Origin of the sequence: Nocardioides plantarum, assembly GCF_006346395.1 — a bacterium.
Classification (GTDB): Bacteria; Actinomycetota; Actinomycetes; order Propionibacteriales; family Nocardioidaceae; genus Nocardioides; species Nocardioides plantarum.
In genome coordinates, this window is the sequence record NZ_VDMS01000001.1 from 169567 (window position 1) to 225992 (window position 56426).

General features: G+C 72.2%; 53 protein-coding genes and 2 pseudogenes (1 of these 55 running past the window's edge). 21 read left to right on the forward strand and 34 right to left on the reverse strand.

Annotated features, from left to right (window positions below):
• Nucleotides 1-434, forward strand: partial view of a hypothetical protein gene (locus tag FJQ56_RS00805; RefSeq protein ID WP_140007317.1) — the final stretch only. Its footprint begins 721 nt before the window's first position; only the last 434 of its 1155 coding nucleotides appear in the window; its start codon lies beyond the left edge, outside the window; it ends in the stop codon at nt 432-434.
• Nucleotides 435-588: 154 nt separating this feature from the next.
• On the opposite strand, the gene FJQ56_RS00810 is transcribed toward FJQ56_RS00805, so the two are convergent.
• Complete coding sequence (locus tag FJQ56_RS00810; protein ID WP_140007318.1) at nt 589-1254, reverse strand: VC0807 family protein; 666 nt, start codon at nt 1252-1254, stop codon at nt 589-591.
• A 194-nt stretch (nt 1255-1448) separates the two neighbouring features.
• On the opposite strand from FJQ56_RS00810, the gene FJQ56_RS00815 reads away from it, so the two are divergent.
• Entirely contained in the window at nt 1449-3380 is a 1932-nt protein-coding gene (locus FJQ56_RS00815; RefSeq protein ID WP_140007319.1) for a potassium transporter Kup, read from the forward strand.
• A gap of 611 nt (nt 3381-3991) precedes the next feature.
• Here the strand turns inward: FJQ56_RS00815 and FJQ56_RS00820 are convergent.
• The 4 genes from FJQ56_RS00820 to FJQ56_RS00835 form a co-directional block, all read right to left on the reverse strand.
• Complete coding sequence (locus FJQ56_RS00820; protein WP_140007320.1) at nt 3992-4234, reverse strand: hypothetical protein; 243 nt, start codon at nt 4232-4234, stop codon at nt 3992-3994.
• A 48-nt stretch (nt 4235-4282) separates the two neighbouring features.
• Nucleotides 4283-5386, reverse strand: a complete 1104-nt coding sequence (locus FJQ56_RS00825; protein WP_246083926.1) for a potassium channel family protein — start codon at nt 5384-5386, stop codon at nt 4283-4285.
• Nucleotides 5379-6353: a YihY/virulence factor BrkB family protein gene (locus tag FJQ56_RS00830; protein WP_140007321.1), complete on the reverse strand. Its 975-nt coding sequence runs from the start codon at nt 6351-6353 to the stop codon at nt 5379-5381. Before FJQ56_RS00830 ends, FJQ56_RS00825 begins: the two co-directional genes overlap by 8 nt.
• A gap of 78 nt (nt 6354-6431) precedes the next feature.
• Nucleotides 6432-7796 carry a cation:dicarboxylate symporter family transporter gene (locus FJQ56_RS00835; protein WP_140007322.1) on the reverse strand — a complete coding sequence of 455 codons (1365 nt, stop codon included), beginning with the start codon at nt 7794-7796 and terminating at the stop codon, nt 6432-6434.
• Nucleotides 7797-8119: 323 nt separating this feature from the next.
• On the opposite strand from FJQ56_RS00835, the gene FJQ56_RS00840 reads away from it, so the two are divergent.
• Entirely contained in the window at nt 8120-8665 is a 546-nt protein-coding gene (locus FJQ56_RS00840; RefSeq protein ID WP_211350713.1) for a GIY-YIG nuclease family protein, read from the forward strand.
• Here the strand turns inward: FJQ56_RS00840 and FJQ56_RS00845 are convergent.
• Entirely contained in the window at nt 8658-10115 is a 1458-nt protein-coding gene (locus FJQ56_RS00845) for a glycine hydroxymethyltransferase (RefSeq protein WP_140007323.1), read from the reverse strand. The genes FJQ56_RS00840 and FJQ56_RS00845 overlap by 8 nt on opposite strands.
• Nucleotides 10116-10156: 41 nt before the next feature.
• Nucleotides 10157-10870 (reverse strand): hypothetical protein, encoded by a 714-nt coding sequence (locus FJQ56_RS00850; RefSeq protein WP_140007324.1) that lies wholly within the window; start codon nt 10868-10870, stop codon nt 10157-10159.
• Between the two features lie 379 nt (nt 10871-11249).
• Between FJQ56_RS00850 and FJQ56_RS00855 the strand changes: the two genes are divergently transcribed.
• The 4 genes from FJQ56_RS00855 to FJQ56_RS00865 are packed head-to-tail and all read left to right on the forward strand — an operon-like array spanning nt 11250 to nt 14713.
• Nucleotides 11250-12980 (forward strand): nitrite/sulfite reductase, encoded by a 1731-nt coding sequence (locus tag FJQ56_RS00855; protein WP_140007325.1) that lies wholly within the window; start codon nt 11250-11252, stop codon nt 12978-12980.
• Nucleotides 12977-13147, forward strand: coding sequence for a hypothetical protein (locus FJQ56_RS21915; RefSeq protein WP_170215216.1), 171 nt, complete (start codon nt 12977-12979; stop codon nt 13145-13147). Before FJQ56_RS00855 ends, FJQ56_RS21915 begins: the two co-directional genes overlap by 4 nt.
• Nucleotides 13144-13890 (forward strand): phosphoadenylyl-sulfate reductase, encoded by a 747-nt coding sequence (locus tag FJQ56_RS00860; protein ID WP_140007326.1) that lies wholly within the window; start codon nt 13144-13146, stop codon nt 13888-13890. Before FJQ56_RS21915 ends, FJQ56_RS00860 begins: the two co-directional genes overlap by 4 nt.
• 58 nt (nt 13891-13948) lie before the next feature.
• Nucleotides 13949-14713 (forward strand): sirohydrochlorin chelatase, encoded by a 765-nt coding sequence (locus FJQ56_RS00865; RefSeq protein WP_140007327.1) that lies wholly within the window; start codon nt 13949-13951, stop codon nt 14711-14713.
• Nucleotides 14714-14818: 105 nt separating this feature from the next.
• Here the strand turns inward: FJQ56_RS00865 and FJQ56_RS00870 are convergent, their stop codons facing one another.
• From FJQ56_RS00870 to FJQ56_RS00930, 13 genes are all read right to left on the reverse strand, one after another.
• The gene (locus FJQ56_RS00870; RefSeq protein ID WP_246083927.1) at nt 14819-15208 is read right to left on the reverse strand and encodes a DUF3037 domain-containing protein; all 390 of its coding nucleotides are present in this window, start codon (nt 15206-15208) and stop codon (nt 14819-14821) included.
• Nucleotides 15205-15975, reverse strand: a complete 771-nt coding sequence (locus FJQ56_RS00875) for a HipA family kinase (protein WP_246083928.1) — start codon at nt 15973-15975, stop codon at nt 15205-15207. The genes FJQ56_RS00870 and FJQ56_RS00875 overlap by 4 nt, the downstream gene beginning before the upstream one ends.
• A 7-nt stretch (nt 15976-15982) precedes the next feature.
• Nucleotides 15983-16828, reverse strand: coding sequence for a polyphosphate kinase 2 family protein (locus tag FJQ56_RS00880; RefSeq protein WP_140007329.1), 846 nt, complete (start codon nt 16826-16828; stop codon nt 15983-15985).
• Between the two features lie 85 nt (nt 16829-16913).
• Nucleotides 16914-17513 carry a hypothetical protein gene (locus FJQ56_RS00885; RefSeq protein WP_140007330.1) on the reverse strand — a complete coding sequence of 200 codons (600 nt, stop codon included), beginning with the start codon at nt 17511-17513 and terminating at the stop codon, nt 16914-16916.
• A 61-nt stretch (nt 17514-17574) separates the two neighbouring features.
• The gene (locus FJQ56_RS00890; RefSeq protein WP_140007331.1) at nt 17575-18309 is read right to left on the reverse strand and encodes a GNAT family N-acetyltransferase; all 735 of its coding nucleotides are present in this window, start codon (nt 18307-18309) and stop codon (nt 17575-17577) included.
• A 3-nt stretch (nt 18310-18312) separates the two neighbouring features.
• Nucleotides 18313-18807, reverse strand: coding sequence for a phosphoribosyltransferase (locus FJQ56_RS00895; protein WP_140007332.1), 495 nt, complete (start codon nt 18805-18807; stop codon nt 18313-18315).
• 57 nt (nt 18808-18864) lie between these two features.
• Nucleotides 18865-19575: a regulatory protein RecX gene (locus FJQ56_RS00900; RefSeq protein WP_246083929.1), complete on the reverse strand. Its 711-nt coding sequence runs from the start codon at nt 19573-19575 to the stop codon at nt 18865-18867.
• A complete protein-coding gene (gene recA, locus FJQ56_RS00905) occupies nt 19559-20623 on the reverse strand; it encodes a recombinase RecA (protein WP_281284672.1) in 1065 nt (354 codons plus the stop codon). The genes FJQ56_RS00900 and recA overlap by 17 nt, the downstream gene beginning before the upstream one ends.
• A gap of 193 nt (nt 20624-20816) precedes the next feature.
• Nucleotides 20817-21305 (reverse strand): hypothetical protein, encoded by a 489-nt coding sequence (locus tag FJQ56_RS00910; RefSeq protein WP_140007334.1) that lies wholly within the window; start codon nt 21303-21305, stop codon nt 20817-20819.
• Nucleotides 21302-22486 carry a molybdopterin-dependent oxidoreductase gene (locus FJQ56_RS00915; protein WP_246083930.1) on the reverse strand — a complete coding sequence of 395 codons (1185 nt, stop codon included), beginning with the start codon at nt 22484-22486 and terminating at the stop codon, nt 21302-21304. Before FJQ56_RS00915 ends, FJQ56_RS00910 begins: the two co-directional genes overlap by 4 nt.
• Nucleotides 22483-23154 carry a class I SAM-dependent methyltransferase gene (locus FJQ56_RS00920; RefSeq protein WP_140007335.1) on the reverse strand — a complete coding sequence of 224 codons (672 nt, stop codon included), beginning with the start codon at nt 23152-23154 and terminating at the stop codon, nt 22483-22485. The genes FJQ56_RS00915 and FJQ56_RS00920 overlap by 4 nt, the downstream gene beginning before the upstream one ends.
• Complete coding sequence (locus FJQ56_RS00925; protein WP_140007336.1) at nt 23151-23843, reverse strand: TIGR04282 family arsenosugar biosynthesis glycosyltransferase; 693 nt, start codon at nt 23841-23843, stop codon at nt 23151-23153. Before FJQ56_RS00925 ends, FJQ56_RS00920 begins: the two co-directional genes overlap by 4 nt.
• Entirely contained in the window at nt 23840-24499 is a 660-nt protein-coding gene (locus tag FJQ56_RS00930; RefSeq protein ID WP_140007337.1) for a glycosyltransferase family 2 protein, read from the reverse strand. The genes FJQ56_RS00925 and FJQ56_RS00930 overlap by 4 nt, the downstream gene beginning before the upstream one ends.
• Nucleotides 24500-24600: 101 nt before the next feature.
• On the opposite strand from FJQ56_RS00930, the gene FJQ56_RS00935 reads away from it, so the two are divergent.
• A complete protein-coding gene (locus tag FJQ56_RS00935; RefSeq protein WP_140007338.1) occupies nt 24601-25998 on the forward strand; it encodes a hypothetical protein in 1398 nt (465 codons plus the stop codon).
• 134 nt (nt 25999-26132) lie between these two features.
• Here the strand turns inward: FJQ56_RS00935 and FJQ56_RS00940 are convergent, their stop codons facing one another.
• From FJQ56_RS00940 to FJQ56_RS00960, 5 genes are all read right to left on the reverse strand, one after another.
• On the reverse strand, nt 26133-27194 hold the full coding sequence (locus FJQ56_RS00940; protein ID WP_140007339.1) for an NAD-dependent epimerase/dehydratase family protein: 1062 nt from the start codon (nt 27192-27194) through the stop codon (nt 26133-26135).
• Between the two features lie 24 nt (nt 27195-27218).
• On the reverse strand, nt 27219-27728 hold the full coding sequence (locus tag FJQ56_RS00945) for a hypothetical protein (protein WP_140007340.1): 510 nt from the start codon (nt 27726-27728) through the stop codon (nt 27219-27221).
• A gap of 77 nt (nt 27729-27805) precedes the next feature.
• Nucleotides 27806-28618 carry an S-methyl-5'-thioadenosine phosphorylase gene (locus tag FJQ56_RS00950; protein WP_140007341.1) on the reverse strand — a complete coding sequence of 271 codons (813 nt, stop codon included), beginning with the start codon at nt 28616-28618 and terminating at the stop codon, nt 27806-27808.
• 29 nt (nt 28619-28647) lie between these two features.
• Entirely contained in the window at nt 28648-28842 is a 195-nt protein-coding gene (locus FJQ56_RS00955) for a DUF3046 domain-containing protein (protein ID WP_140007342.1), read from the reverse strand.
• 6 nt (nt 28843-28848) lie between these two features.
• Nucleotides 28849-29973 (reverse strand): class I SAM-dependent methyltransferase, encoded by a 1125-nt coding sequence (locus FJQ56_RS00960; RefSeq protein ID WP_246083931.1) that lies wholly within the window; start codon nt 29971-29973, stop codon nt 28849-28851.
• A gap of 71 nt (nt 29974-30044) precedes the next feature.
• Here FJQ56_RS00960 and FJQ56_RS00965 point away from each other — a divergent pair, with 71 nt between their 5' ends.
• The 3 genes from FJQ56_RS00965 to FJQ56_RS00975 all read left to right on the forward strand — a co-directional run bounded on the left by FJQ56_RS00965 (nt 30045) and on the right by FJQ56_RS00975 (nt 32747).
• Complete coding sequence (locus FJQ56_RS00965; protein ID WP_140007343.1) at nt 30045-30563, forward strand: GNAT family N-acetyltransferase; 519 nt, start codon at nt 30045-30047, stop codon at nt 30561-30563.
• 354 nt (nt 30564-30917) lie between these two features.
• On the forward strand, nt 30918-32048 hold the full coding sequence (locus tag FJQ56_RS00970; RefSeq protein WP_140007344.1) for an HNH endonuclease signature motif containing protein: 1131 nt from the start codon (nt 30918-30920) through the stop codon (nt 32046-32048).
• Nucleotides 32049-32165: 117 nt separating this feature from the next.
• Complete coding sequence (locus FJQ56_RS00975) at nt 32166-32747, forward strand: DUF6461 domain-containing protein (protein ID WP_140007345.1); 582 nt, start codon at nt 32166-32168, stop codon at nt 32745-32747.
• A gap of 107 nt (nt 32748-32854) precedes the next feature.
• On the opposite strand, the gene FJQ56_RS00980 is transcribed toward FJQ56_RS00975, so the two are convergent.
• Complete coding sequence (locus tag FJQ56_RS00980; RefSeq protein WP_140007346.1) at nt 32855-33172, reverse strand: cold-shock protein; 318 nt, start codon at nt 33170-33172, stop codon at nt 32855-32857.
• Nucleotides 33173-33265: 93 nt separating this feature from the next.
• On the opposite strand from FJQ56_RS00980, the gene FJQ56_RS00985 reads away from it, so the two are divergent.
• From FJQ56_RS00985 to FJQ56_RS01000, 4 genes and pseudogenes are all read left to right on the forward strand, one after another.
• Nucleotides 33266-33658 carry a TetR/AcrR family transcriptional regulator gene (locus tag FJQ56_RS00985; RefSeq protein ID WP_140007347.1) on the forward strand — a complete coding sequence of 131 codons (393 nt, stop codon included), beginning with the start codon at nt 33266-33268 and terminating at the stop codon, nt 33656-33658.
• Nucleotides 33655-34017 (forward strand): hypothetical protein, encoded by a 363-nt coding sequence (locus FJQ56_RS00990; protein ID WP_140007348.1) that lies wholly within the window; start codon nt 33655-33657, stop codon nt 34015-34017. Before FJQ56_RS00985 ends, FJQ56_RS00990 begins: the two co-directional genes overlap by 4 nt.
• 173 nt (nt 34018-34190) lie before the next feature.
• A pseudogene (locus FJQ56_RS23020) lies at nt 34191-35000 on the forward strand (MFS transporter); the annotation flags it as partial.
• Between the two features lie 70 nt (nt 35001-35070).
• Nucleotides 35071-35391: an MFS transporter gene (locus FJQ56_RS01000; protein ID WP_140007349.1), complete on the forward strand. Its 321-nt coding sequence runs from the start codon at nt 35071-35073 to the stop codon at nt 35389-35391.
• A gap of 2 nt (nt 35392-35393) precedes the next feature.
• Here the strand turns inward: FJQ56_RS01000 and FJQ56_RS01005 are convergent, their stop codons facing one another.
• The 3 genes from FJQ56_RS01005 to FJQ56_RS01015 are packed head-to-tail and all read right to left on the reverse strand — an operon-like array spanning nt 35394 to nt 37995.
• Nucleotides 35394-36191, reverse strand: a complete 798-nt coding sequence (locus FJQ56_RS01005) for an ABC transporter permease (RefSeq protein WP_211350715.1) — start codon at nt 36189-36191, stop codon at nt 35394-35396.
• Nucleotides 36188-37018: an ABC transporter permease gene (locus FJQ56_RS01010; protein ID WP_140007350.1), complete on the reverse strand. Its 831-nt coding sequence runs from the start codon at nt 37016-37018 to the stop codon at nt 36188-36190. The genes FJQ56_RS01005 and FJQ56_RS01010 overlap by 4 nt, the downstream gene beginning before the upstream one ends.
• Nucleotides 37018-37995, reverse strand: coding sequence for an ABC transporter ATP-binding protein (locus tag FJQ56_RS01015; protein WP_425464891.1), 978 nt, complete (start codon nt 37993-37995; stop codon nt 37018-37020). Before FJQ56_RS01015 ends, FJQ56_RS01010 begins: the two co-directional genes overlap by 1 nt.
• A gap of 54 nt (nt 37996-38049) precedes the next feature.
• On the opposite strand from FJQ56_RS01015, the gene FJQ56_RS01020 reads away from it, so the two are divergent.
• Nucleotides 38050-38562 carry an ATP-dependent endonuclease gene (locus FJQ56_RS01020; RefSeq protein WP_140007351.1) on the forward strand — a complete coding sequence of 171 codons (513 nt, stop codon included), beginning with the start codon at nt 38050-38052 and terminating at the stop codon, nt 38560-38562.
• A 75-nt stretch (nt 38563-38637) separates the two neighbouring features.
• On the opposite strand, the gene FJQ56_RS01025 is transcribed toward FJQ56_RS01020, so the two are convergent.
• Nucleotides 38638-39093 carry an HNH endonuclease gene (locus FJQ56_RS01025; RefSeq protein ID WP_140007352.1) on the reverse strand — a complete coding sequence of 152 codons (456 nt, stop codon included), beginning with the start codon at nt 39091-39093 and terminating at the stop codon, nt 38638-38640.
• A 24-nt stretch (nt 39094-39117) separates the two neighbouring features.
• Complete coding sequence (locus tag FJQ56_RS01030; protein ID WP_140007353.1) at nt 39118-40791, reverse strand: N-6 DNA methylase; 1674 nt, start codon at nt 40789-40791, stop codon at nt 39118-39120.
• 59 nt (nt 40792-40850) lie between these two features.
• On the opposite strand from FJQ56_RS01030, the gene FJQ56_RS01035 reads away from it, so the two are divergent.
• The 5 genes from FJQ56_RS01035 to FJQ56_RS01055 all read left to right on the forward strand — a co-directional run bounded on the left by FJQ56_RS01035 (nt 40851) and on the right by FJQ56_RS01055 (nt 48916).
• Nucleotides 40851-42194 (forward strand): nicotinate phosphoribosyltransferase, encoded by a 1344-nt coding sequence (locus FJQ56_RS01035; protein WP_140007354.1) that lies wholly within the window; start codon nt 40851-40853, stop codon nt 42192-42194.
• Nucleotides 42191-42772, forward strand: a complete 582-nt coding sequence (locus tag FJQ56_RS01040) for an isochorismatase family protein (protein WP_140007355.1) — start codon at nt 42191-42193, stop codon at nt 42770-42772. Before FJQ56_RS01035 ends, FJQ56_RS01040 begins: the two co-directional genes overlap by 4 nt.
• Nucleotides 42769-43467: an NUDIX hydrolase gene (locus tag FJQ56_RS01045; RefSeq protein ID WP_140007356.1), complete on the forward strand. Its 699-nt coding sequence runs from the start codon at nt 42769-42771 to the stop codon at nt 43465-43467. The genes FJQ56_RS01040 and FJQ56_RS01045 overlap by 4 nt, the downstream gene beginning before the upstream one ends.
• Before the next feature lie 78 nt (nt 43468-43545).
• On the forward strand, nt 43546-48111 hold the full coding sequence (locus FJQ56_RS01050) for an ATP-dependent helicase (RefSeq protein WP_140007357.1): 4566 nt from the start codon (nt 43546-43548) through the stop codon (nt 48109-48111).
• Nucleotides 48098-48916 (forward strand): DNA-formamidopyrimidine glycosylase family protein, encoded by an 819-nt coding sequence (locus FJQ56_RS01055; RefSeq protein WP_140007358.1) that lies wholly within the window; start codon nt 48098-48100, stop codon nt 48914-48916. Before FJQ56_RS01050 ends, FJQ56_RS01055 begins: the two co-directional genes overlap by 14 nt.
• A gap of 4 nt (nt 48917-48920) precedes the next feature.
• Here FJQ56_RS01055 and FJQ56_RS01060 read toward each other — a convergent pair whose 3' ends face one another.
• From FJQ56_RS01060 to FJQ56_RS01070, 3 genes and pseudogenes are all read right to left on the reverse strand, one after another.
• The gene (locus tag FJQ56_RS01060) at nt 48921-49223 is read right to left on the reverse strand and encodes a helix-turn-helix domain-containing protein (protein ID WP_140007359.1); all 303 of its coding nucleotides are present in this window, start codon (nt 49221-49223) and stop codon (nt 48921-48923) included.
• A 41-nt stretch (nt 49224-49264) separates the two neighbouring features.
• A pseudogene (locus FJQ56_RS01065) lies at nt 49265-49735 on the reverse strand (CinA family protein); the annotation flags it as partial.
• Nucleotides 49736-49764: 29 nt separating this feature from the next.
• Entirely contained in the window at nt 49765-56253 is a 6489-nt protein-coding gene (locus FJQ56_RS01070; RefSeq protein WP_170215217.1) for a 5'-nucleotidase C-terminal domain-containing protein, read from the reverse strand.
• Between the last annotated feature and the right edge of the window lie 173 nt (nt 56254-56426).

A 56426-nucleotide genomic window follows, 5' to 3' on the forward strand; every position in this document is an offset into this window, starting at 1 on the left:
TCGACTGCGACACCGCGCGCGACCGGCTCCGGGTCGACGGCCGCGAGCCCGAGCTCGACGGGTGCCGCCGGGCGCTCCTGGTGGCCGGGGTCGGTCGCTACGACCGCGACGGCACCCGCACCAGCTCGGGTCGGCTCGTGGCCGTCGTGGTGCAGGTGCGCACCGAGGGTCAGCTCGACGACCTCGACGCCGCGCTCGACGACGTCACGATCCAGGCGGGCGGCGGGCTGCCCGAGCCGCGCGGCGACGTACTCGCGACGAAGGCCGACGCCGCGCTGGCGCTGGTCATCGCTGCCGAGGACCCCGGCGACCTCCCGCTGCCGGAGGCGGGGTCCGGGCGGCGTCCGCTGACCCGGGCGCTGGCCTACGTCATGATCGGGACGGCGACCGGGTTCTACCTGGCGCCGCCGGAGGAGACGCCTGCGGTGCCGTGATCGGTAGTGGGCGTCGCGGGGTGGGTGGGGTAGGTCGGCTGCGGGGTCTCGAGGCTCGGCGCTAGCGCGCCTCGCACCTCGACCGACGTGGGGCCGGGCGCCTCGCACCTCGACCGACGTGGGGCCGGGCGCCTCGCACCTCGACCGACGTGGGTCAGGCGGTGTCGCGGAGGCTCTCGTGGCGTAGGACGACGAGCGAGGCCGCGATCGTGACGGCGACGGCGGCGGCCGTCATCCCGATCATCGCGCTGCTCTTGACCAGCACGAAGGTCGGGACCGACAGCGACTCGAGCAGCCAGAAGCCGACGGCGGCCTTGAGCAGGCAGACCCCGCCCCACATCCCGGTCAGGCGCGCGAAGAGGCGACGGATGCGGGGGTGGGCGGCCAGGTCGGCGCTCATCGGGTAGAAGTCGGCGGCCAGGCGGGCGACCAGGGGGCGCGCCGCGGCCAGCGAGGCCAGGAAGACCAGCGCCACGATGGCGTCGCTGACCACCGGCTGCAGGAAGTAGACGTAGGTGTTGCCGGTCGAGAGCGTGAAGATCGTACGGATGGTCAGCACGGTCGAGGTCAGGACCAGCAGCCCCGACATCGGCAGGTGGGTGAGCCGACGCCAGGCGATGGCGCCGTACGACCAGGCGAGGGCGGTCAGGATCGCCGGGGTCAGGCCGAAGAACTGGAACGTCGCGTAGAACAGCACGGCCGGCACGGCGACGGCGACCAGCAGGCTCAGGGCCAGGCGGCGCATGACGGCACCGAGGGCGGCGGTGTGTCGGCACGGGGTGGTGGCAGGAACCGGCGGGGCGATCTCGAGCGAGGTCATCGGGCCTTTCTGCGTCCGCTGGTCCACGGTCGGCTGGTGGTGCGTCACTGGCGCACGCCCGGGGACGTGGACTCAGCCTGTCGGCTGGTCATGACCGTACGGGGGTTTCCTGAGGATTGGTCATCACCGCGGGGTGAGACCGGGGGTGAGGGCCTCCTCGACCGACGCGGACGGGGTGGGTTTACCTTTCCGCCATGGGAAAGCCGGAGGCGGACGTGGCCGTGGAGCAGCACGGCAAGAAGGCGACCGCGGCGCTGACCCTGGGCGCGCTCGGCATCGTGTTCGGCGACATCGGGACGAGCCCGATCTACACGATGCAGACCGTGTTCAACCCCGAGGACCCACACCCGGTGTCGGTGACGACCGACCACGTCTACGGCATCGCCTCGCTGATCTTCTGGTCGGTGACGCTGCTGGTGACGATCAAGTACGTGCTGATCGTGCTGCGCGCCGACAACCAGGGCGAGGGCGGCATCCTGTCGCTGATGACGCTGCTGACCCGGCGCGACGCGCCCGGGTCGAAGCGCACCAAGGTCGTGCTCGCCGCCCTCGGCATCTTCGGGGCGTCGCTGTTCTTCGGCGACAGCATGATCACCCCGGCGATCTCGGTGCTGTCGGCGGTCGAGGGCGTCGAGCTGGTGCAGCCGTCGTTCGAGCCGTACGTCGTCCCGGTCACCGCGGTGATCATCGTGGCGCTCTTCGCCGGGCAGCGCTTCGGCACCGCCAAGGTCGGACGGCTGTTCGGCCCGGTGATGGTGGTGTGGTTCTCCACGATCGGGTTCTTCGGGCTGCTCGGCATCATCGGCGACCCCGAGGTGCTCAAGGGCCTCTCCCCGACGTACGCGCTGCACTTCCTGGTCACCGACTTCGGCACCGCGTTCTTCGCGCTGGCGGCCTGCGTGCTGGCCATCACCGGCGCCGAGGCGCTGTACGCCGACCTCGGCCACTTCGGGCGCCCCGCGATCGCGCGGGCGTGGCTGTTCGGCGCGTTCCCGGCGTGCATCCTCAGCTACCTCGGCCAGGCCGCGCTGATCCTGGAGGACAACGACAACTCGCGGGCGCCGTTCTTCCTGCTGGTGCCCGACTGGCTGCTCGTGCCGCTGGTGCTGCTGGCCACCGCCGCCACCGTGATCGCCTCTCAGGCCGTCATCACCGGTGCGTTCTCGGTGTCGCGCCAGGCCGTGCAGCTCGGCTACCTGCCGCGACTGCGGATGCTCTACACCTCCGAGGAGACCTCGGGGCAGATCTACGTGCCGTGGATCAACTGGGTGCTGATGATCGCCGTGCTGGTGCTGGTGTTCAGCTTCCGGAGCTCGGCGTCGCTGGCCTACGCGTTCGGCATGGCCGTGACCGGCACGATCGCGCTCAGCTCGGTGCTGCTGGCCTACCTGGCCTGGAAGCACTGGAAGCTGCCGCTGCCGCTGGTCGTGGTCGGTGCGGTGCTCTTCTTGTCGATCGAGCTGCTGTTCTTCGCCGCCAACCTCACCAAGCTCGAGAGCGGTGCCTGGCTGCCGCTGCTCATCGCCACCGCCGTCTTCACCGTGCTGATGACCTGGCAGGCCGGTCGCGCCCAGGTGACCCGGCGCCGCAACACCCACGAGGGACAGCTGCGCGACTTCGTCGACCAGCTCCACGACGGCCACCCCGTGCTCACCCGCACCCCCGGCACCGCGGTGTTCCTCAACCGCGACATGGACACCACGCCCCTGGCGATGCGCGCCAACGTCGAGCACAACCGGGTGCTCCACGAGCACGTGGTGATCCTGTCCGTCGAGACCGTGCTCGTGCCCGTCGTCCACGAGGACCAGCGGATCACCGTCGACGACCTCGGCTGGACCGACGACGGCATCGTCTACGTGCTGGCCCGCTACGGCTACACCGAGGTGCCCGACGTGCCCGCGATCCTCGAGCGGGCCCGCGGGATGACCAAGGAGCTCTCCGTGGGACCCGAGGACACGACGTACTTCGTGTCCACGATCGAGCTGCGCGCCGGCGACGAGCCCGGCATGTCGAAGTGGCGCAAGCGGCTGTTCGTCGCCACCGCCGGCATCTCCGCCGACGCCGTCGGCTACTTCAACCTGCCGCGCGACCGCACCGTGATCATGGGGTCCCAGATCGACGTGTGACCCGGACCGACGTACGACGACGTAGGGCGCAGCGTCACCCCTTCGAGCGGGCACGATCCTTCCCACGGGTGAGGTCGCAGATGGATCTGCAGAGGCATGCTCAGCGCATGAAGACGACTCCTACCACAGGCCGGCCCCGATGATCCGCCGCTACCTGGCCGGTCTGATCTACGGCACCGGGGACCTGCTCGGCCGGCGCCGGGTCCAGCCCGAGTGCTGGTGGGGTCCGTTCGCCAAGTAGGGGCCCGGGACTTTCTCAGGACTTTCTTCGTCGTTTTCCTGCGAACGTCACCACCGGTCGTCTAGATTGATCTCACCAAGCCGCTGGAGACCCGAGACTCCGGCGGCTTGGTTCTTTTTTGCCCGGGCGGCGACGGCGTCGACCGCGGCCCGGGGCCGTTACCGAGTTGTGCACCGCGATTGTGCGACACGTGGATCGGGGCGTCGTAGAGTTCTACTTACCGAGCTGCTGGAGACCCGAGACTCCAGCGGCTCGGTTCCATTTTTGGCCCGGCCGGGTCTCGACAAGCTCGACCACCGACGGCACCGACGGCACCGACGGCACCGACGGCACCGACAGCACCGACGGCGCCGAGAGCGCGCCCGGGCGGTCAGAGCGGCGTGAGCAGGGCGGCGGGCAGCCACTCCTCGACGGTGGCCCATTGCGCGGGCCGCAGCTGGGCGGCGTACAGCACGCGGCCCTCCCAGCCGGCCGCGGCCTGCCGCCACTCCAGGAGCAGGCCGGGCCGCCTGGTGCCGCGACCGTCGGCGGCGTCGGCCACCCAGCAGTGCCGCATCGGGCAGGGCTCGGCGGGCGGGACGTCTCTCCCCCGTTGGGTCGTGCCGCCGGCCATGGGTCGATGGTGCCACACGCTCGAACACGTGTTCGAGGGGACTGCGGGTCAGTCGTCCTCGTCGGAGGCGAAGTCCTCGTTGTGGGTGCCGGGGCGCGGCGCCCACGGCAGCTCCTTGGCCGGGCGTACGACGACCAGGCGGTCGCCGCGGGCCAGCAGGGCGACCACGGGGTCGAAGTAGCGGTAGACCTGCTCGTCGCGCACCACCGCGATCACCTGGTCGGGCACCGACTGCGGCTGCTTGCCGACCTCGGAGACGAGCAGCTCGCGCTCGGCGACCTCGAGGCCCTCGCCGTAGGTGAGCAGGTCCTCCATGACGGTGCCCAGGGTCGGCGAGAGGGTCGACAGGCCGATCAGCCGGCCGACCGCGTCGGAGGAGGTGATCACCGAGTTGGCGCCGGACTGGCGCATCAGCGGCGCGTTCTCCTGCTCGGAGACCGAGGCGACGATCCACGCGTCGGGGTTGAGCTGGCGCACGGTGAGGGCGGCGAGCACGTTGGAGTCGTCGCGGCCGGTGCAGATGATCACCTGGTCGGCCTGCGCGACGCCGGCGCGACGCAGCACGTCGCGGCGGGTCGCATCGCCGGTGACCACGGCGAGGTTGTCGGCGTGGGCGTCGGCCAGGGCGGTCGCCGAGGGGTCGACGACGACGACGCCCTCGCGGTCGACGCCGTTGCCGACGAGCGTCTCAACGGCGCTGCGGCCCTTGGTGCCGTAGCCGATGACGACGACGTGGTGGCCCATGTTCTTCCTCCAGCGAGAGATCCGGATCAGCTCGCGCCCCTGCGAGGCGAGCACCTCCAGGGTGGTGCCGATCAACAGCACCAGGAACGCGATGCGCGCCGGGGTGATGATGAAGGCGTTGACGAGCCGCGCCGCGTCGCTGACCGGGGCGATGTCGCCGTAGCCGGTCGTGCTGAGCGTGACGGTCGTGTAGTAGAGCGAGTCGATGAGGCTGATCTCGCCCGTCGGGTCGTTGTTGTCGGCATACCCCTCGCGGTCGAGGTAGACCAGCAGCACGGTCCCCAGCAAGATCGCCAGCGCCAGCAGCAGCCGCCGGCCCAGCACGAACCACGGTGAGCGGTTGCGCTCGGGGAGGTTGACCTTGCCGCGGGCCGGGTTGGCCGCCGTACCGGTCAGGTGCTCATCCACGCTGGGAGCCTAGGGCCCGCAGCCGCGCCATCAGCTCGAGCCTCGCGCGAGCGGTGTTCTTCTGCGGGAAGACGTGGTCGAAGGCGGCGTTGACGGCGGCGCCGATGAGCACGGCGAGGGCCAGGAGGTAGAGCCACAGCAGGACGGCGATCGGCGCGGCCAGCGGGCCGTAGATCGACTTGGAGTCGGCGGCCGTGACCGTGAGCACCCAGCGCAGCACGTAGGAGCCGAGGATCCAGGCCACCAGGGTGAACGTCGCGCCCGGCAGGTTGAAGGTCCAGTTGGTCCGCACCGGCACGGACACGTGGTAGAGGGTGGCGAGGAAGCAGATGCAGACGACGATGACGATCGGCCAGTAGAACGACATCAGGAAGTCGGCCCGCTCGGGCAGCAGGTCGCGCACCAGGTGGGGTCCGGCGACGACCAGCGGCAGCGAGATCGCGCCGGTGAGCACCGCCAGGATGTAGAGGCCGAAGGCGAGCGCGCGCGTCTTGACGATCCCCCGGTGCCCGCCGAGCCCGTGCATGATCGTGATGGTGTCGACGAAGACGTTGAGCGCCCGCGAGCCGGACCACAGCGACAGCACGAAGCCCAGCGAGATCACGTCGAGGCGACCGCCGGCCAGCACGTCGTCGACCGTGGGGGCGATGACGTTGGTGACGGCGCTCTCGGTGAGGAACCGGCTGCTCAGGTCGAGGACCGCGCGGCGCACGTCGTCGAGCTGCGCGGCGCTGAACTGCTCCGAGACGTAGCCCACCGCGCCGGCCAGCGCGAAGATCAGCGGGGGCACCGACACCACGGCGAAGAAGGCGCCCTCGGCGGCCAGGCCGGTCACGCGGTACCTCAGGCACGAGGAGACCGTGGTGACGATCAGGCGCCAGACGACGTGCGCCGTACGGCGGGCGCGGACGGCGAGCGCGGACCGCGGGGCCGACGGCTCCGTCGCGTCCGTGGCTCCCGAGGTCATGCCTGCACGCTAACGGCGGGTGGGTCCGGGATCGGGGATCCTCGGGCCCACCCGCCGGGTGAGATACGTCGTACGGCGTCAGGCCGGCTGGGGCTGCTTGTCCAGCGACGGGGACGCGGGCGTGGCGGGCTCGTGGTCGTCGAGCATCGTGGTCTCGTCGAACGGGTCGTCGCCGGCCAGGACCCGGTCGAGCTGGGCACGGTCGAGGCCGCCGGTCCAGTGCCCGATGAGCACGGTGGCGATGGCGTTGCCGGCGAAGTTGGTGACCGCGCGGGCCTCGGACATGAAGCGGTCGATGCCGACGATGAGGCCGACGCCGTCGACGAGCTCGGGTCGGTGCGAGCTCAGGCCACCGGCCAGGGTGGCCATGCCGGCGCCGGTGACGCCCGCGGCGCCCTTGGAGGCGATCATCATGAAGACCAGCAGCGAGATCTGCTCACCGATCGACAGCGGGTCGCCGAGCGCCTGTGCGATGAAGAGCGAGGCCATCGTCAGGTAGATCGCGGTGCCGTCGAGGTTGAACGAGTAGCCGGTCGGGACGACGACCCCGACGGTCGGCTTGTCGACGCCGGCGTGCTCCATCTTGGCGATCAGCCGCGGCAGCGCCGACTCGGACGACGACGTGGAGACGATGAGCAGGAACTCGCGGCCGAGGTACTTCAGCAGCGAGAAGACGTTGACGCCCGACGCGACCTTGAGCAGCGTGCCGAGCACGAGGAAGACGAACAGCGCGCAGGTGATGTAGAAGCCGACCATCAGCACGGCCAGGCTCTTGAGCGCGTCGACACCGGTGGCACCGACGACGGCGGCCATCGCACCGAACGCGCCGACCGGCGCGGCCCACATGATCATCGCCAGCACCCGGAAGACGACCTTCTGGATGTGGCCGATGCCGCGCAGGATCGGCTCGGCACCGCGACCCATCTGCTGCAGCGCGAACCCGACCAGCAGCGCGACGAGCAGGGTCTGCAGCACCTCGCCGGAGGTCAGGGCCGAGAGCATGGAGTCGGGGATGATGCCGAGCAGGAAGTCGGTGGTGCTGCCGTGACCCTCCTTCGCCTGCTCCTGACCGGCGCCGGCCAGCTCCTTGGTCAGCTCGAGGTTGGAGCCGGCGTGCAGCAGGTTGCCGACGACCATCCCGATCGCCAGGGCGAACGTCGACATCGTCACGAAGTAGACCAGCGCGAGGCCACCGACCTTGCCGACGCGCGCCGCGCTGGCGACCGAGCCGACCCCGATCACGATCGTGCAGAAGATGACCGGCTGGATCATCATCCGGATCAGCGCGACGAAGCCGGTGCCGAGCGGCTTGAGCTCGACCGCGAAGTCGGGGAACGCGATGCCGACGGCGATGCCGGCCGCCACGGCGACGATCACCGCGAGGTAGAGGTAGTGGGTCCGGTTCTGGACCTTGCCCCCGTTGGTGGATGTCTGGGTGCTCATCGTCGCGCCTCCCGCCGGGCCGTGCGCCGGGTGCTTCCCGGCCGACGCCCACCCTGGTGCGCGATGTGTCGCGCGTCACCCTTGTGTTCGTTGTGGTCGCGGTCACGTCCTCCGCGGCCCCGCGCCCCCACGGTGATCGAGCCTGTTCTCGGTGGTCGAGCCTGTCGAGACCCTCCTCGGTGGTCGAGCCTGTCGAGACCCTCCTCGGCGGTCGAGCCTGTCGAGACCCCGCTATCGCGCCAAGCGACCGTCCGGCTGCGCCTCCATCCACAGCTCACGACGAGGCGGTGGCTGTCGGCTCGCACGAGACGCACGCTGACGTCATGGCTATCAATGCGTACGTCTACATGCTCCAGTGCGCCGACGGCTCGTACTACGTCGGCAGCACGATCGATCTCGAACGGCGACTGGGGCAGCACCAGAACGGCGAGGGTGCGGCATACACGCGGCGTCCCGGCCGTCTGCCGGTCACCCTGGTCTACGTCGAGGACTTCGATCAGATCAGCGACGCGTTTGCCCGGGAGAAGCAGATCCAGAACTGGAGCCGGGCGAAACGCCAGGCGCTGATCGACCGTCGGTACGCCGAGCTGCCCAAGCTCGCCAAGGGCCGCTACGACATGCCGGGCTATGTCTCGCGTAGGTCGGGTGCTGATGAGGACGGGGTCTCGACAAGCTCGACCACCGAGGATGGGGTCTCGACAAGCTCGACCACCGAGGACGGGGTCTCGACAAGCTCGACCACCGAGGACGGGGTCTCGACAAGCTCGACCACCGAGGACGGGGTCTCGACAAGCTCGACCACCGAGGACGGGGTCTCGACAAGCTCGACCACCGAGACCCCCTCGACCACCGAGGACGACGTCAGGTGAGCTCGAGGCCGGGGTAGAGCGGGTGCTTGTCGAGGATCTCGGCGGAGGCGTCCTTGACCTTGTCGGCGACGCCCTCGGCCAGCGTGTAGGAGGCCTTGGAGGGGCCGCCGGCCTTGGTGGTGCCGGGCTGGGTGTTGTCGAGGACGTGGACGATGAGCTCGGCGACGGTGTCGAACTCGTCGTGGCCGAAGCCGCGGGTGGTCAGCGCGGGGGTGCCGAGGCGGATGCCGGAGGTGTACCAGGCGCCGTTGCGGTCGGCCGGGACCGAGTTGCGGTTGGTGACGACGCCGGCGTCGAGGAGGGCCGACTCGGCCTGGCGGCCGGTGAGGCCGTACGACGACACGTCGAGCAGGACCAGGTGGTTGTCGGTGCCGCCGGTGACCAGGGTGGCGCCGCGCTTGGCGAAGCCCTCGGCCAGCGACTGGGCGTTGTCGGCGACCTGCTGGGCGTAGGTCTGGAACGACTCCTGGCGGGCCTCGGCGAAGGCGACGGCCTTGGCGGCCATCACGTGGGAGAGCGGGCCGCCGAGCACCATCGGGCAGCCGCGGTCGACGCTGGGGGCGTACTCCTCGGTGGCCAGCACGATGCCGCCGCGCGGGCCGCGCAGGCTCTTGTGGGTGGTCGAGGTGACGACGTGGGCGTGGGGCACGGGGTCCTCGTCGCCGGTGAAGACCTTGCCGGCCACCAGCCCGGCGAAGTGGGCCATGTCGACCATCAGCGTCGCGCCGACCTCGTCGGCGATCTCGCGCATCTTGGCGAAGTTGACCCGGCGCGGGTACGCCGAGTAGCCGGCGACCAGGATCAGCGGCTTGAACTCGCGCGCCTTGGCGGCCAGGGCGTCGTAGTCGAGCAGGCCGGTCACCGGGTCGGTGCCGTACTGCTGCTGGTGGAACATCTTGCCGCTGATGTTGGGGCGGAAGCCGTGGGTGAGGTGGCCGCCGGCGTCGAGCGCCATGCCGAGCAGGCGCTGGTTGCCGAGCTCCTTGCGCAGCGACTCCCAGTCGGCGTCGGTGAGCTCGTTGACGTTCTTGTGGCCCGACTTCTCCAGCCACGGACCCTCGACGCGGTGGGCCAGAATCGACCAGAAGGCGACGAGGTTGGCGTCGATGCCGGAGTGGGGCTGCACGTAGGCGTACTCGGCGCCGAACAGCTCACGCGCGTGCTCGGCCGCGATCGTCTCGACGGTGTCGACGTTCTGGCAGCCGGCGTAGAAGCGGTGCCCGACGGTGCCCTCGGCGTACTTGTCGCTGAACCAGGTGCCCATCGTCATCAGCACGGCCGGCGAGGCGTAGTTCTCGCTGGCGATCAGCTTGAGCGATCCGCGCTGGTCGGCGAGCTCCTGGCGGGTGGCCTCGGCGATGCGGGGCTCGACCGAGGCGATGACCTCGAGGGCCTGGGAGTAGGCGGAGCTGGCGAGGGCGGCGCTGTCGGACGCGGTGAGGTCGGCCATGGGGCCAGCCTAGTGAGGGGTGGGGAGCACACCGAATCCGTTCACGGGACCGTGCGACGCGACGGCGCCGGGCGGTCCGGGAGGTCGGCCGACGACCCGACGCGCAGCGCCCAGCTGCCGTAGGCCCAGCACCCCGTGTCGCTGCAGGAGGCGTACAGCCCGAACCCGGTGCGCGAGGTGCCGTAGCCGGCGTCGGTGGGGTTGTAGACGTACATCGTGCCGATGCTTCCGCGCTGGGCCGTGTAGATGCAGAGCCATCCTTGCGGGTTGACCCGGCCGGGGCCCGGGCACTCGGCGGTGGGGCTGGCCCCCGGGGCGAGCACCGTCGTCCGGTTCTCCGGGATCCTGACCGGCAGCCTGGCGCCGAGCAGGACCGTGTCGCCGAGGTAGGAGCCCGACCCGCCGCCCCACGCGCCGAAGTCACCGGTGCGCACCTCGCCCCGCCGGGCGGACTTGGTCGCGTACGACGCGCTGTCGAGACCGTCGAGCCGGTCGGCGTCGCGGGACTTCGCGATGATGTTGTCCGGCAGGCGGCCGTGGGAGTCGGTCGCCACGAGCTTGCCCTTGCGGGCGCTGGTCGAGGTCGTGGCCTTGATCGCGCTCAGCCCGTCGACGGAGTCGGCGTCCTGGATCTTGGCGGCGACGCTGGGCGTCGCCATGACGACCGAGGCGACGACCAAGGCGACCGCAGCGGTGCGGACGTCGCGGCGCAGACCGTCGCGGGTCGCGAGCCAGCGGGAGAAGGAGGCGAGCATGGGACGACCTCTCGTCGGGGGCGGGGCGGATTCCCACGCTCTCCGAGCGGAGCGGGCGACACCATGGTCAGATCGGGCCTTGCGTCACCTGCGCAGAATGTGACGTAGGTCCCACTACCTCCCGTGTTACGCCTGGATGACGGCCACGTGTCCCACATGACGGACACGCGTCTCACATCACGAGATTGACGTTTGTGGACCTGGTGTCCACGCCGTGAGACTCCACCTCATGGTCACTGCCGAGACGCGCGTCTTCCTCGTGGTACGCCGCCACGTGGACTTCGGGCGCCTGCACCACGGCATGTGTCGGGCTCGCTGACGATCGAGACGCCCCTCACCTCCGCGCCCCCGGCGCACCAGCGAAGGACCACCACCTCCCATGCCTGACCAGCGCTTCCAGTCCCAGAAGGCCAAGCACACCGAGATCCCGCGCCCCAAGCGCGCCGAGGGTCAGTGGTCGTTCGGCTTCACGGAGCCGCTGAACAAGAACGAGCAGTCCAAGAAGGACGACGACCCGCTCAACGTGCGGGCGCGGATCATCAACATCTACTCCAAGCGCGGGTTCGCCTCGATCGACCCGGCCGACCTGCGCGGCCGCTTCCGGTGGATGGGGCTCTACACCCAGCGCGCGCCGGGCTTCGACGGCGGCAAGACCGCGATGCTCGAGGAGGAGGAGCTCGACGACGAGTTCTTCATGCTGCGGGTCCGCTCCGACGGCCGCCTGCTCACCGGCGAGGCCGTGCGCACCCTCGGCACCATCGGCATCGACTTCGCCCGCGACACCGCCGACGTCACCGACCGCGAGAACATCCAGTACCACTGGATCCGCGTCGAGGACGTCCCCGAGATCTGGGACCGCCTCGACGCCGCCGGGCTGAGCAGCCTCGAGGCCTGCGGCGACTCGCCCCGGCCGTTCCTCGGCTCGCCGGTCGCCGGCGTCGCCGCCGACGAGATCATCGACGGCACCTCGGCCCTGGAGGAGATCTTCGACCGCTTCATCGGCGACCCCGACTTCTCCAACTTCCCCCGCAAGTTCAAGACCGCGCTGACCGGCCACCCCGGGCACGACGTCTCCCCCGAGACCAACGACATCTCCTTCGTCGGCACCGTCCACCCCGAGCACGGCCCCGGCTTCGACCTGTGGGTCGGCGGCGGGCTGTCGACCAACCCGATGCTCGCGGCCAAGATGGGCGTCTGGATCCCGCTCGACGAGGTCGCCGACGCCTGGGCCGCGGTCGCGTCGGTCTTCCGCGACTACGGCTACCGCCGCCTGCGCTCGCGCGCCCGGCTGAAGTTCCTGGTCGCCGACTGGGGCATCGAGAAGTTCCGCGAGGTCGTCGAGAAGGAGTACCTCGGCCGCGAGCTCGTCTCCTGCGAGTCCCCCGCCTCCCCCGTCGGGCACCGCGACCACATCGGCGTGCACGACCAGAAGGACGGCCTGAAGTACGTCGGCATCGCGCCCACCGCGGGCCGCGTCTCCGGCACCCTGCTGGTGCAGCTGGCCGACCTGATCGACGAGTACGGCGTCGCGGGGGCCCGGCTGACGCCGTACCAGAAGATCGTGCTGATCGGCGTACGCCCCGAGATCGTCGAGGAGCTCGTCACCAGGCTCGACGCGATCGGGCTGTCGGCGCGCCCGTCCAACTGGCGCCGCAACACCATGGCCTGCACCGGCATCGAGTACTGCAAGCTCGCCATCGTCGACACCAAGGAGCGCGCCCGCAGCCTGGTCGGCGAGCTCGAGCAGCGCTTCCCCGAGCTCGACGTGCCGATCACCGTCAACGTCAACGGCTGCCCCAACGCGTGCGCCCGCACCCAGGTCGCCGACATCGGACTCAAGGGCCAGCTGGTCATGCACGACGGCCAGCAGGTCGAGGGCTTCCAGGTGCACCTCGGCGGCGCGACCGGCCTGCAGGCCAACTTCGGCCGCAAGTTGCGCGCCCACAAGGTCACCAGCGCCGGGCTCGACGACTACGTCACGGCCGTCGTCACGAACTACCTCGTGGACCGGGTCGACGCCGAGGGTGCCGAGGTCGAGAGCTTCGCGACCTGGGTCGCGCGCGCCGACGAGGAACTACTTCGCGGCGACAAGGTGTTGAGCCCGTCATGAGTGAGCGAGCCGTCCCGTTCCACTGCGCCTACTGCGGCGACACCAACCTGTGGCCCCACGAGGCCCAGCACGGTGCGTGGGAGTGCCACGACTGCCAGCGGGTCTTCTCGGTCAAGATGCTCGGCACCCTGCGTCGCAGTGCCGGTGTCGAGGGCGTGGTCCGATGAGCACCGTCCTGACCCAGACCGCCCGCGACAACCGGGGCATCGCCACCGAGGGACGCTCCTCCGAGGAGCTGCGCGACCTCGTCTCCCACTGGGGCGCCGAGCTCGAGCTCGCCCCCGCCGAGACGATCGTCGAGTGGGCCGCGGCCACCTTCGGTGAGCGCTTCTGCATCACCTCCTCCATGGGCGACGCCGTGCTCGCCCACGTGGCGGCCAAGGTCGTGCCGGGCGTCGACGTCGTCTTCCTCGACACCGGCTACCACTTCGCCGAGACGATCGGCACCCGCGACGCCGTCCAGCACACGATGAACGTCAACCTGCTCTCGATCACCCCGAAGCAGACCGTGGCCGAGCAGGACGCCACCGAGGGCAAGGACCTCTTCCGCACCGACCCCGACCGGTGCTGCGCGCTGCGCAAGGTCCAGCCGCTCGCCGACGCCCTCTCGTCGTACGACGCCTGGGCGACGGGCCTGCGTCGTGCCGAGAACCACAACCGCGTCATCGCGCCCGTCATCGGCTGGGACGCCAAGAAGGGCAAGGTCAAGGTCTCCCCGCTGGCCCGCTGGAGCGACGAGCAGGTCGAGCGCTACATCCTCGACAACGGCGTGCTCGTCAACCCGCTGACCTACGACGGCTACCCCTCCATCGGGTGTGCGCCCTGCACCCGTCGCGTCGCCCCCGGCGAGGACCCGCGCAGCGGGCGCTGGGCCGGCACCAGCAAGACCGAGTGCGGCATCCACCAGTGACCCGCCCCGTCCCGCACGACCCCGCGCACGACCACCAGAAGAAGAGGAGGCAGTTCTGATGGCTGCTCCCGCACTCGTGGCCCTGGCTCCCGCCAGCCGTGACCCCCGGGCCACCCGGACGATCAGCACCCTCGTCGACGAGGTCAAGGCCCAGCGGCCCGACCTGCGCGTCGAGCGCGCCCACCTCGACCCCGCCGGCACCGGCGCTCGCTGGACGCGACCCGAGCTGCACACCGTCGTCGACCGGCTGGTCAAGGCCGGACACGACGAGATCGTGATCGTGCCCCTCGCCCTGTCCGAGGCGTTCGGCGGCCTCGAGGGCCTGTCCGAGGCCGTCACGGCCATCAGCCAGCGCCACCCCGGCCTGCAGGTGCGCGCCAGCGCCCCGCTCGGTCTCGAGGCGTGCTTCCTCGAGGTGCTCGACGAGCGGCTCCGCGACGCCCTGCGCGACGCCCGCTGCCGCGAGCTCGACGCCCTGGTGCTCGCCGCCGCCGGCTCCACCGACCCCTTGGCCAACCAGTCGGTCGCGCGGCTCGCGCGACTGTGGGGCACCCACCACAAGCTGCCCGTGACGGCGGCGTACGCCGCGAGCGCACCGCCCGCGACCGGCGAGGCCGTGCGCGCCTTCCGGGCCGAGGGCCGGCGCCACATCGCCGTCGCCTCGCTGTTCCTGACCCCCGGCGACCTCACCGACCGGGCCGCCGAGCTGGCTCTCGAGGCCGGCGCCGTCGCGGTCTCGCTGCCCCTCGGCGCCCACCCCGAGGTCGCCCGGGTCATCCTGGCCCGCTACGCCGTCGGCGCCGTCGAGCTCGTCCCGGTCTGAGGCCCATCACGCCGGTCCGGTGCTCAGGGCGGGCCGGGTACGTCGGCTGCGTGGGTCTCGAGGCTCGTCGCCAGGGCTCCTCGCACCTCGACCGGCGTGTGGTCGTCAGCCCACCAGGTGCCGGAGCAGCCGCTCGAGCTCGGCCGCCGGGTCGGTGGTCAGGCCGCCGTGGACGGGACCGGGCTGGAGCACGGTGCTGCGCGGCGCCTTGAGGTAGCCGAAGCGCTGGCTCACCGGCGCGCGACCCGCGCTGCCCGCGCGCACCGCACCGGCGCACACGGCATCGACGTAGGCCAGGGCCTCGCGCAGCTGGCCGGGCTCGATCAGCGCATCGAGCGCCCCGAGACGGGCTGGGTCGACCTCCCAGGCGGCGTCGAGGTAGTCGGTGGCGTGGCAGTAGAGGACGACCCCGACGTTGAGGAACTCCTCCCGGTCGACGCGTGGGACGCAGCGCAGGGCGACGTACTGGTAGGAGCGTCTGGTCGGGTCGCTCACGGCAGCCACTGACGGGTGCCGAGGCGGGCGGTGAGGAAGGCGACGTACGCCGCGCGCAGCGCGTCGGGCGTCTCGGCGCCGGGCACCGGGTCGAGCCAGGTGTCGGGGACCAGCGCGACGACCTCGGCGAGCAGGTCGGGCGTGACGACCTCGGTGAGGCGGGCGTCGACGGCGGCGAGGTCGCCGGCGCGCTCGCGCAGGACGTGGTCGGCGGGGTTCCACGGCTGCGCGGCGAAGCGCGCCGGGTCGGTCAGGCCGCCGGGCCAGGCGTGGTGGAAGTAGAGCGCCGCGCCGTGGTCGATGACCCAGAGGTCGTCGCCCCAGACGAGCAGGTTGGGGTTGCGCCACGAGCGGTCGACGTTGGCGCAGAAGGCATCGAGCCACACCACGACGCCGGCGACGTCGGCGTCGGTGCCGGTGTCGCCGTCGAAGCCGAAGGATCCGGGCAGGAAGTCGATGCCGAGGTTGAGGCCGGTGCTGGCGGCGAGCAGGTCCTGGACCTCCTCGTCGGCCTCGTAGCGGGCGATCTCGGCGTCCAGGTCGAGGACGACCTGGCGAGGGGTGTGCAGCCCGATCCGCCGGGCGAGCTCGCCGACGATCACCTCGGCGACCAGCACCCGCGGGCCCTGCCCGGCCCCGCGGAACTTGCAGACGTAGGTGCCGAGGTCCTCGGCCTCGACGAGGCCGGGCAGGCTGCCGCCCTCGCGCAACGGCGTGAGGTAGCGGGTGACCGCGACCGTCGGCAGCGCGGGATCGGTGGAGCTCACGGCGTGCTCACCTCGGCGGGGCCTCGTCCTCGAGGCGGGCGCGCTGCTCGGCCACGTCGAAGTCCGCAGCGGGCCACTGGGGGTCGAGCCCACGCAGCGCCTCGAGGAGCAGGGTGCCGACCGCGAGGTTGCGGAACCACTTCTTGTCGGCGGGGATCACGTGCCACGGCGCGGCCTGGCCGGTGCGCTCGAGCGCCACCTCGTAGGCCTGCTGGTAGGCCGCCCAGTAGGCCCGCTCGTCGATGTCGCCGGGGTTGAACTTCCAGAACTTGGTCGGGTCGCCGAGCCGGGCGAGCAGCCGCTTGCGCTGCTCGGCCGCCGAGACGTGCAGCATGCACTTGACCACCGTCGTACCGCCGTCGACCAGGCGCTGCTCGAAGTCGACGATGGCGTCGTAGCGCCGCTCGATCTCGTCGGCCGGCGCCAGCTCGCGCACCCGGGCGATCAGCACGTCCTCGTAGTGGGACCGGTCGAAGACCCCGACGTAGCCCGGCTCCGGCAGCGCGCGCTCGACGCGCCACAGGAAGTCGTGGCTGCGCTCCTCCTCGGTGGGGGCCTTGAACGAGGTGATCCGCACCCCCTGGGGGTCGAACAGCCCCACGGTGTGGCGCAGGGTGCCGCCCTTGCCGGAGGTGTCCATGCCCTGCAGCACCAGCAGCACCGAGCGTCGGCCACCGGTCTTGCCCTCGGCGAACAGCCGCTCCTGCAGCTCGGCCAGCTCGTCGCGCATCGCCTCCAGGTCGGCCGCACCCGACACCTTGTCGCCGTCGTAGCCGGGAGCCGCGTCGGTGTCGATGGCGGCCAGGTCGACCGGGCCGGGGCCGAGGCGTACGGCGTCCGCGATGCTGCTCACGTCGCACACCCTAGTGATGACCTGTGGTGACAGCCGGTGGTGATCGACGAGTGGCGATCGAGGTGGTGCGACGGTGGTGCGACGGTCAGCGGTTGCCGATCAGTCGGCGCACGACGCCGAACACCCCGAGCACACCGAACACGGCGAACCACGGCAGGTCCTTGTAGGGGTTCTCGAACACGTCGCCGGGCTTGAAGAGGTAGTCGCCGACGAACGCGGCGCGGGATTGCTCCGTCAGACCGACCTCGCGGATCTCGTCGTAGGCGTCCCACAGGTCGCTGCCGATCACGGCGAGGTAGGACAGCACGACGCCCAGCACGATCAGCAGCACCAGCGGGACCAGGCCCTTGCGCGCGGGCCGGCCCGCAGCGGCCTCGTAGAGGAACGCGGCGCCGAACGCGATCACGAAGCTCGAGATCGCCGTGATGAAGCCCAGCTGGGCCAGCAGGACCGTCAGCACCACGCCACCGAGCACGGCTCCCAACGAAGCGAGTAGGCCGAGACCGACCCGCTCGCGCGGCTCGGTGACCACCGGGGCGTCCGGGAAGGGCTGGCCTGCCGCAGGCTGGCCTGCCGCGGGCTGGCCTGCCACGGGCTGGCCTGCCTGGAGCTTGGTGAGGTCCGGCCGGCCGGGGCTCGGCTGGGCCGGGTCGGGCTGGACGGGATCGGAGGACGGGAACGACACGGAGGGCTCCTTCGGACGGGCCGGACGGGCCCTGCGGGGGTGGTGGGCGGTGGCCCGGACTCTAGAACGACCCTGCCACCGAGTTGTGACATGGCGCGACGTCGCCGATGACCGTAGCGAGGTCGAGGGTGCAGCCGACGACGGTGTCGACCGACCCGTCGGCCTGGGGCTCGTCGAACCAGAGGCCCTCGACGAAGCCCACCTTGGCCAGCGCGCGGAGCGAGGCCCGGTTGCGGTGGTCGGGAGCGGCGAAGGCGGCCGTGGCGTCGACCCGGCGCGCCCGCAGGTGCAGCACCCACGCCCACAGGCAGCGGGTGCCGACCCCGCGCCCGACCCACTCGGCGCGCCCGATCAGGTAGTCGACCCCGGTCGCGTCGGGGTCAGGCACCAGCAGCGCGTGGTCGGGGTAGTCACGGATGCGGTAGTCCTGGGCGAACCCCACCGAGCGGCCGTTGACCTCCCACACCCACATCGAGGTACGCGAGGCACCGTCGATGCGGGAGCCGTACTTCGCGGTCGCGGCCTCGAGGTCGGGGAGGTCGGCGTCCCACCAGCGCAGCACGTGCGGGGCCGCGCGCCACGCCACGACGTCGGGCAGGTCGCCGTAGGTCATCGGCCGTACGGCCACGACCAGGTCGGGGTCGACGGCGAAGCGCTTGACCTCGCCCGACAGGTCGACGGCGACGGGGTCGTGCGGGCCGGGCGTCGTACGGCGCGCGGCGGCCAGCCAGGACTCCCCCGGCGCGACCTCGGTCACCCGGCGGTCGTCGCCGACGAGCACCTCGACGCGGGTCATCGCTCAGTGGGCGAGGCCACCGCGCCGGTCGACCAGCGGCGGCTCGGTGGACCACGGGAAGTTGATCCACAGGTCGGTGTGGCGCCACACGTAGTCGGCGTGGACGATCGTGCGCGGCTTCTCGTAGATCACCGCGATCCGGGCCTCGGCCACGTGGTCGGCGAAGAAGGAGCGCACCAGCTCGAGGGTGCGGCCGCTGTCGCTGACGTCGTCGGCGATCAGCACCTTGAGCCCCGACAGGTCGATGGCGGCGGGCGTCGGCGGCAGCATGATCGGGACGTCGAGCCGCTCGTCGATGCCGGTGTAGAACTCGACGTTGACCGCCGAGAGGTTCTTGACGTCGAGCGCGTAGCCCAGCCCCATGCCGAGGCCGAGGCCGCCGCGGGCGATGGCCAGCACCACGTCGGGCTCGAAGCCGGAGTTGACGACCTGCTGGGCCAGCTCGCGCACCGCGGTGCCGAACAGCTCGTAGGTCAGGGTCTCGCGCTCGTCGCTCACGCGCAGAGTCTGACGCCCGGGCCGGCCCCGGCGGAACCCCGGTCTCACTCCGGGTGATCAGTCGGGCTCGGGGGCCTCGCGTCCGGAGGAGGCCAGCTCGTCGCGCACCACCGCGAACGCCAGGCCGGAGCCGTAGCCCTTGCGGGCGAGCATGCCGACCAGGCGGCGGGTGGCCACGGTGTCGTCGACGCGGGTCAGGGTGCGCAGCTTGCGGCGGACCAGGGCCCGGGCGGCCTCCTCCTCCTGGGCCGGGTCGACCTCGTCGAGCGCCTCGCGGGCGACCTCGTCGTCGACGCCCTTGCGGCGCAGCTCCTGGGCCAGCGCCCGGCGGGCCAGCCCCTTGCCGCCGGCCGCACCGCGACCGGAGATCCAGGCCCGGGCGAACGCGTCGTCGTCGACCAGCCCGACCTCCTCGAACCGGTCGAGGAGGCGCACCGCGATCTCGTCGGGCACGCCCTTGGCGGCCAGCTTGTCGGCCAGCTCGCTGCGCGAGCGGGCCCGACCGGTGAGCTGGTCGAGCAGGATGGTGCGCGCGACCGACTCGGGGTCGGCGTCCGGCCCGTCGGCTACCGGGTCGGCCGGCGACTTCTCCGGCCAGCGGCTGCGGGGGCGGTTGCGGGGGGCGGACCGGCTGCGGTGGTCTCGAGGCTCGTCGCCGGGGCTCCTCGCACCTCGACCGGCGTCGGGGTCAGGGGCGGGGGCGTTGCGCGTCCACGCGGTGACGCCCTGGTGGACGTCACCGCGCCACGACTCAGAAGTCGTCGACACCGATCGGGGCGTCGGAGAGGTCGGACAGCGGGTCGGCGGGCTTCTCGACGCTGGGGCCGACCCCGAGCTTCTCGAGGATCTTCTTCTCCAGCTCATTGGCCAGGTCGGGGTTGTCCTTGAGGAAGGTGCGGGCGTTCTCCTTGCCCTGGCCGAGCTGGTCGCCGTCGTAGGTGTACCAAGCGCCGGCCTTGCGGACGATGCCGGCCTCGACGCCGACGTCGATCAGGCCGCCCTCGCGGCTGATGCCCTTGCCGTACATGATGTCGAACTCGGCCTGCTTGAACGGCGGGGCGACCTTGTTCTTGACGACCTTGACCCGGGTGCGGTTGCCGACCATGTCGGTGCCGTCCTTGAGGGTCTCGATGCGGCGCACGTCGAGGCGGACCGAGGAGTAGAACTTCAGCGCGCGGCCACCGGTCGTGGTCTCCGGCGAGCCGAACATGACGCCGATCTTCTCGCGGAGCTGGTTGATGAAGATGGCGGTCGTGCCGGAGTTGTTGAGCGCACCGGTCATCTTGCGCAGCGCCTGGCTCATCAGCCGGGCCTGGAGGCCGACGTGGCTGTCGCCCATCTCGCCCTCGATCTCGGCGCGTGGCACCAGCGCGGCCACCGAGTCGATGACGATCAGGTCGAGCGCGCCGGAGCGGATGAGCATGTCGGCGATCTCAAGCGCCTGCTCACCGGAGTCGGGCTGCGAGACCAGCAGGGCGTCGGTGTCGACGCCGAGGTTGGCGGCGTAGTCGGGGTCGAGCGCGTGCTCGGCGTCGATGAAGGCGACGATGCCGCCGGCGGCCTGGGCGTTGGCCACCGCGTGCAGGGCGACCGTCGTCTTGCCGGAGGACTCCGGCCCGTAGATCTCGACGACCCGCCCGCGCGGCAGGCCGCCCAGGCCCAGGGCCACGTCGAGGGCGATCGACCCGGTCGGGATGATCTCGAGGGGGGCGCGCGTCTCGTCGCCCAGGCGCATCACCGAGCCCTTGCCGAACTGCTTCTCGATGTTGAGCAGCGCGGCGTCCAGGGCCTTGTCGCGGTCTCCACCAGCCATGATGTTGTGTCCTAACGTCGGTGTGTCTCGAAGGTGTCTCGGATGGGAGGTCGTCGTCCCGATCTGTCCAGCGAGACGCTAGGGGCGACCACCGACAGTCCGCTCGATCGAACGACCCGCCTGTGGATGACCGCCTGGGTCAGCGCCCACGAGCAGGCTATGCCGAACACACGTTCGAAGCCATCCGACACGCCGGTCAGGCGGGGGAGCGGCGCGCAACCACCAGGCGTACGACGATCCACGCGACCACCGACACCACGACCACCGCGGCGAACACCCACCACCCACCGACGAAGTCACGGTCGAGCAGGGTGGGGTTGTCGGGCTTGCGCCCCTTGGCCAGCAGCACCGGGATCGCCAGCAGGGTCACCGACCCCAGCACCACCCCGCCCACGACGAGGGGCGCCCGCACCACGGGCGGCACGAACCGCACCACGACGAAGCCGAGCGCCAGGACGACCAGCGCGATCAGCAGGTCGTTGAGCACGACGCCGCCGACGAGGTACTTGGCCGCGCTGACGAGCTGGCGCGACTGCGTCTGGCGCGAGAGGAACAGGTAGGCGCCGTACAGGCCCACCAGGACGCCGACCGCGCCGACGACGACGCGGACCACCACGATCGCGCGGCCAGGCCCCGCCTGAGGTCGCACGTCGGGTCCCGTGTCGGGGGTGCTCGCGCCACTCACGCCTGCACCTCGATGCTGCCGAGCCACTTGGTCTGCAGCACGCCGGGCCGGTTGGGCGCGATCAGCCGGCAGGGGTAGCCGTGGTCCAGCGCGAGGGCCTCGCCGTCGAGCATCAGCGCCAGCAGCGTGCGGTCGTCTCCGGCGAACGTCTTCTGCAGCGTGTTGACCGTGTAGTAGGGCCCGTTCTCCTGGAAGGACGACACCGTGACGTCGCTGTCGGCGTCGGCCCCGACCAGGGCGAGGACGTCGCTGAGCCGTACGCCGGTCCAGGTGCCGTTGGCGCTCCACCCCTCGACGCAGGCGATCGGGAGGGTCTCGGTGCGCTGGGTCATCGCGAGCAGGTCGGGTCGCGACAGCGCGACGCTCCGCTCGCCGTGGGAGACCTCGAGCCGCCAGCTCTCGCTCGTCGCGGTGGCGGTGACGCCGGCGGCCTTGGCCGAGCGGTTGACCGGGATGCCCTGTGGGCCGTCGCCGGAGCGCACGCCGAACACCGACACGGTGCGCAGCCACGGAACAGTCGCCCCGGCGGTCAGCAGGACCGTCGTACCGGCGGCCAGCCAGGTGGTGCGCAGCAGGCCGCGACGCGACATCACGCCCTGGTCGACGGCGGTGGGCCGGTCGTGGGAGTGCTCGTCCTCGACGTCGTGGAGCAGCGCCTCGCGGATCACGGGCAGCTTGACGGCGATGTGGACCAGCAGGGCGCCGATGGTGACCCAGGCCATCGCGTAGTGGGCGGGCCGGAAACCGAACTTCCAGACGTACCAGGACGCGGTGTTGGTCAGGCCCGTGACGAGCATGAAGATCGACGAGGCGACCAGCACCAGGATCGAGACCCGCTCGAGACCGGTGAGGAGCAGCTGCCGGGCGCGCAGCGACGGCGGCCGCTCGAACAGCTTGGGATAGACCGTCCAGAGCTTGACCAGCAGCAGCGGCACGGACGCCGTACCGGTGACGACGTGCAGGCCCTGGGTCAGGCGGTAGCCCCACGAGGGGCTGGACGGGTACGGGATCGGCTGGGTCGGGTTCTGCGCGTAGTGGCTGAGCAGGCCGGTGACGAAGCAGACGCCGAAGGCGATGCCGAGGGCCATGCCGATCCGGGCGGCGACGGCCGGGCTGCGCAGGCGCGAGGTGAAGTGCTCCGGCTTGGGGCCGGGCAGGGTCTGCGGGTCGAGGACCTTCACGTGACCGCCTGCAGCACGGCGACCCAGCGCCCGCCGTGGCAGGTCTGGTCGACCAGTCGCAGCCCCGCGCGGGCGGCCAGGACGCCGATGTCGTCGAGGCCCACGACCGCCCAGCGGAACCGGCTGCTGCGCGCACCGCCGGCCTCGATGGTGGCCCACACGGTCTTGGCCGGTACGCCGGGAGCAGCGACCTCCACGACGATGCGGCCGCGGGACTCGATGAGCTCGCGCACCCGGCTCAGCAGCGAGATCGGGTCGCCGCCGATGCCGACGTTGCCGTCGGCGAGCAGCGCGGTGGACCAGCGTCCCTCGCCGGGCACGGTGTCGAAGACGTCGAGCTGCAGGGCGGCCCCGCCGCGCTGCAGGGTCTGGCCGACGGCCTCACGGACCACGTCGATGCCGAGCGCCACGACCCCGCGCTCGACCAGCGCGGCGGTCATCCGACCGGGACCGCAGCCGACGTCGAGGGTCGGTCCGACGCAGAGGTCGAGGATCGACTGGTCGTGCTCGTCGGCGACCCGGGTCCAGGCGTCCATCGGCATCACGGACGGAGCGTCGTCGAGCCCGATCACCGCGCAGGGGTGCCCCTGCAGGGCGTAGGCGAACACGGTCGAGAACGGCTGCGTGACCGGCTCGACCTGCTCCACACGGTTCAGCTGATCGGTCATCGGGCTACCGCCTTCTGCTCGGTCCAGGCCCGCGCGAACCGCGTGGCCGGTGCGGCCGCGGCCACCAGGTCGGCGTCGACGGCGGTGTCGACGTCGGTCAGCTCGACGATGTCGCCGACGTCGAGGCCCGCAGCGGTGAGGGCGACCCGGGTGTCGTCGTACGTGGTGGGGGTGGACATGGGTACGCCGACCAGCGCCGCGGCGTGGGCAGGGTCGCGCAGGGCGAGCACCCACCAGCCGCCGTCGTCGGCGCGACCGAGCACGGCGTCGTGGTCGAGGAGCCGGGCGGCGACGTCGGCCAGCAGCTCGGGGGTGACCTGCGGGGTGTCCATGCCGACCTGGACGGTGGGACCCGGACCCGCGTCGGCGTGGGCCGCGGCGAGACGCTCGTCGAAGGCGTCGCCGCGCTGGGGCACCACGGTCCACCGGGTCGTGGGGTCGTCGAGCGTGCCGCGCAGGTCGTCGGCGCGTTCGGCGAGGTCGAGGTCGCCGGTCAGGGCGATCACCCGGCGGGGCGCGTGGGCGCACGCCGCGAGCGTGTCGAGGAGGGCGGCGGCCGCCAGGTCGGCGGCAGCCCGCTCCCCCACGCCGGCCGCGAGCCGGGTCTTGGCCAGTCCGGAGACGGGCGCCTTGGCGACGACGAGGACGGTCCACGTGGGCGGCGCCGTCGTGGAGGGGATGGCGGTCATCGCGACAACACCCTGCCAAAGTCTCGCGCGGTGCGCAGCGTGCCCGTGACCGAGCCGGACACCTTGGACCTCGTGCCCTCCGCGCGGGGGTGGTAGCTCACGTCGTGCTCGCGGAAGCGCCAGCCGGCCGCGGTCGCCCGCTGCAGCAGCTCGACCGGGTAGCCGAAGCGGCGATCCTCGACGCCGAGGTCCAGCAGGTCCACGCGCCGGCAGACCCGCAGCGGCGCGATGTCGTGGGCGTCGAGGTCGATGCGGCGGCGCAGCCAGGCGACGATGAGCGCGTTGCCGGCCCGGGCGTGCCAGGGCCACACGCCGCGGCGGACCGGTCGGCGGCGTCCGACAGCGATGTCGGCGCGGCCGGCGCGCACCTCGGCGAGCAGCGGCAGCACCTCGTCGGGGTCGAAGGATCCGTCTCCGTCCATGAAGGCCACGTAGGTGTTCGTCGCGGCGAGCAGTCCGGCTTGGATCGCGGCGCCGTAGCCGGGCGTCGACTCCGTGACGACCCGAGCACCGAGCTCGCGCGCGACGTCGGCGGTGCCGTCGACCGAGCCGTTGTCGACGACGATGACCGACAGCTCGGCGGGCACCCGGGGCAGCAGCGCTCGCAGGGCAGCCGCCTCGTCTCGGCAGGGCAGGATCAGGTCGCAGTCGGGCATCGTCCCCCGAACGTAGGTGCAGGGGCCTGACGGGAACCCACCCCGAAGGCTCCCACCGGGCGTCCGCGGTCGTGGCCGCTCGGTGGCTACTCTCGGCCCCGATGACCGCCACCGCCGCACCACCCGACGCCGGCACCGGACCCGACGCAGCCCGCGTCGCGGTCGCCGCGTCGGTCGGCGCCGCCCTGGCGGTGGTCGTGCTGGTGCTCACCTTCTGGCTGCCGCACCTGCTCTCGATCGAGACCTACTCGCGCACCCGCTACCCCGGTGAGGACGCGGTTCCCCCGCTGCGGGGCTACCTGGAGGTCAAGGCCGTCGGGTTCCGCACCGTGCGCGTCGTGCTCGTCGGGGTGCTCGCGTGGCTGTTCCTGCCCCGCATCTCCGCGACCGCGCGCTGGCCGGTGCTCCTCGTGACGTCGTACGCCGTGGGGCTGGTGTGGCTGCTCGGGCTCGCCTACGTCGACGGGTCCGAGGGACTGTCGCGCGTCGAGGACATGCCCGGCGAGTACCTCAACACCGCGCGGGCGATCACCGACGTCCCCGCGATGCTGGACGGCTTCGTCGGCGGCATCACCTACGGCCAGCCCGACAGCTGGACGACCCACGTCGCCGGACACCCACCGGGGGCGCTGCTGTTCGTCGTGCTGCTGGTCCGGCTCGGCATCGACACGTCGTTCGGGGTCGGGCTCGCGATGACCCTGGTCGGTGCGGCCGCCGTGCCCGGCGTGCTCGTCGCGCTGCGAGCGCTCGGAGCCGAGCCGACCGCTCGCCGGGTGCTGCCGTTCCTGGTGCTCACCCCCGCGGCGGTGCTGATGGCGGTCTCGGCGGACGCGGTGTTCCTGACGGTGTCGGCGTGGGGCCTGGCGTTCCTGGCGCTCGCGGCCACCGCGGCCTCACGCCGCTCGATGGTGGCCTGGTCGCTGGTCGCGGGGCTGGTGCTCGGTCTGTCGGTCTTCATGTCCTACGGCCTGCTGCTCATGGGCCTGGTCGCCCTGGCCGTGCTGGCCTCGGCGCGCTCGTGGCGACCGCTGCCGTGGGCGATCGGCGGGGCTCTCGTGGTGGTTGCGATCTTCGGAGGCTTCGGCTTCTGGTGGTGGGAGTCCTACGCGGCCGTGCACGACCGCTACTTCGCCGGGCTCGGCGGCAAGCGCCCGCAGTCCTACTGGGTGTGGGGCAACGTCGGTGCGCTCCTGGTCAGCGCCGGGCCGGTGCTCGCCACGGCGCTGGCGTGCTGCGTGCCGGGAGTGCGCGCGACGGTCCGCGGAGCCGTCGGCGAGCGACGTACGACGGTGCTGCTGGCGCTCTCGGCCGCCGCCGCCGTGCTCGCCGCCGACCTGTCCGGGATGAGCAAGTCGGAGGTCGAGCGGATCTGGCTGCCGTGGATCCCGTGGCTGCTCGTGTCGACCGCCCTGCTGCCCGAGCGGTGGCGGCGACCGGCGCTGGCGGTGCAGGTGACCTCGGCGATCCTGCTGCAGCAGCTGGTGTTCACGCAGTGGTGAGGTGGTCAGGTAGCCGTTGCGTCATACGTGGTGGCGGCTCTGGGAGCCGGCTCGTATGACGTCCCGACGGCGCGCGGACGTCATACGTCGTGGCGGCCCGGGGAGCCAGCTCGTATGACGCACCCGCTACCCGATCAGGTGCGCAGCGGCGCCGTCGCGAACGCGCGCAGCCCCTCCTCGGGCGTGACCTGCGCGGTGAACCCCAGCGCCTCGGCCGCCCGGGCCGGCGAGGCCACGACGTGGCGGACGTCGCCGAGCCGGTAGCCGCCGGTGACCTCGGGCTCGATGTCGGCGCCGGTCCCCGCGCCGACCAGCCGGGCGACGTCGAGGATCGAGACGGGGCGCCCGGAGGCCACGTTGTAGGCGTCGTACGTCGCGCCGGGGCCGGCCACGACGGCCTCCAGGGCGAGCACGTTGGCGCGGGCGACGTCGTCGACGTGCACGAAGTCGCGGGCCTGGGCGCCGTCCTCGTAGACCTGCGGGCGCTCGCCGCGCTCGAGGGAGGAGCGGAACATCGCCGCGACCCCGGAGTACGGCGTGTCGCGCGGCATCAGCGGGCCGTAGACGTTGTGGTAGCGCAGCGCGATCGCGGCAGCACCCTCGGGCGCCGCCTGGCGCACCCACGCCGAGGCGTAGTGCTCCTGGGCCAGCTTGCTGGCGGCGTAGGAGCTGCGCGGGTCGAGGCGTGCGTCCTCGTCGACCGTCGCCCAGCCCAGCGGCGCACCGCAGATGCCGCAGTGGTTGTCGAAGTCGCCGGCGTCGAGCGCGGCCACCGTGCGCGGCGGCGGGGCCTGGTCGCCGTGGGTCGGGCAGGTGTAGCGGCCCTCGCCGTAGACCACCATCGAGCTGGCCAGCACCAGCCGGTGCACGTCGGCGGCGTGCATGGCGGCGAGCAGCGCGGCGGTGCCGAGGTCGTTGTGACCGGCGTACGCCGGGAGGTCGGCCACGGTGACTCCCGCGCCCACCATCGCGGCCTGGTGGCAGACGGCGTCGACGCCGTCGAGCAGCGGGGCCCACCGGGCGTCGTCGACGGCCTCGCGGACGTCGAGGTGGTGGGTGCCGACCGGCGGGGTGCTCGAGCCGTGGGCCTGGGCGAGCATCAGGTCGACCCGGACGACGTCGTGACCGGCGGCCTCGAGGGCCGCGCCGATCGCCGTACCGATGAAGCCGGCCGAGCCGGTGAGGAGGACGCGCACTCCCCCACCCTAGGAAGGGGGCGGTCAGCTGGTGACGCAGTGGTGCCAGAACAGGTTGGCGCTGGCGTTGTCGATCCCGTTGCCGGAGCGGTCGAAGGCGATGGGGGTGTAGGGGTAGCCGCCGGTGAAGTCGCCGGTGAACTCGTACTGGCTCGGGTTGCCGTCGGCCCAGGCGAACTCCATGTGCGAGCGGATCCACTGGACCTCGCCGGTGGTGGGGAGCCGGCCGTTGCGGTTGTTGCAGTCGTCCACCGCGGCCTGGTGGCTCGACGGGCCGCGCGAGGCCGTGGCGACGCAGCCCCCGAAGACGGCGACCTCGCCGCTCGCGCAGCCCTTGCTGATCTTGGTACGGGGCAGGCTGCGGCTGGCGACGTCGACGCCCTCGATGGTGGCGTTCCTGATGTCGCGGCTCTGGATCGTGTTGTCGGCGATCTGGCTGGACGTGACCGTGCCGGCGGCATAGCCGGCACCCCCGGAGGCGACCACGAGGGCCAGGACAGCGACGACGAACGAGGGAGAGGGTCGGGTGCGCATGCCCCTCACCCTGGACCGGGTCGGCTGGTCCGGACAGGCACCGAACGGGTCATGCCACGAGGCCGTGGCGGGTGGTATCAGCCCGGGATGTCGTAGGTGAGCCCGACGCCCTCGGCCCAGGTCGAGCAGCTGCAGCCGTCGGGGTCGGGCAGCGCCTCGATGGTCCGGGTCAGCAGGCCGGTGAGTCGCTCGAGGTTGGCCTTGAAGAGCGCGAAGACCTGCTCCTGGTCGACGCCCGCCCCCGACTCGGCGCCGGCGTCCATGTCGGTGACCAGGGCGATCGAGGCGTAGCACTGGCGCATCTCGCGGGCCAGGGCCGCCTCGGGGGCTCCGGTCATGTTGATCAGGTCCCAGCCGGCCGCGGCGTAGTGTCGCGACTCGGCGCGGGTCGAGAACCGCGGACCCTCGACGACGACCATCGTGCCCCCGAGCCGTACGTCGTCCGCGGCGCCGGCCGCGGCGGCCGACACCCCCGGACAGTAGGGGTCGGCGAAGGGCAGGTGGACGGCCCCGGACTCGACGAACGACCCGACCCGGCGGAAGGTCCGGTCGACGAGCTGGTCGGGGACCACGACGTCACCGGGGGCGACGCCGTCGGGTCCGGTGGAGAGCCCGCCGACCGCGCACGGGGCGAGCACCTGCCGGACGCCGAGCGAGCGCAGCGCCCACGCGTTGGCGCGGAAGGGGATGCCGTGCGGCGGGTGCCGGTGGTCGGCGCCGTGGCGGGGCAGGAACGCCACCCGGCGCCCCGCGACCTCGCCGACCGCGATCGGGCCGGACGGGTCGCCGTACGGCGTCTCGACGTGGTGCTCGGTGACCTCGCCGCCCTCGAGGAACGAGTAGAAGCCGGTGCCGCCGATGACGGCGACGTCTGCGATCGGGGTGCTCACGCGGCCATCGTGTCAGGTGGGAGGTGGCGTCAGCGGTCGCGGTCGGGCAGCTCGAGCTGGCGCCACACGGCCGCCCACACCTGCTTGGGCGGCACCCCGGCGTCGAGCGCCTCCTGCGCGGTGCGTCGGTCGAGGTCGGCCATCACCACCTGGCTCGCCCAGCTGCGGTAGTAGCCGGGGCCGAGGGCGGCCTCCAGTCGCTCCCAGAACTCCGTGTGCCTCACGGGCTCCTACGGTAGGCGACGGGTGGCGAGCACCGAGAGCCAGCGCTCGTCGCGCCGGCCGCTCGTCTCGTCGGTGCGCACGACGTCCCAGCCGGACCCGGTGACCACGGACTCGAGGTCGGGGCGGCGCCAGTAGGTGAACATCCGCGGGACCGCGATGCTGCCGTGGGTCGACCAGCCCTCGCCGTCGCCCTCCTTGACGGCCGCGCGCAGTACGCCCCCGGGCCGGGTCACCAAGGCCAGGCGCGCGAGGACGACCGGGAGGTCGGTGCGGGCCACGTGCAGCAGGCTCGCGTTGGCCCACACGGCGTCGTACGCGGTGTCGGGTGGCGCGGGGCTGAGGTCGTCGGTGAGCGGGTCGAGGACGTCGGCGTCGTGGCCCGCCTCGCGCAGCAGGGTGACGAACCCGGTAGCCACGTCGGTCCGCCGTACGCGCAGGCCGCGGGTCTCGAGCTCGAGCGCGTCGCGACCGCCGCCGCTGCCGATCTCGAGCACCAGCGACCCGGGGGCGAGGCGCGCGGCGAGCTCGTCGATCCCGGCCCGGACGCCGTCGCCCAGCGGCGCCGAGGCGGTGCGGTAGTCGGCGGCCTGACGGTCGTAGGCGGCCACGGCGAGCTGGCGGCGGACGTCCCAGGTGTGATGGACCACGTCGTGCAGGTGGTAGCGCGCGAGCGTGTCGATCGTGAACGCACTGCCGTTGCTGCGCAGGCCGGTGCGGTCGCGCTGGTCGGGCCGTACGCCGTCGTAGAGGGTGGCGACGTCCTCGGCGGACTGCGTCAGCGCGGGTCCGGTCTCGGCCGGGTCGGCGAGGTCGTAGCGCTGCTCGAGGGCGGTGGCGTCCTGGTCCCAGTTGGCGAAGACGGGTCCGTCCTCGGCCAGCATCAGGGCGACGCGCTCGGCGAAGACGCGGTGCACGTCGCGGACGTGGGCGGCGTACTCGGTCGGCGACCAGGTGCCGGGGTCCGGCCTGTCGGTCGCTCCGGGTCCGGACAGCACGACCGACCAGAGCGCCGCGTTGCTCCGGATCGCGTCACCGAGCCGGCCGACGTCGACGTGGGCGGCGACGAAGCCGCAGTCGGGGCAGGGGGCGTCGAGCACCCACGTCCAGTCCTTGGTGTCCGGCTCGATCACGCATCGGATCCTGCCAGCGGTAGGTGTTGCCCGTCGTCGGGCTTCCTGCCAACGTCGGGCAGGATTCGGCCATGTCCGTGGGAGAGATGTCCGTGCGTGACGCCGTCGCTGCCGACCTGCCGGCGATCAAGGCGATCTACGACGAGCAGGTGGCCCACGGCCTGGCGACCTTCGACACCGTCCCCCCGCCGCTGGCCTACTGGCAGGACCGGCTCGACTCCCCCGACCACCTCCTCGTCGCGGTGGACCGCACCGACGGCGAGACGGTCCTCGGCTACGCCTACTCCTCGACGTACCGGCCGCGGGCGGCGTACGACCGGACCAAGGAGGTCTCGGTCTACCTCGACGAGCCCGCCCGCGGCCGCGGCGTCGGCCGCGCCCTGTACGACGACCTCCTGGCCCGGCTCCGCACCGACGGCATCCACACGGTCCTGGCCGTCATCGCCCTGCCCAACCCCGCGAGCGAGGCGCTGCACCGCGGGTTCGGGTTCGAGAGGGTGGGGTTGCTGCCCGAGGTCGGGTACAAGCTCGGTCGGTGGGTCGACACGGCGTTCTACGCGCTGGTGCTCGAGCGCCCCACCGTCGGCTGAGGTGCGAGGAGCCCCAGCGACGAGCCGACCCGGTACGCCGCCCCAGCCGCCCCTACGCCGGCTGAGGTGCGAGGAGCCCCAGCGACGAGCCTCGAAGCCACCGCAGCCGACCCTCCCAACCCGGCTCCGGGGCTGTGGAAACAACCACGAACCGTCCACAGGGCGCGAGTGGATAGGGGTTGTCCACAACCCCCGTGGTTGAGCCGGAAAGTCGTCCAGGACTGTCGGTGGCCGGTGCTGGAATAGTCCCATGGCCCAGCACATCGACACCCCTGGATCGGGACACCCGATCGAGGCAGTGCTGTGCCGGTTCCTCGACGAGCTCAAGGGTCTGGCCGACGTGCCGACCTGGCGATGGACGCCACCACGACCACCCGGGTCGTGGCCCTGGGTGCCCGGGTCGCCGCCGGTGTCGCCGAGCTCGAAGCCAGGTCGATCAACCAGGCCGAGACCCTGGACCTGCCCGGTGTCGCGGGGTGCCGCAACACCGCCCGGTGGCTGCGCGTGACTACCGGTGTCACCGGGCGCACCGCGAGGACCAAGGCCAGGCTCGCGAAGTGCCTGGCTGATCTGGAGCCGACGCGTACGGCGACCGCTCGCGGTGAGATCCACGCCGAGCAGGCCCAGGTGATCGCCGACCACATGGGGTTGTTGGAGGACGAGAAGGTCTCGACCTACGACCAGGCCCGCGCCGAGACGTTCCTGCTCGCTGAGGCTGTCGGTGGCCATGACGCCGATGCCCTGGCGACGATGGGCCACGCGATCTGGGAACGCCTGGACCCCGAAGGCGCCGACGAACGCGAAGCCAAAGCCCTGCAGGCGCAGGAGGAACGCGCCCGCAAGAAGACCCGAATCACCATGGGTGACGACGGGCAGGGACTGACCCACGGCCGGTTCTCCATCCCCACCGCCGCGGCGGATGCGTTCCGCAAACAGCTCCACGCCCTGGCCGCCCCCAAGCACGTGCGCGCCGAGCACGGGGCCGGGTCCTATGACTGGCAGAAGCCGTCCGCGGAGCGGATGGGTCAGGCTTTCACCGACTGGATCGAGACCTACGACCCCACCCAGCTACCCAAGATCGGCGGCCTGACCGCCACCGTGATCGCCATCGGCGACTACGACCTCCTCCAAGGCAAGCTCAAGGCTGCCCAGCTGGAGACCGGCACCAAGATCAGCCCCACCGAATACCTCCGCCTGGCCTGCGGCGCCGGGATCATCCCCGCCTGGATGAACGCATCCGGCGAAGTCCTCGCCCTGGGTAGGAAGCACAGGTTCCACACCCCCGCCCAACGCCTCGCCGCGATCGTCGAGCAACGCCACTGCCAACACCACAGTGGCTGCGACGTCCCCGGCTACCTGTGCCACGCCCACCACACCATCCCCTGGGCCCAGGGCGGCACCACCGACCTGAGGACCACCACGCTCTACTGCCCCTACCACCACACCCGCATCCACCAACCCGGCCACGACCCCACGCGCACCTGACAGCCATGGTGCTCGCGCAGGGCACTAGCGAGCTCACGTAGTCGATGAACTCTGCCGGTTGCGTCTAGGTTCTGGTGATGCCGGCTGTGGTGGCCGGCACCACAGGAGGGAGTAGACGTGGCTGTATCGAGCGACTACGACTGGGTCTCGGACTTCGGGAGTGCAGCCTGCGTCACGATCGTGGTGAACGGCTCTGCACTACCCGTGCTGGAGGCTTTCGAGGCTGACGTGTCGACGCCTCTCGAGGGAGACGAGCGGAGCCCGTACGCGGGCCCGTACGACGTGGTGGTGGCGGTGTTCCCCGTGCCCGGGGGCGTCGTCGTCTACGAGGCCAACGGCTACCACGGGTCGCTGCGGGAGGTCGTGTCCCGCCTTGCCGACGGCGGGCGGGTCGCCAGCATGTACTGGAACGAGGACGCGGCCATGCCCAGTTTGACCTGCGCCGAAGGTCGGTTCCTCTCCACGACGGAGCTCTTCGACTTCGGGGACGACGACCGGAGCCCGGACCGCGACGACGAGCTCCCTCCAGGCCTCGACGTGCTGGCGGAGGAGCTCGCGGCGGTCGACTTCGACACCGACGAGTCACAGGGGCAGATGCTCGCCATCGGGTTCGCCATGATGGAGCAGTTCTGCGGTGTCGGGGTCCCCCGCACCATCTTCGACGGACCGGAGCCGCCGTCGTACCCCATCCTCGGCTGATGTCGCACCGGACGACCTCAGGTGAGCTGGTCGAAGCGGCCGACCCCGACCTCGCTGGCTGGTGCCGCCTCGCACGGCCACGACCGGCGCGAGTGATCGGCACGCCGTCAGCGGTGGTCAGATGGTCCGGGCTGGTCGAAGGTCAGGGTGAGGGTGGACGCGTAGGCAGCAGCGGGCCCGGAGACCTCCACGACAGCCGGCTTCGGCTCGTCTGATGGCCATGCCTCGACCGTGCGGTAGCGATACCCGTCCTGGTCGGCCGTCTCGAACTCGAACGTCACCCTCTGACCCGGGCTGAGCGTCCGGTAGCCCTCGCCCAGGACCGCTGAGAAGTGCGTCCAGCAACCACCTGGTGTGGCTGGTGAGTCGATGACGCCCCACCCCTCGTCCCCGTGCCAGGTACCGACCACGCCAACGGTGCTCATGCCACGAGTCTCCCCTGCCGTCGCTGTCCCCCCGGGCGGGCGCGCGGGTCAGCCGTTCTTGACCGACCGTTCTTGAATGACTATTCTCAAATCATGGGTCGGCCACGGCAGTTCGAGGAGAGGGGTGCCGTGGCCGCAGCGTCGGCGGTGTTCTGTCAGCGGGGGTACGCATCGACCTCGGTCGACCACCTCGTCGACGCGACCGGCGTACACCGAGGCAGCCTGTACGGCGTCTTCGGGAGCAAGCACGGCCTGTTCCTGCGGGTCCTGGACGCCGTGGACGCGCACGACTCGAGCTCGGCGGAACGCCTCGACGTGATCCTGGTGGGACTGCTCGAGCTCGCCCCCACCGACCCGCGCGTCCGCGAGCGGATCACGGGCCTCCTCGAGGCGCATGACATCACCGCAGAGCACCTGGGCAGTCGCCTGCTGGCCCGTGCCGGGCTGTCGGACGAGAGGCTGCCGGACGAGAAGGAGTCGACATGAGCAGCAACAGAGTCACGGTTACCCCGGAGCACCTCGTGGTCGAGCCGGTCGGTCTGACCAAGCTCTGGTCGTTCACCCGTCGCCTGCAGTTCCCGCTCGAGCATGTCCGGGGCGCGACCTTCGATCCGGGCATGAGGGACGAGCCGAAGGGCTGGCGTGGTCCCGGCCTCGGCCTCCCGGGAAGGCTGTCCGGCACGTTCCACGCGGACGGGAAGAAGCAGTTCTGGAACATCTCGGGCTACGAGCGCGCGATCGTCATCACCCTCGACGCCGCGGAGAAGTTCGACCGCCTGGTGATCACCGTCGACGACCCTGACCAGGTGGTCGACTCCGTCAACAGCGCACTCGGCGCGCCCTGAACCGCCACTCGGATCTGCCGGCACCTCGATGGTCCTGCTCGACAAGCCGTGCCTGTGACTCCTAGCGTCCGGCGTTCCGTCACTCGTCCTTGAAGGGCTCCTCCACCGTGCGTCGCCACCCCACCACCCCCACCGGTTCGAGCCTGGCCCGAGCCCGATGGGGCGTGTCGCTGATGTTCTTCACCAACGGCGTCATGCTGGCGGCCCTGCTCCCTCGCTACCCCGAGATCAAGGCGCACCTCGAGCTCGACAACAGCGAGTTCGGTCTCGTCCTCGTCGCGTTCCCCGTAGGTGCGCTCGTGGCCGCCGCCTACGCGGCCCGGGTGACGCGTGCGCTCGGGACCCTCGCGGTGGCTGGTGTCGGCTCGGTGCTGCTCGCAGTCGGGTTCGTCCTGGCGGCGGCGTCGCCCTCGGCGGCCCTGTTCGCGGCGACACTCTTCGCCGCCGGCGCGATCGACGCAGTCCTCGACGCCGCGCAGAACATCCACGGCGTCCTCGTCGAGGTCCGGTGTGGACGCTCGATCATCAACTCCCTGCACGCGCTGTGGAGCCTGGGCGCGGCGACCGGAGGTCTGATCGGCGCCTGGTGCGCCGCCCGTGGCGTCGATGCCACCGTGCAGATGTCCGTCAACGGCGCCGTCTGGGCGGTGGTCGCCGTCGCGGCGACCGCTGCTGCGCGACTTCCCCCTGCGGCCCGGTCCGGGGCCGGCGCCGATGCCTCGGACACCGACCCGGCCGAACAGCGCGCCGTCGTGCCGACGTCCTCACCGCGGTCGCGGAGAGCCGCCTGGCCCCTCCTGGCCCCGATCGTGCTGCTCGCGATCTGCGGGACGCTGGTCGAGGACATCGCGAACAACTGGTCCGTGCTCTACCTGCAGACCGAGACCGACGCGCCGCTCGCCGTCGCCGGGCTGGGGGTGAGCGTCATGCTCATCGCGCAGTTCGTCGGCCGGCTCTGCGGCGACCCGATGACCGACCACTGGGGCCGCGACCGGGTCGCGCGCCGGCGGACTGCTCATCGCACTTGGCGCGCTGGTGGCCATCGTCGCGCCGGTGTACCCCCTCACGCTGGCCGGCCTGGCCCTGTCGGGATTCGGGAGCGCGACCCTCGTCCCGGCGGCGTTCGCAGCGGCTGGCCGCGTGCCGGGGCTGCCCGAAGGCACCGGCATCGCCATCCTGGGCTGGCTGATGCGCATCGGCTTCCTGATCACCTCGCCTGTCGTCGGGTTCGTCTCCGACGCCAGCACCCTGCGGGTCGCCTGGATCGTGCCGCTGCTGGCCGGGCTCGTCGCGGCCGTCCTGGCCGAGCGCGGGCGTCGTACCGCGACGCCCCCTCCGGGATCGAGCCAGGCGACGTCGGGCGCGCTCGGCTGACGTCAGGTCAGCAGCAGCGAGTCGAGGCGCCGGCGTACGACGTAGAGACCGGCTGCGCCCATCACCAGCAGGTAGACCACCGAGACGAGGGAGGCCGAGCTGACAGCGCCGGTGGTGAGCTCGCGGCACAGCACGACGCCGCGGTAGAGGGGGGTGCACTCGACGACCCAGCGCAGCCAGCCGTCAAAGGCGGTGACCGGGAAGAAGGTGGCGGAGAACAGGAAGAGCGGGGTCTGCACGAGGGTGACCTTCTCGAAGTCCTGCCACGAGGTGAACCAGGTCGTGCACGCCATCGCGACCGCGCTGAACGCGAAGCCGATCAGCAGCGCGGCCGGCAGGGCGAGCAGCGCCCACCAGGAGTGCAGGTAGCCGAGCGCCAGCATCACCACGAGGAACGCGGCCGAGTAGGACCCGCCGCGCAGCTGACCCCAGATCACCTCCCCGCGGGCGACGTCGGCGGTGCCGACGGGGGTGGCGAGCACGGAGTCGTAGAGGCGCAGGTGCTTGAGCTTGAAGAAGAAGTTGAAGCACGAGTCCATCAGGGCGCCGTTGAACGCCGAGGCGGCGAGCATGCCGGGGGCGACGAACTCGGCGTAGGGGATGTCGCGGCCGTTGAACTCGAAGGTCTCGATGAGCTGGCCGACCCCGATGCCGATGGAGAGCAGGTAGAAGACGGGCTCGAGGAAGCCGGTGATGAAGAGCTTCCAGGCCGAGCGGTAGGTGATCACGTTGCGCTCGACGAGCAGCAACGTGGCCTGCACCGAGGTCAGCGGCACCGGGAACCGCGTGGGGGTGCTCACCGCGCCATCCGCCTCTCGAGCCCGCTCACGGCCCACCAGCCACCCAGGACCGAGACGCCCACCAGCACGGCCAGGTTGATCGCCGCCGTGCTGAGGTCGACGGTGTCGAGGCTGAGCATCCGCGACAGGTTGACCCCGTGCCAGAGCGGGGTGAGCTGGGCGACCCGCTCCCCCACCGCGCCGAGGTTGGAGACCGGGAAGAACGCCCCGCTGAACAGGAACAGCGGGAAGATCGCCAGCCGGAACACGACCCCGAACGCGGCGTCGGACTCGACCCGGCAGGCGTAGCCGTACATCAGGGTGGCGAAGGCCAGACCGGTCAGGCTCTGTGCGCCCAGCGCGCCGAACGGACCCCACCAGCTGCCGAAGACGCCGAAGGGCGCCACCACCAGGTCGAAGATCGCGCACACCACGGTGACCCGGAGCCAGACGAAGAACAGGTGCGCGAAGGCCACCTGGCGCACGGTGATCGGCGTGGCGACCATCGAGTCGTAGACGCGGTTCCACTTGAAGTTGCTGAAGACCGGCCACGAGGTGTCGGCCACCGCGGTCTGCATCGCGTGGCCGGCCACCAGGCCCGGCACGATGAACGACAGGTAGTCGGGCGCGCCCTCGAGGCGGCTCGGGTCCTCGGCGATGAAGCCGCCGAGCAGGACCCCCATCGCGACCACGTAGAACACCGGGGCCAGGAACGCCGAGACGACGGACCCGCGCCACGTCCGCAGCGACACGGTGAGCCAGTAGGGCGCCATCCGGCGTACGGCGGTCGCGGTGGACAGTCGCTCGTCGCCCGGGGCGCGGGTGGTGGAGGTGGTGGTCGGCGGCATCAGTCGACCAGCGTCCGGCCGGTCAGGCGCAGGAAGACGTCCTCGAGGGTGCTGCGGCGCACCAGCGTGGCCACCGGCCGCAGCCCGAGCTCGTGGACGGCCTCGAGCACGGCGTCGCCGTCGGTGCCGTAGACGAGCAGCCGGTCGGGCAGCACCTCGACGCGGTCGCCGAGCTCGGCCACCCGGGCCGCGTGCTCCTCGTGCGGGTTGGCCGAGCCGTCACCCAGCCCGAACCGCAGCTCGGCGACCTCGCGCGAGGAGTGGTCGCGGATGAGCTCGGCGGGCGAGCCCTCGGCGGCGACCAGGCCCTTGTCCATGACCACGAGACGGTCGCAGAGCTGCTCGGCCTCGTCCATGTAGTGGGTGGTGATCACCAGGGTGACGCCCTGTTGCTTGAGGCGGAACAGCTGGTCCCACAGCACGTGCCGGGCCTGGGGGTCCAGTCCGGTGGTGGGCTCGTCGAGCAGCAGCAGGTCGGGCCGGTTGACCAGGCTGCGGGCGATGGTGAGCCGCCGCTTCATGCCGCCGGACAGGTCATCGACCTTGGCCTTGGCCTTCTCGGTGAGGTTGACGAGCTCGAGGAGCTCGTCGGCCCGCGCCCGGGCGTCGGCGCGGCCGATGCCGAAGTAGCGCGCGTAGATCACCAGGTTGTCGCGCACGTTGAGCTCGCTGTCGAGGGTGTCCTCCTGCGGACACACGCCCAGCCGGGCCCGGATCGCCGGGCCGTCGGTCGCGGGGTCGAGCCCGAGGATGCGCAGCTCGCCGGCGCTGACCGGCGACACCGCCGCGATCATCCGCATCGTCGAGGACTTGCCGGCCCCGTTGGGCCCCAGGAACCCGAACGCCTCGCCGCGGTGGACGTCGAGGTCGATGCCCTTGACCGCCTCGAACACGGCCTCACCGCTGCCGAAGGTCTTGCGCAGCCCGCGGGCCTGGATCATCGACTCGATCGACGACGGGGTGCTGGGCTGGGTCACGTGCGCGAGGTTAACGCCAGGCACGGACAGTCCGCGTCCGGTTAACGTCGAGGCATGCGGACGGTGCTGGTCGAGGGCGAGAGCGACCGGCGCGCGCTCCGCACGCTCGCCCTGCGGCTGGGGGTCGCGGTGCCGGAGGTGGTCGTGATGAACGGCATCACCAACCTCCGGGCGCACCTGGTGGGACGGACGGCGGTGCTGCTCCTGCACGACCTCGCCGAGACCACGTACGTCGACCGGGTGCTGGCCGACAGCCCGGCCGACGTACGCCGCTTCGTCTGCGACGCCGACCTCGAGGACGAGCTCATCCGCGCCGTGGGCGTCGAGGGGATGCTCGCCGTCGTCGACGCCCACGGCGAGCGGGCGGCGTACGACCTGATGGCGCAGCAGCCCGCCCAGCGCGACCGTCCCGACGCCGAGCGCCTGCGACGGTGGCTGGGCGCCCGCTCCGGCCACAAGATCTCGTACGCCGGCTACCTCGCCGAGGCGGTGCCGGTCGGCTCCGTGCCGGCGCCGCTGGGTGACCTGTTGCTGTCGTGCGGTCGGTGGTCTCGAGACGGTTGCTAGCGCAACCTCCTCGACCAGCGGGCGGTGACGTCGGTCGAGGAAGGCGCGCTAGCGCCTGTCTCGAGACCACGCAGGTCAGGACCAGGCCGCGACCTGCGCCCGAGTGGGGTGCCAGGGGACGACCCGCAGGTGCATGCCGGCCTCCTGGGGGGTGCGGTTGCCCTTGCGCTCGTTGCACGGCCCGCAGGCGGCGACCGTGTTGAGCCACGTCCAGGCCCCGCCGCGCGAGCGCGGCAGGAGGTGGTCGATGGTCTCGGCGCGGCCACCGCAGTAGGCGCAGCGGTGCCGTTCGCGGGCCAGCACTCCCTGGCGCGTGTAGCCGGCCGGCCGGTAGAGCCACTTGGTCGCGACGTAGCGCACCAGTCGCAGCGCCCGCGGCCACTGGTAGGGGCCGATCATCCGCTCGGGGTGGGCCTCGTGGACGACGGCCACCTCACGCACGAGCATCTTGACCGCGTGCTTGAAGCTGACCCGACCCAGCGGCTCGAAGGACGCGTTGAAGAGCAGCACGGACCCGCTGAGTGTGGTCATCGCCTGCTCCTTCCTGATCGGATCCTAATCTCCACCGCGAAGATTGCGAGGTGTTGTCGCCTGGGAAAAGGTAGGGAGTCGGCCTGCCGACCGCACGCGACTTTCGGCCCGCTTCTCGACCCGCTGGAGCCACCAGTCCAGGGCCGCGTGGTCGTCGTACGCCGCGCACATCGCCTCGCCCACGGCCCGCAGCGCGTCGGGGCGCTCGGCGTCCGAGGCCTCCTGGGCGGCCCGGGCGAGCACGGCGCCGGCGTCCCAGGCGTCGCGGTCGGCGGGCAGCGGGAGGGCGGCGACCTGACGGGCGCTGAGCTTGAGCGCCCGTGCGGACAGGCCGGTCCCGGCGTACGTCGCCGCGGCCTGGGCCACCACCGGGGGCGCGAGCAGCACGGCGAGTGCGTGCCACAGCCGGTCGGGTCCGACGGCGAGGCTGACCACCGGGACCGAGGGGAGCCAGGCGCCCTCCACGTCGACCACCGCCTCGACCACCCGCCCCTGGGGCGCGACGAGCACCTTGGGCACCAGACGGGCCCGGACCCACGCCGACAGGGCGCCGTCGGCATGCAGGGAGTGGAGGTCGACGGTGGGCGCAGCCCAGTCCTGCTTGGCGAAACGCGTCGACGTCTCGCCCCAGCGACAGCGTGCTGGGTCGACGAGGCCGGCGGTGACCAGGGGCGTTCCGTCGCCGCCCTCGCGCACGTGGGCCACCAGTCCGTAGTACTGGTCGCGGAAGTCCGCGGTGCACGGGCCGAGGTCGCCGAGCACGCCGCGGGTGCGGGGCGAGACGGTGGGGATGCCCAGTGCCGGCGCGGCCAGCGCACCCCACGCCCCGTGCGGCGGGGCCAGCCCCTCACCGGGCGCGACACCGAGCCGGACGACAGGCACGCAGGTGAGCACCGGCGTCCCGGTGAAGACCGGCGTCGGCGAGGTCCAGAAGTCGGTCACCGCACCGCGGGCGGTGATCGCCGCCCGCACCGGGGCGGCGTCGCGGGCCGCGAGGAACGACAGCGGCTGCACCAGCGCGACCACTCCCTGCGGACCGGCCAGGTCCAGCGCCCGGAGCAGGAACACCGCGCTCGTGTCGGTGTACGCCGCCGGGGCGACCGTCGGCACCGGCGCCCGCGGTCGCAGCCGTCCGCCGAAGGGCGGGTTGCCGAGCACGACGTCGTACGGCGCGTCGGGGTGCGCGCCCAGCCCGTCGCCCACCCGGACGGTCCGCTCGAGCAGGCGCGGGTCGACCGCGGGAGCCTCGAGCCGCAGCCGCAGCCGGGCGATCGCGACCGCGACGGGGTCGAGGTCGACGCCGTGCACCCGTCCGGCCGCGGCGGGGCCGAGGCGGCGTACGGCGGCCACCAGGAAGTTGCCGGTGCCGCAGGCCGGGTCGACCACGGTGGCGCCGTCCGGCAGGTCGGCGAGGACCCGGTCGAGCACCCAGTCGACGACCAGCGGCGGGGTGTAGAACGACCCGCTCCCGACCCGGTCGGCGGCCCGCTCGGCCAGCAGCGACTCGTGCACCGCGCCCAGGTGCGCGGCGGCCGCCGGGTCACGCCACGGGGCGAGAGCGGGGTCCTCGTCACCGCCATCGTCGGCGGCATCGTCGCCGGCATCGTCGGCGGCCGGTCGGAGACCGTGGGCGGCCGCCACCGTCGCGAGCACCGCGTCCCATCCGGCGACCCGCACCGCCTCCCGCAGGTCCTCCACGGTGCGACCCTAGAACGTCCGTGTTATAGTCACAGTGACTACAAACGAGGAGCCGCCCGATGAGCACCGCCTCCACCTCGCCCAGCCTGCTGACCGACCGCTACGAGCTGACCATGCTCACGTCGTTCGTCACCGACGGCACGGTCGACCACCCGGCCGTCTTCGAGGCCTTCGCCCGCCGTCTCCCCGAGGGTCGCAGGTACGGCGTCCTCGGCGGCCTGGGCCGACTGCTGCCGCTGATCGAGGCCTTCTGCTTCGAGCCCGACGAGGTCGACTGGCTGCTCGCCGAGGGCGTGGTCAACGAGCCGACCGCCGCCTACCTGCGCGACTTCCGGTTCCGCGGCGACATCGACGCCTACCCCGAGGGCGAGCTCTACTTCCCGGGCAGCCCGGTCCTCACCGTGCGCGGCACCCTCGGCGAGTGCGTGATGCTCGAGACGCTGATCCTCAGCGTCCTCAACCACGACAGCGCCATCGCCTCAGCCGCGGCCCGCATGGTCACCGCCGCCGGCGGCCGGTCCGGTCGACCGCTGGTCGAGATGGGCAGCCGGCGCACCCACGAGGAGGCCGCGGTCGCGGTCGCGCGGGCGGCGTACGTCGCCGGCTTCGCCTCGACCAGCAACCTGGCCGCCGGCCGGCGCCACGGCGTGCCCACCGTCGGCACGGCCGCGCACGCCTTCACCCTGGCCCACCGCACCGAGGTCGAGGCGTTCCGCAGCCAGGTCGCCGCGCAGGGCGCCGGCACCACGCTGCTGGTCGACACCTACGACATCGCCCAGGGCATCCGCAACGCCGTCGAGGTCGCCGGTCCCGGGCTCGGCGCGGTCCGCATCGACTCCGGCGACCTGGCCGACGAGTCGGCGGCCGCGCGGGCCCTGCTCGACGAGCTCGGCGCGACGCACACGCGGATCACCGTCACCAGCGACCTCGACGAGTACGTCATCGCCGCCCTGGCCGACGCCCCGATCGACGGCTACGGCGTCGGCACCCGGGTCGCGACCGGCTCGGGGCACCCCACCGCGCAGATGGTCTACAAGCTGGTCGCGGTGGGCGACGAGCCCGGCGGCGCCCTGCGCCCGGTCGCGAAGAAGTCGCACGACAAGATCTCCGTCGGTGGCCGCAAGACCGCCTACCGCACCCACGACGAGGCCGGCCTGATCGTCTCCGAGGCCTTCACCACCGACACCACCGACACCACCGACAACACGCCCCTCGACGGCACGCCGCTCCAGGTGTCCGTCGTCCGCGGCGGCCGGGTCGTCCACACGCCCACGCTCGACGAGATCCGCGACCACTGCGCCGCGGCCCTCGCCACCCTGCCGCCGACCGCCCTGGCCATCACCGGCGGCAGCGCCCACCTGAAGGTCCAAGCCGCACCGCAACCGGAAGGAGCACCTCGATGAGCACCACCCGAAAGGCCCTCGTGATCGTCGACGTCCAGAACGACTTCGTCGAGGGCGGCTCGCTCGCCGTCACCGGCGGACGCGACGTCGCGACCCGGATCAGCCACCACCTCGCGGCCCACGCCGACGACTACGTCGCGGTCATCGCCTCCCGCGACTGGCACCACGCCGAGGGCACCAACGACGGCCACTTCGCCGAGCCCGGCACCGACCCCGACTTCGTCCACACCTGGCCGGTCCACTGCGTGTCGACCACCGGCGGGTCCGACTACGCGCCCGAGCTGGTCACCGACCAGGTGACCCACCACGTCCGCAAGGGCATGGGGGTGGCCGCCTACAGCGCCTTCGAGGGCGTCACCGACGACGGGACGGCGCTCCCCCGGGTGCTCGCCGACCTGGGCGTCACCGACCTCGACGTCACCGGCATCGCCACCGACTACTGCGTGCGCGCGACCGTGCTCGACGCACGAGCCGCCGGGCTCGGCGTACGCCTGCTGGACGGGCTGCACGCCGGCGTCGCCCCCGAGTCGTCGGCCACCGCCCTGGCCGAGATGACCGACGCGGGGGCCGCCGTATGAGCGAGCACCCGCCGTTCGCCGTCACCGTCGACCTCGCCGTCTTCACCATCCGCGACGGCGCGCTGGCCGTGCTGCTCGTCGAGCGCGGGGCCGACCCGTACGCCGGCTCCTGGGCCCTGCCCGGCGGCTTCGTCGAGCCGCAGGAGGACGCCGAGACGGCGGCCTGGCGAGAGCTGCACGAGGAGACCGGGGTCGCGAAGTTCGACGGACACCTCGAGCAGCTGCGCACCTACTCCGCACCCGACCGCGACCCGCGGATGCGGGTCGTGTCGGTCGCCCACGTCGCGTTCGCCCCCGACCTGCCCGAGCCGTCCGCCGGCTCCGATGCGGCCGGTGCCCGCTGGTGGGCCGTCGACGACGTGCTCGGGGCTCCCGACGGCCCGACGCTGGCCTTCGACCACGAGGAGATCCTCACCGACGCCCGCGAGCGGGTCCGGGCCAAGCTCGAGTACACGACGCTCGCCCTCGAGTTCGTCGCCGAGCCGTTCACGCTCCCCGAGCTGCGCCGCGTGTACGCCGCCGTCTGGGGTCTCGCCCCCGACCTCGGCAACTTCCGCCGCAAGGTCCTGGGCACCGACGGGTTCGTCGTACCCACCGACAGCCACGACTCGGCCGGCGGCCGGCCCGCGCTGCTCTACCGCCGCGGCTCGGCCAGGGTCATCCAGCCGCCGATGCTGCGGGCCGCGAGCGACTGACGCGGCGGACGCCGCGCCACCCCCGTCGCCTCCCTCCGGGCGAGGGGAACTGTCGGTGGCGTGCGACAGACTGTCGAGATGCCCACCGAGCCCACCGCCGGCGACCCGCTCGCCGCGTTCAGCGAGCCGACGCGCGCGTGGTTCTCGGCGGCGTTCGCCGAGCCCACCCCCGCCCAGTCGGGCGCGTGGGCGGCGATCGGCGCAGGCCGGCACGCGCTGGTGGTGGCGCCGACCGGGTCTGGCAAGACGCTCAGTGCGTTCCTCTGGTCCATCGACAGGCTGCTGACCTTCCAGCCACCCCAGGACAAGAAGCAGCGCACCCGGGTGCTCTACATCAGCCCCCTCAAGGCGCTCGGGGTCGACGTCGAGCGCAACCTGCGGGCGCCGTTGACCGGCATCCGCCACACCGCCGACCGGCTCGGCGTCACGCTGCCCGAGGTCACCGTCGGGGTGCGGTCGGGCGACACCGCGGCGGCCGACCGGCGCAAGCTGCAGACCACGCCGCCCGACATCCTGATCACCACGCCCGAGTCGCTGTTCCTGATGCTCACCAGCCAGGCGCGCGAGTCGTTGCGTGGGCTCGAGACGGTGATCATCGACGAGGTCCACGCGGTCGCGGGGTCCAAGCGCGGCGCCCACCTGGCGCTGTCCCTCGAGCGGCTCGACGCCCTGCTCGAGCGTCCGGTGCAGCGCGTCGGGCTGTCGGCCACGGTGCGCCCGCTCGAAGAGGTGGCGCGGTTCCTCGGCGGCAGCGCCCCGGTCGACATCGTCGCGCCGCCGGCCGCCAAGAGCTGGGACCTCAGGGTCGTGGTGCCCGTCGAGGACATGACCCAGCCCGGCGACCTCGACGAGGACGGCGAGCAGGACGGCGGCGAGCAGGACGGCGGCGGGCACGGCTCGATCTGGCCCCACGTCGAGGAGAGCGTGGTCGACCTGATCGAGCAGCACACCTCGACGATCGTCTTCGCCAACTCGCGCCGCCTCGCCGAGCGGCTGACCGCGCGGTTCAACGAGATCGCGACGACCCGGGCCGAGCTCGCCCTGCCCGAGGCCGAGGGCCCGCCCGCCGAGGTGATGGCCCAGAGCGGCGCCACCCAGGGGGCAGAGACGGTGATCGCCAAGGCCCACCACGGCTCGGTCTCCAAGGAGCAGCGTGCGCTCATCGAGGACGACCTCAAGCGGGGCCGGCTGCCCGCGGTCGTCGCGACCAGCAGCCTCGAGCTCGGCATCGACATGGGTGCCGTCGACCTCGTGGTCCAGATCGAGTCGCCGCCGTCGGTCGCCAGCGCGCTCCAGCGCGTCGGGCGGGCGGGCCACCAGGTCGGCGAAACCTCGCGCGGCGTCCTCTACCCCAAGCACCGCGGCGACCTGGCGCAGACCGCGGTCGCCGTACGCCGGATGCGCACCGGGGGCATCGAGGCGCTGCGCATCCCCGCCAACCCGCTCGACGTGCTGGCCCAGCAGGTCGTCGCCGCGACCGCGCTGGAGGCCGTCGACGTCGACGCCCTCTACGCCCTGTGCCGGCGCAGCGCGCCGTTCACCCAGCTGCCGCGCTCGGCCTACGACGCCACCCTCGACCTGCTCGCCGGTCGCTACCCGAGCGACGAGTTCGCCGAGCTGCGCCCGCGCATCGTGTGGGACCGCGTCACCGGCCAGCTCACCGGCCGCCCCGGCGCCCAGCGGCTGGCCGTCACCAGCGGCGGCACCATCCCCGACCGCGGCCTGTTCGGGGTGTTCCTGGTCGGCGGCGAGGGGCCCGGGCGACGCGTCGGCGAGCTCGACGAGGAGATGGTCTACGAGTCGCGCGTCGGCGACATCTTCGCCCTGGGCGCCACCAGCTGGCGGATCGAGGACATCACCCACGACCGGGTGCTGGTGACCCCGGCGCCCGGCATCCCCGGGCGGCTGCCGTTCTGGAAGGGCGACTCGCTGGGTCGCCCGGCCGAGCTCGGCGAGGCGATCGGCGCCTACACCCGCGAGCTCGGCGCACTGCCCAAGGCCACGGCGTTGAGCCAGGCCAGGTCCGACGGGCTCGACGAGTGGGCGGCCGACAACCTGGTCGCCTACCTCCACGAGCAGCTCGAGGCCACCACGGTGCTCCCGAGCGACACCACGCTGCTCGTCGAGCGGTTCCGCGACGAGCTCGGCGACTGGCGGCTCGTGGTCCACTCCCCCTACGGCACTCCCGTGCACGCCCCCTGGGCGCTGGCGATCAACGCGCGGCTGCGCGAGCGCTACGGCGTCGACGGGCAGGCCATGGCCTCCGACGACGGCATCGTCATCCGCATCCCCGACACCGACGCCGAGCCCCCGACCGGCGACCTCATCGTCTTCGACGCCGACGAGATCGACGCGATCGTGACCCAGGAGGTCGGCGGGTCGTCGCTGTTCGCGGCCCGCTTCCGCGAGTGCGCGGCGCGGGCCCTGCTGCTGCCGCGCCGCGATCCCGGACGTCGCTCGCCCCTGTGGCAGCAGCGGCAGCGCGCCGCGGCGCTGCTCGAGGTCGCCTCCAAGTACCCCTCCTTCCCGATCGTGCTCGAGGCCGTCCGCGAGTGCCTGCAGGACGTCTACGACCTGCCGGCGCTGGTCACGCTGATGCGCGCCGTCGACCGCCGCGAGGTCCGGGTCACCGACGTCGCGACCCAGACCCCCTCCCCCTATGCCCGCAGCCTGCTGTTCGGCTACGTCGCCCAGTTCGTCTACGAGGGCGACTCCCCCATTGCCGAGCGCCGGGCCGCCGCCCTCTCCCTCGACCAGGGCCTGCTCGCCGAGCTGCTCGGTCGCGCCGAGCTGCGAGAGCTGCTCGACCCCGAGGTGCTGGTCGAGGTCGAGGCCGAGCTGCAGCGGCTCGCCCCCGACCGCCGCGCGCGCAACGCCGAGGGCGTCGTCGACCTGCTGCGCATGCTCGGCCCGCTGACCCTCGACGAGATCCGGGCCCGCAGCACCGACTCCCCGTCGTCCGACACCGACGTGGTCGAGTGGCTGCAGACCCTCGCCGCGTCGCGACGCGTGGTCGAGGTGCGGCTCGCCGGGGTGCCCACCTGGGCCGTCATCGAGGACGTCACCCGGCTGCGCGACGCCCTCGGCGTCCCCGTCCCGCCCGGCACCCCCGACGTGTTCACCGAGCCGGTCGAGGACCCGCTCGGCGACCTGGTGGCCCGCTTCGCCCGCACCCACGGTCCCTTCACCACCGACGACGTGGCCGACCGCCTCGGCATCGGCGCCGCCGTCGCACGCCACACGCTGCAGCGCCTGGCCGCCCAGGGCCGGGTGCTCGACGGGGAGTTCCGGCCGTCCGGCATCGGCTCGGAGTGGTGCGACGCCGAGGTGCTCCGCCGGCTGCGCCGCCGCTCGCTGGCGCGCCTGCGCCAGGAGGTCGAGCCGGTCGAGCCGGCCGCGCTGGGCCGCTTCCTCGCCGCCTGGCAGCACGTCTCGGGGCGCGGGCTGCGTGGGGTCGACGGGCTGCTCAGCGCCATCGACCAACTGGCCGGCTCCCCCGTGCCGGCCTCCGCGCTCGAGCCGCTGGTGCTCGCGGCCCGGGTGCGCGACTACGAGCCGTCCTACCTCGACGAGCTCACCGCCTCCGGCGAGGTCGTGTGGGCCGGGCACGGCGCCCTGCCCGGCAACGACGGCTGGGTGTCGCTCCACCTCGCCGACCAGGCCTCCCTCACCCTGCCGCCGCCCGCCGCCTTCGAGGCCGGTGAGCTGCAGGAGGCCGTGCTCGGCGCGCTCGCGGGCGGGGGTGCGTGGTTCTTCCACCAGGTCGCCGACGCCACCCGGCGTCAGCTCGACAAGTCCTCGCTGACCGACCAGGCGATCAGCGCCGCGCTGTGGGAGCTCGTGTGGGCCGGTCGCGTCGGCAACGACACCCTCGTCCCGCTGCGCGCGCTCACCGGCAACGGCCGCACCACCCACCGCACCCGCCGCCCTCCGCCCCGGCCCGGCCGGGTCGCCCGCACCGGCCCGCCCGAGACCGCCGGCCGGTGGTCGGTCCTGCCCGAGGTCGACGCCGACCCCACCCGCCGGGCCAAGGCCACCGCCGAGCGCCTCCTCGAGCGACACGGCGTCGTGATCCGGGGCGCGGTGGTCAGCGAGCGGGTCCCCGGTGGGTTCGCCGGGGTCTACAAGGTGCTGTCGGCGTTCGAGGAGTCCGGGCGCTGCCGCCGCGGCTACTTCGTCGACGGCCTCGGCGCCGCCCAGTTCGGCACCGCAGGGGCGATCGACCGGCTGCGCACCTTCAGCGAGATCCCCGACGACGCCAAGGCCACCGCCCTGGCGCTCGCAGCGACCGATCCCGCCAACCCCTACGGCGCGGCGCTGCCGTGGCCCGACTCCGGCGGCGGACACCGGCCCGGCCGCAAGGCCGGCGCGATCGTGGTGCTCGTCGACGGCGTGCTCGTCCTCTACGTCGAGCGCGGGGGGCGCACCCTGCTCACCTGGTCCGACGAGCCCGACCTGCTCACCCCCGCCGCAGCCGCGCTCGCCGAGACGGTGCGCCGCGGTGCGCTGGGCCGGCTCACCGTCGAGAAGGCCGACGGCGCCGCCATCCTCGGCGGGGGCTCGACCCCGCTGCGTGACGCCCTCGACGCGGCCGGGTTCGTCACGACGCCCCAGGGGCTGAGGCTGCGCAGTGCCCGAGGGTGACACCGTGTGGCGGGCGGCGCGGTTGCTCGACCGGGCTCTCAGCGGACACGACCTGGTGGCGACCGACTTCCGGGTCCCGCAGCACGCCACCGCCGACCTCGCCGGCGGGCGGGTCCTCGAGACGGTCAGCCGCGGCAAGCACCTGCTCACCCGCGTCACCCACGACACCGGTCGCTGGACCCTCCACACCCACCTCAAGATGGAGGGGGCGTGGCGGGTCCTCGGCCTCGACCAGCGATGGCCGCGTCCGCCGCACCAGGCCCGCGTGGTCCTGACGACCGCGACCGACCGGGCCGTCGGGTTCTCCCTCGGCATCGTCGAGCTGCTCCCCACCGACGACGAGGAGTCGGTAGTCGGTCACGTCGGGCCCGACCTGCTCGGACCCGACTGGGACGAGGCCGAGGCCCTGGTCCGGCTGACCGCCGACCCCGATCGCCCGGTGGTCGAGGCGCTGCTCGACCAGCGCAACCTCGCCGGCATCGGCAACATGTACGCCGCCGAGCTGTGCTTCGTGGCCGGGCTCCACCCGCTCGCTCCGGTCTCGGCCGCGCCCGACCTGCGTCGCGTCGTACGCCGGGCCAAGCAGATGCTCGACCTCAACAAGGAGCGGGCGGTGCAGTCGACGACGGGCAACCTGCGCGAGCGCGAGCGGATGTGGGTCTACCGCCGCGACCGCTCGCCGTGCCGCCGGTGCGGCGCCCCGGTCCGGGTCGCGATGCGCGGCCCGGCCGAGCGCGAGCGCGCGACCTACTGGTGCCCGCGCTGCCAGCCCGAGCCGACGACGGGTCTCAGCCCGTCGGCCTGAGGTCTCAGGCGGCGGGGGCGACGACCTCGGGGCGCGGACGCACCGTGAGCGGCGTGGTGAGGGCGAGAGCAGCCTCCTCGAGGGCGACCGCGTCGGACACCTCGCGCAGCACCTCGGACAGAGGGGCCTCGAGCGCGCCGCACAGCGAGGCGAGCAGCTCCGACGACGCCTCCTTCTGGCCGCGCTCGATCTCGGAGATGTAGCCGAGGCTGACCCGGGCCTGGGCGGAGACCTCGCGCAAGGTCAGGCCGCGCTGGACGCGGCGTTCGCGGAGGACGTCACCGAGCAGGCGTCGGAACAGCACCATGCGAGTTCTCCTGGGTCGAGGGCCGGTTGTGTGGCGCAACGCTACCGGAGACCGGTTTCTTCCGACCCGGAGATCAGGGACACCAGCGCCGCCAGCGCCTCGTCGCAGGTGCGGGCGACGATCTGCTCCCGCCCGCCCGAGAGCTCCAGGGCGAGGGTGGGCCCACCGGTCGGGCCGTCGATGGCGACGAACACCGTCCCCGGTGGCTTGCCCTCCTGCTCGCTCGGGCCGGCCACACCGGTCGTGGCGACGGCGTACGACGCCCCGGTGAGGGCGCGGACCCCGCGCGCCATGGCGGCCGCGCACTCCGCCGACACCACGCCGAAGGACGCCACGATGCTCTCGGGGACGCCCAGGACGGCGACCTTGACCTCGGTCGCGTAGGCGACGACTCCCCCGCGGTAGACCACGGAGGCTCCGGGGACCGCGGTGAGGGCGGCGGCGAGCCGGCCCCCGGTGAGCGACTCGGCGGTGGCCAGGGTGCAGGACGTCTCCCGGAGCAGGTGGTGGACCTGCTCCGGGAGACCGACGGACCGGCGGGCTACGGGACGACCTTGATCGTCACGGCCTTGACCGCCCCGGTGTAGGTCGCGTTGGCCAGGAAGGTGACCGTCACCTTGGTGGTCTTCGACAGACCCGGGAGGGTGCGGGTGGTCTTGCCGCCGACCAGGGTCTGGACCGCGAACTTGCCGTTGTAGTTGAACCGGACCTGACCGCTCACCGTTCCGCCGGAGCCGGTCAGCGCGACCTTGACCGTGGGCTTGGTGCCCTTCCTGACCGAGGTCGGGGCGGTCACCTTCAGGGTCGGGGTCTGCTTGGTCACCGTGATGCGGACGGTGTCGGTGCTCGGCTCGGTGTTGGCGTCACCGAGGTAGCTCACCGCGGCGTTCGATGCGCCGACCGAGGTCCACGGGCCCACCACGATCGAGGCGACACCGTCGACCAGCGTGCCGGAGACCGTCTGGCTGCCGTTGATGACCACCCGGACGGTGCCCGTGGGCGTGTAGCCGGGGGCACCGACCGTGACCGTGAACCGGGTCGAGTTCTTCTTGACCACGACCGTGGTCTCGCGGGCGGTGGCGTCGGTCGTCGACGCACCCTTGGCGACGGTCAGGGTCACGGTTCCGGTGGCGGCGGTGAACAGGTCGTCACCGGCGTAGGACAGGGACAGCGTGTAGGTGCCCGCCGGCAGGGCGAGGGCCTCGATGGTGGCCGCGCCGGTGCCGTTGGCGCCCAGCGTCGCGGTGGCGACGGTCGTGGCGCCGTCCTTGACGGTGACGGTGCCCGTCGGGGTGCCGTGGGTGGTCGGGCCGACGCGGACGGGGATCGAGGCCGCGCTGCCGTAGGTGACCGAGGTCGTCGTGCCACTGACCTCCGCCGCGATCCTGGTGACCGTGACGCTCACCGTGCCGGTGCTGGCCGCGAACCCGTCGGCGCCGAGGTAGCTCAGCGTGAACGAGTTGTCGCCGACCTCGAGAGCCGAGGCGGGGACGGTGATGTCGCCCTCGCCGTCGACCAGCGTGACGGTGCCGACCTCGGTGGTGCCGTCGAGCAGGCGGACGGTGCCGGTGGGCACGAGCGCGCTGTCGGCGGCATCGACGACGACGTGGACGCTGGCGCCCTCACCGAGCTCGACCGAGGCCGCCGTCCCGGTGACGGTGGTGTCGAGGGCCTCAACCGTGACCGTGACCGACCCGGTGCTGTCCGAGAAGCCGTCCGCGCCGGCGTAGCTCAGGGTGAAGGGGTTGTCGCCCGGGTCGAGCGCCGAGGCGGGGACGGTGATGTCGCCCTCGCCGTCGGCCAGCGTGACGGTGCCGATCTCGGTGGCACCGTCGAGCAGGGTGACGGTGCCGGCCGGGTCGGCGGTGCCGGTGTCGGGCGTGACCGTCACGTGGACCGTGGCGGCCTCACCGAAGCCGACCGGGTCGGCCGTGCCGGTCACGGTGGTGGCGACGCTGGGCGTGGCCTCGACCGCGAAGGGCACCTTGACCACCGTGCCGGTCCGGTTGCCGGTGAGGACGAGGTCGTGGGTGCCGCCGCTCAGGGCGGACGGCAGGTTGAAGCCCACCGACGCGGTGCCGACCTCGTCGTAGCCCGGGAGCTGGGTCTGCGGCGCGGTCGTCACCGGGAAGGTGGCGATGGTGTCGCCGCCATCGATCGAGGCCGTCACCGTGGTGTCGAGGACGTCGCCGGGGCCGGTCATCGACAGCGAGGTCAGGTCGGCGGTGAACGAGGCGCCCGAGGGGTACGTCGCCGGGGCGCCGGCCGGAACGGTGACCCCGACGCCGCGCTGGCTGTAGTCGACCGCAAGGACGTCGGACCCCGCGGCGTTGGCGGCGAAGTAGTCGACCTGCGCCTGGAGGTCGGTGCGCCCGGTGTCCTGCTTGCGGCCCTTGCCGTTGAGGGCGGCGAAGTTGTCGCCACCGGTGGACAGGAACGAGTTGACCGTGACCGAGTAGGTGTCGGTCAGCACGATCGGCGTGCCGTTGAGCGTCATCGTCCTGATCCGCTCGCCCTGCGCAGCGGTGGGGTCGTAGGTGTAGCGGAACCCCTTGCTGATGCCGAGCTTGAGGAACGGTCGCGAGGACCCGGTGGGCTGCCACTGCTGCTCGAGCGCCGCCTTGATCTGAGCACCGGTGAGGTCCTCGTTGACCAGGGTGTTGGCGAACGGCTGCACCGTGGCCGCCTGCTTGTAGGTGACGGTGCGAGGCGAGTCGCCGGCGGTGCCGGCCAGGTCGGCGCGCAGGCCACCGGGGTTCATGAACGCGATCTGCGCGGCCCCGAACGCCGGGTCGGAGGTCTGGTCACGCTGGATCTCGGCGACCAGGTTGCCCAGGGTCGACTCGCCACCACGGTTCTCGGTGGTGCCGTCGGCCAGCTTGGCCCGGTTGAAGGTGCCGGCGATCCTGCCGAGTGGCTGGGCACCGAGCACGTTGGCGTTGGCGACCGCGTTGTCCACGATCGTCTGGGTGTTCGCGTCGACCGGGTAGTTGAAGGTCGAGCCCGTCGTACCGCTCTTGAGCGCCAGCACGGCCTGGGTCTTGGCCTGGACGACGCCGGTGCTCGGGTCGACCGTGAACACCAGCTGGTTGAGGTTGGTGCCGTACTGGCCGGCCGAGACGATCGGGCGGGTCGTGACCGGACGGTTCGCCCAGCTGCTGACCGGCTGCGAGCAGTTGTAGACCAGGTGGGTGTGACCGGACACGATCGCGTCGATGTCGCCGTCGACCGCCGAGGTGATCTTGCCGAAGTCACTGGTCGTGTCGGAGTTGATCGTCGCGCAGTCGGTGCCCGAGGCCCCCTCGTGGACCAGCAGCACGACGACGTCGGCCCCCGCGGCCTTGAGGTCGTCGGCCGCGGCGTTGGCAGCCGCTGCGATGTCGGTGACCTTGATGTCGGAGATGCCACCGGGCGAGACCAGCTCGGGCAGGTGCTCGGTGACCGCACCGATGTAGCCGACCTGGACGCCGTCCATGGTCTTCATCCAGGTGCCGTCGAGGGCCGGGTCGTTGGAGTCCTTGAACTTGACGTTGGCGCCGAGGTACTTCCAGCTCGCGCCGCCGTAGGGGTTGGTGTCGGCGTCGTAGGGCTTCATCACCCGGTTGACCAGGTCGTCGTAGCCCTGGTCGAACTCGTGGTTGCCGACCGCCGAGACCTCGAGGCCGGCCTCGTTGAGCGCATCGATCGTCGGCTTGTCCTTGGCGATGAAGGACTCGAACGTCGAGGCACCGATCAGGTCACCCGCCGCCGCGAACGTCGTGTTGGGGTTGGCGGCACGCAGCTGCTTGACCGCACCGGCCAGCACCGCCGCACCGGACGAGCCGGTCGTGGTGTCGTTCTGGATCCGGCCGTGGAAGTCGTTGGTCGCCAGGACCTGGACGTCGACCGTCGGGGCTGCCGCGACCGTGATCGGGACCCGGGCGACGGTGCCGGTCGTCGGGCCGGAGACCACGAGGGTCTTGGCGCCCGAGGCGGAGACGGGCAGGGTGACGACCACCGTGGCGGTCCCGACCTCGTCGTAGCCCGGGAGCTGCGTCTGCAGGGTGCTCGTGACCGGGAACGAGCCCAGCGTCACGCCGTCGAGCTTGACCTCGACGCTGGTGTCCTTGACGGCGCCCGGGCCGGTCATCGACAGCGACGTCAGGTTGAGGGCGACGTCCTGGCCGGCGGTCGGGGTCGCGGTGGTGACGACGGCACCGACGCCGCGCTGGGTCGAGTCGACCGGGAGCCCGGCCGAGCCGGAGGCCTGGGCGGCGAAGTAGTCGACCTGCGCCTGCAGGTCGGTCACCCCGGTGTCCTGCTTGCGACCCGTGCCGTTGAGCGCGGTGAAGTTGTCACCACCGGTCGACAGGAACGAGTTGACCGTGACGGAGTACGTCGCGGTGAGGTCGACCGCGGTGCCGTCGAGGTACATGGCCTTGACCCGCGAGCCCTGGGCGCCGTTGGGGTCGTAGGTGTAGGTGAAGCCCTTGCTGATGCCCAGCTTGAGGAAGGGGCGGGACGCGCCAGAGGGCTGCCACTGCTGCTCGAGCGCCGCCTTGATCTGGGCACCGGTGAGGGCCTCGTTGACCAGGGTGTTGGCGAACGGCTGCACGTTGGCCGCGTCCTTGTACGTCGCGACCCGCGGGAACGCCCCCGTGCCCTGACCGACGAGGTCGGCGCGCAGGCCACCGGGGTTCATGAACGCGATCTGCGCGCCGCCCCGGTTGGCACCCGAGGTCTGGTCACGCTGGATCTCGGCGACCAGGTTGCCGAGGGTCGACTCGCCACCACGGTTCTCGGTGGTGCCGTCGGCCAGCTTGGCCCGGTAGGACGGGCCGGCGATGTTGCCCAGCGGCTGAGCGCCGAGGACGTTGGCGTTGTTGACCGCGGTGGTCACGATCGTCTGGGTGTTGGCATCGACCGGGTAGTTGAAGGTCGAGCCGGTGACGCCGTTCTTCAGCGGCAGCACGGCCTGGGTCTTGGCCTGGACGACGCCGGTGGTGGGGTCGACGGTGAAGACCAGCTGGTTGAGGTTGGTGCCGTACTGACCGGCCGAGACGATCGGGCGGGTCGTGACCGGGCGATCGGACCAGCCGGCCACGGGCTGTGCGCAGTTGTAGGTCAGGTGGGTGTGACCGGACACGATCGCGTCGACGTTGTCGTTGACCGCCGAGGTGATCTTGCCGAAGTCGGAGGTCGTGTCGGAGTTAATCGTCGTGCAGTCGGTGCCGGCAGCACCCTCGTGGACCAGCAGCACGATCACGTCGGCGCCGTCGGCCTTGAGCTGGTTGGCCGCCGTGTTGGCCGCGGTGGCGATGTCGGTGACCTGGATGTCGGAGATGCCACCGGGCGAGACCAGCTCGGGCAGGTGCTCGGTCACGGCTCCGATGTAGCCGACCTGCACGCCGCCCTGGGTCTTCATCCAGGTGCCGTCGAGCGCGGGGTCACCCGACGCCTTGAACTTCACGTTGGCGCCGAGGTACTTCCAGCTCGCGCCGCCGTAGGGGTTGGTGTCGGCGTCGTAGGGCTTCATCACCCGGTTGACCAGGTCGTCGTAGCCCTGGTCGAACTCGTGGTTGCCCACCGCCGAGACCTCGAGGCCGGCCTCGTTGAGCGCGTCGATCGTCGGCTTGTCGTGCTGGATGAAGGACTCGAAGGTCGAGGCGCCGATCAGGTCGCCGGCCGCCGCGAACGTCGTGTTGGGGTTGGCGGCACGCAGCTGCTTGACCGCACCGGCCAGTACCGCCGCACCGGCCGAGCCGGTCCCGGTGTCGTTCTGGATGCGGCCGTGGAAGTCGTTGGTGGCCAGGACCTGGACGTCGACCGGCGCGGTGGACTGGCCCACCGTGATGGTGAACGAGGTGGTCGCGGTCGCCGCGGTGGGCGTCGCCGCGTCGGTCACGGTCGCGGTCACGTCGTAGGTGCCGGTCGTGGTCGGGGTGCCGGAGACGTCGCCGGCGGTCGAGACCGTCACGCCGGCCGGCAGGCCGGTCGCGGTCCAGCTGTAGGGGGTCGTGCCGCCCGTCGCGGCGAGCGAGAATCCCGTGATCGCGGTGCCGGTCGTGGCCGTCTTGTCACCCGGGTCGGTCGCCGAGAGCGGCGCCGGAGCCACGGTGAGGGTGAACGACGTGGTGCCGGTCGCTGCGGTGGGCGTCGCCGAGTCGGTGGCCGTCGCGGTGACGGTGAAGGTGCCGGACGCGGTCGGGGTGCCGGAGACGGCGCCGTTGGCCGCGACGGTCACGCCGGCGGGCAGGCCCGTCGCGGTCCAGGTGTAGGGCGCGGTGCCGCCGGTGGCCGCGAGGGTGAAGCCGGTGATCGCGGTACCGACGACGCCGGTCTTGTCGCCAGGGTTGGTGGCGGCGAGCGGAGGGGCGGTCGGGGTGGTGCTGCCGGTCGCGGCCTGGGGCGTGGGGGTGGTGGTCGTGAGGTCGAGGGAGTTGTTGTCGGTGTCCGCCCCGGCGGGGTTGCGCACGTACGCGAGGGTCGTGGTGCCGACCGTCGCCATCCGGGCGGTCTCGAAGGACGTCACGGTTGCGCCATAGCCCACCGCGTCCACGACGCCGGTCGTGCCCGCCGGGATGTTGCCGGTCGGCACGGTCAGCGCCGCGGTGCCGTTGGACAGGACGACCAGGCCGGACGCGGCCGCGAGGTTGAGCGTCGAGGCCGTGGCGTCGGCGGCCGGCAGGTCGGCACCGCCGGTGCTCACCGCGCCCATCGCGATCAGGAAGCGGTCGTTGGCCGGCACCACCTTGTTGGGCAGTGCGACCGCGTTGGCCGCGGAGCCGGTGGCCGAGCGGTACTGGATCGACCAGCCGCTGAGCGAGATCGGGGCGTCGGTCGGGTTGTAGAGCTCGACGAAGTCCTGCTTGTAGGACGCCGCGGACGACGTGGAGCCACCCCCGCCGTAGACCTCGCTGATCACCAGGTTGGTGCCCGCGACGTTGGCCCGGGCGGGCGCGACGGTCAGGCCGACCGCGAGAGGGGTGACGACCAGACCGGCGACGATCGAGCCGATCAGCCCACGACGCGCAGAAGCGTGCAGAGACACAGGGGGTCCTTCGGACGAGGAGGAACGAAACCAGGGGGGCACCGCGGGGAAGGGTTGAACCATAAGGCCGAGCACGGACAGTGCGTCGTGAAGTCGGACAATCGTCACCAAACATTTCGGTGGGTCCGTCCCAGGCTGCTCGACGGGTCCGAGACGACACCGGCCCGCCGAGC

Bases quoted from the DNA above. Each gene is read 5' to 3' on its own strand.
- FJQ56_RS00920 (WP_140007335.1), bottom strand. From the start codon at position 23,154: ATGACCGATCAGCTGAACCGTGTGGAGCAGGTCGAGCCGGTCACGCAG.
- FJQ56_RS00925 (WP_140007336.1), bottom strand. From the start codon at position 23,843: ATGACCGCCATCCCCTCCACGACGGCGCCGCCCACGTGGACCGTCCTC.
- FJQ56_RS00965 (WP_140007343.1), top strand. From the start codon at position 30,045: ATGTCCGTGGGAGAGATGTCCGTGCGTGACGCCGTCGCTGCCGACCTG.
- FJQ56_RS01020 (WP_140007351.1), top strand. From the start codon at position 38,050: ATGCGGACGGTGCTGGTCGAGGGCGAGAGCGACCGGCGCGCGCTCCGC.
- FJQ56_RS00845 (WP_140007323.1), bottom strand. From the start codon at position 10,115: ATGGCCGACCTCACCGCGTCCGACAGCGCCGCCCTCGCCAGCTCCGCC.
- FJQ56_RS00990 (WP_140007348.1), top strand. From the start codon at position 33,655: ATGAGCAGCAACAGAGTCACGGTTACCCCGGAGCACCTCGTGGTCGAG.
- FJQ56_RS01035 (WP_140007354.1), top strand. From the start codon at position 40,851: ATGAGCACCGCCTCCACCTCGCCCAGCCTGCTGACCGACCGCTACGAG.
- FJQ56_RS00935 (WP_140007338.1), top strand. From the start codon at position 24,601: ATGACCGCCACCGCCGCACCACCCGACGCCGGCACCGGACCCGACGCA.
- FJQ56_RS00970 (WP_140007344.1), top strand. From the start codon at position 30,918: ATGGACGCCACCACGACCACCCGGGTCGTGGCCCTGGGTGCCCGGGTC.
- FJQ56_RS01060 (WP_140007359.1), bottom strand. From the start codon at position 49,223: ATGGTGCTGTTCCGACGCCTGCTCGGTGACGTCCTCCGCGAACGCCGC.
- FJQ56_RS00810 (WP_140007318.1), bottom strand. From the start codon at position 1,254: ATGACCTCGCTCGAGATCGCCCCGCCGGTTCCTGCCACCACCCCGTGC.
- FJQ56_RS00945 (WP_140007340.1), bottom strand. From the start codon at position 27,728: ATGCGCACCCGACCCTCTCCCTCGTTCGTCGTCGCTGTCCTGGCCCTC.
- FJQ56_RS00835 (WP_140007322.1), bottom strand. From the start codon at position 7,796: ATGAGCACCCAGACATCCACCAACGGGGGCAAGGTCCAGAACCGGACC.
- FJQ56_RS00855 (WP_140007325.1), top strand. From the start codon at position 11,250: ATGCCTGACCAGCGCTTCCAGTCCCAGAAGGCCAAGCACACCGAGATC.
- FJQ56_RS00890 (WP_140007331.1), bottom strand. From the start codon at position 18,309: ATGACCCGCGTCGAGGTGCTCGTCGGCGACGACCGCCGGGTGACCGAG.
- FJQ56_RS00985 (WP_140007347.1), top strand. From the start codon at position 33,266: ATGGGTCGGCCACGGCAGTTCGAGGAGAGGGGTGCCGTGGCCGCAGCG.
- FJQ56_RS00830 (WP_140007321.1), bottom strand. From the start codon at position 6,353: ATGACCTCGGGAGCCACGGACGCGACGGAGCCGTCGGCCCCGCGGTCC.
- FJQ56_RS00820 (WP_140007320.1), bottom strand. From the start codon at position 4,234: ATGGCCGGCGGCACGACCCAACGGGGGAGAGACGTCCCGCCCGCCGAG.
- FJQ56_RS00980 (WP_140007346.1), bottom strand. From the start codon at position 33,172: ATGAGCACCGTTGGCGTGGTCGGTACCTGGCACGGGGACGAGGGGTGG.
- FJQ56_RS00840 (WP_211350713.1), top strand. From the start codon at position 8,120: ATGGCTATCAATGCGTACGTCTACATGCTCCAGTGCGCCGACGGCTCG.
- FJQ56_RS01050 (WP_140007357.1), top strand. From the start codon at position 43,546: ATGCCCACCGAGCCCACCGCCGGCGACCCGCTCGCCGCGTTCAGCGAG.
- FJQ56_RS01010 (WP_140007350.1), bottom strand. From the start codon at position 37,018: ATGCCGCCGACCACCACCTCCACCACCCGCGCCCCGGGCGACGAGCGA.
- FJQ56_RS00930 (WP_140007337.1), bottom strand. From the start codon at position 24,499: ATGCCCGACTGCGACCTGATCCTGCCCTGCCGAGACGAGGCGGCTGCC.
- FJQ56_RS01040 (WP_140007355.1), top strand. From the start codon at position 42,191: ATGAGCACCACCCGAAAGGCCCTCGTGATCGTCGACGTCCAGAACGAC.
- FJQ56_RS21915 (WP_170215216.1), top strand. From the start codon at position 12,977: ATGAGTGAGCGAGCCGTCCCGTTCCACTGCGCCTACTGCGGCGACACC.
- FJQ56_RS01045 (WP_140007356.1), top strand. From the start codon at position 42,769: ATGAGCGAGCACCCGCCGTTCGCCGTCACCGTCGACCTCGCCGTCTTC.
- FJQ56_RS00850 (WP_140007324.1), bottom strand. From the start codon at position 10,870: ATGCTCGCCTCCTTCTCCCGCTGGCTCGCGACCCGCGACGGTCTGCGC.
- FJQ56_RS00865 (WP_140007327.1), top strand. From the start codon at position 13,949: ATGGCTGCTCCCGCACTCGTGGCCCTGGCTCCCGCCAGCCGTGACCCC.
- FJQ56_RS01025 (WP_140007352.1), bottom strand. From the start codon at position 39,093: ATGACCACACTCAGCGGGTCCGTGCTGCTCTTCAACGCGTCCTTCGAG.
- FJQ56_RS00860 (WP_140007326.1), top strand. From the start codon at position 13,144: ATGAGCACCGTCCTGACCCAGACCGCCCGCGACAACCGGGGCATCGCC.
- FJQ56_RS00815 (WP_140007319.1), top strand. From the start codon at position 1,449: ATGGGAAAGCCGGAGGCGGACGTGGCCGTGGAGCAGCACGGCAAGAAG.